The organism is Luteolibacter pohnpeiensis, from assembly GCF_016595435.1.
In the GTDB taxonomy this organism is placed as follows: Bacteria; Verrucomicrobiota; Verrucomicrobiia; order Verrucomicrobiales; family Akkermansiaceae; genus Luteolibacter; species Luteolibacter pohnpeiensis.
In genome coordinates this window covers 57,672-114,710 of sequence record NZ_JAENIJ010000010.1, presented here as the reverse complement: position 1 = coordinate 114,710, position 57,039 = coordinate 57,672, and the positions used below count along the sequence as shown (strand labels likewise).

Annotated in this window: 55 protein-coding genes (2 of these 55 running past the window's edge); 20 read left to right on the top strand and 35 right to left on the bottom strand. The window is 51.4% G+C overall.

The window, feature by feature from the left end; all coding sequences use genetic code 11:
* The 3 genes from JIN85_RS08420 to JIN85_RS08410 all read right to left on the bottom strand — a co-directional run.
* Positions 1-297, bottom strand: partial view of a helix-turn-helix transcriptional regulator gene (locus tag JIN85_RS08420; RefSeq protein ID WP_200269590.1) — the beginning only. Its footprint begins 342 nt before the window's first position; only the first 297 of its 639 coding nucleotides appear in the window; the start codon lies at positions 295-297; its stop codon lies beyond the left edge, outside the window.
* A gap of 142 nt (positions 298-439) precedes the next feature.
* Positions 440-607 carry a hypothetical protein gene (locus JIN85_RS08415; RefSeq protein ID WP_200269588.1) on the bottom strand — a complete coding sequence of 56 codons (168 nt, stop codon included), beginning with the start codon at positions 605-607 and terminating at the stop codon, positions 440-442.
* 97 nt (positions 608-704) lie between these two features.
* A complete protein-coding gene (locus JIN85_RS08410; RefSeq protein ID WP_200269586.1) occupies positions 705-1,394 on the bottom strand; it encodes a hypothetical protein in 690 nt (229 codons plus the stop codon).
* Between the two features lie 97 nt (positions 1,395-1,491).
* Here JIN85_RS08410 and gmk point away from each other — a divergent pair, with 97 nt between their 5' ends.
* Positions 1,492-2,091: a guanylate kinase gene (gmk, locus tag JIN85_RS08405; RefSeq protein WP_200269584.1), complete on the top strand. Its 600-nt coding sequence runs from the start codon at positions 1,492-1,494 to the stop codon at positions 2,089-2,091.
* 16 nt (positions 2,092-2,107) lie between these two features.
* Here the strand turns inward: gmk and JIN85_RS08400 are convergent, their stop codons facing one another.
* Together JIN85_RS08400 and JIN85_RS08395 are read right to left on the bottom strand one after the other, a co-directional pair.
* A complete protein-coding gene (locus JIN85_RS08400; RefSeq protein ID WP_200269582.1) occupies positions 2,108-3,568 on the bottom strand; it encodes a M81 family metallopeptidase in 1,461 nt (486 codons plus the stop codon).
* 21 nt (positions 3,569-3,589) lie between these two features.
* Positions 3,590-4,321: a copper homeostasis protein CutC gene (locus JIN85_RS08395; protein ID WP_200269580.1), complete on the bottom strand. Its 732-nt coding sequence runs from the start codon at positions 4,319-4,321 to the stop codon at positions 3,590-3,592.
* A 130-nt stretch (positions 4,322-4,451) separates the two neighbouring features.
* On the opposite strand from JIN85_RS08395, the gene JIN85_RS08390 reads away from it, so the two are divergent.
* The gene (locus tag JIN85_RS08390) at positions 4,452-5,570 is read left to right on the top strand and encodes a vWA domain-containing protein (protein ID WP_200269578.1); all 1,119 of its coding nucleotides are present in this window, start codon (positions 4,452-4,454) and stop codon (positions 5,568-5,570) included.
* A 9-nt stretch (positions 5,571-5,579) separates the two neighbouring features.
* On the opposite strand, the gene JIN85_RS08385 is transcribed toward JIN85_RS08390, so the two are convergent.
* The 12 genes from JIN85_RS08385 to JIN85_RS08330 all read right to left on the bottom strand — a co-directional run bounded on the left by JIN85_RS08385 (position 5,580) and on the right by JIN85_RS08330 (position 19,216).
* Positions 5,580-6,653 (bottom strand): polysaccharide biosynthesis/export family protein, encoded by a 1,074-nt coding sequence (locus JIN85_RS08385; protein WP_200269573.1) that lies wholly within the window; start codon positions 6,651-6,653, stop codon positions 5,580-5,582.
* Positions 6,650-7,684 (bottom strand): polysaccharide biosynthesis/export family protein, encoded by a 1,035-nt coding sequence (locus JIN85_RS08380; RefSeq protein WP_200269571.1) that lies wholly within the window; start codon positions 7,682-7,684, stop codon positions 6,650-6,652. The genes JIN85_RS08385 and JIN85_RS08380 overlap by 4 nt, the downstream gene beginning before the upstream one ends.
* Positions 7,681-9,516, bottom strand: coding sequence for a GumC family protein (locus JIN85_RS08375; protein WP_200269569.1), 1,836 nt, complete (start codon positions 9,514-9,516; stop codon positions 7,681-7,683). The genes JIN85_RS08380 and JIN85_RS08375 overlap by 4 nt, the downstream gene beginning before the upstream one ends.
* Positions 9,517-9,691: 175 nt before the next feature.
* Complete coding sequence (locus tag JIN85_RS08370) at positions 9,692-10,825, bottom strand: glycosyltransferase (RefSeq protein WP_200269567.1); 1,134 nt, start codon at positions 10,823-10,825, stop codon at positions 9,692-9,694.
* Complete coding sequence (locus JIN85_RS08365) at positions 10,822-12,054, bottom strand: glycosyltransferase family 4 protein (protein ID WP_200269565.1); 1,233 nt, start codon at positions 12,052-12,054, stop codon at positions 10,822-10,824. Before JIN85_RS08365 ends, JIN85_RS08370 begins: the two co-directional genes overlap by 4 nt.
* Entirely contained in the window at positions 12,051-12,938 is an 888-nt protein-coding gene (locus JIN85_RS08360; RefSeq protein ID WP_200269563.1) for a glycosyltransferase, read from the bottom strand. Before JIN85_RS08360 ends, JIN85_RS08365 begins: the two co-directional genes overlap by 4 nt.
* Positions 12,935-14,191 carry a glycosyltransferase family 4 protein gene (locus tag JIN85_RS08355; RefSeq protein ID WP_200269561.1) on the bottom strand — a complete coding sequence of 419 codons (1,257 nt, stop codon included), beginning with the start codon at positions 14,189-14,191 and terminating at the stop codon, positions 12,935-12,937. The genes JIN85_RS08360 and JIN85_RS08355 overlap by 4 nt, the downstream gene beginning before the upstream one ends.
* A gap of 1 nt (position 14,192) precedes the next feature.
* Positions 14,193-15,338, bottom strand: coding sequence for an alkaline phosphatase family protein (locus JIN85_RS08350; RefSeq protein ID WP_200269559.1), 1,146 nt, complete (start codon positions 15,336-15,338; stop codon positions 14,193-14,195).
* Complete coding sequence (locus tag JIN85_RS08345) at positions 15,335-15,709, bottom strand: response regulator (protein WP_200269557.1); 375 nt, start codon at positions 15,707-15,709, stop codon at positions 15,335-15,337. Before JIN85_RS08345 ends, JIN85_RS08350 begins: the two co-directional genes overlap by 4 nt.
* Positions 15,706-17,424: a SpoIIE family protein phosphatase gene (locus JIN85_RS08340; protein WP_200269555.1), complete on the bottom strand. Its 1,719-nt coding sequence runs from the start codon at positions 17,422-17,424 to the stop codon at positions 15,706-15,708. Before JIN85_RS08340 ends, JIN85_RS08345 begins: the two co-directional genes overlap by 4 nt.
* The gene (locus JIN85_RS08335; RefSeq protein WP_200269553.1) at positions 17,421-18,419 is read right to left on the bottom strand and encodes a hypothetical protein; all 999 of its coding nucleotides are present in this window, start codon (positions 18,417-18,419) and stop codon (positions 17,421-17,423) included. Before JIN85_RS08335 ends, JIN85_RS08340 begins: the two co-directional genes overlap by 4 nt.
* Before the next feature lie 179 nt (positions 18,420-18,598).
* Positions 18,599-19,216: a sugar transferase gene (locus JIN85_RS08330; RefSeq protein WP_234047311.1), complete on the bottom strand. Its 618-nt coding sequence runs from the start codon at positions 19,214-19,216 to the stop codon at positions 18,599-18,601.
* Between the two features lie 204 nt (positions 19,217-19,420).
* Here JIN85_RS08330 and JIN85_RS08325 point away from each other — a divergent pair, with 204 nt between their 5' ends.
* From JIN85_RS08325 to JIN85_RS08300, 6 genes are read left to right on the top strand one after another with little or no spacing between them, the layout of a single operon-like run.
* Positions 19,421-19,726 (top strand): STAS domain-containing protein, encoded by a 306-nt coding sequence (locus tag JIN85_RS08325; RefSeq protein WP_234047310.1) that lies wholly within the window; start codon positions 19,421-19,423, stop codon positions 19,724-19,726.
* Positions 19,727-19,746: 20 nt separating this feature from the next.
* Positions 19,747-20,832, top strand: coding sequence for a hypothetical protein (locus JIN85_RS08320; protein WP_200269547.1), 1,086 nt, complete (start codon positions 19,747-19,749; stop codon positions 20,830-20,832).
* 4 nt (positions 20,833-20,836) lie between these two features.
* Positions 20,837-22,054 (top strand): glycosyltransferase family 4 protein, encoded by a 1,218-nt coding sequence (locus JIN85_RS08315; RefSeq protein WP_200269545.1) that lies wholly within the window; start codon positions 20,837-20,839, stop codon positions 22,052-22,054.
* Positions 22,051-23,514 carry a WecB/TagA/CpsF family glycosyltransferase gene (locus JIN85_RS08310; RefSeq protein WP_200269543.1) on the top strand — a complete coding sequence of 488 codons (1,464 nt, stop codon included), beginning with the start codon at positions 22,051-22,053 and terminating at the stop codon, positions 23,512-23,514. Before JIN85_RS08315 ends, JIN85_RS08310 begins: the two co-directional genes overlap by 4 nt.
* Positions 23,493-24,668, top strand: coding sequence for a glycosyltransferase family 4 protein (locus JIN85_RS08305; RefSeq protein WP_200269540.1), 1,176 nt, complete (start codon positions 23,493-23,495; stop codon positions 24,666-24,668). Before JIN85_RS08310 ends, JIN85_RS08305 begins: the two co-directional genes overlap by 22 nt.
* Positions 24,665-26,161 (top strand): lipopolysaccharide biosynthesis protein, encoded by a 1,497-nt coding sequence (locus JIN85_RS08300; protein ID WP_200269538.1) that lies wholly within the window; start codon positions 24,665-24,667, stop codon positions 26,159-26,161. The genes JIN85_RS08305 and JIN85_RS08300 overlap by 4 nt, the downstream gene beginning before the upstream one ends.
* On the opposite strand, the gene JIN85_RS08295 is transcribed toward JIN85_RS08300, so the two are convergent.
* The 8 genes from JIN85_RS08295 to JIN85_RS08260 are packed head-to-tail and all read right to left on the bottom strand — an operon-like array spanning position 26,151 to position 33,500.
* On the bottom strand, positions 26,151-27,200 hold the full coding sequence (locus JIN85_RS08295; protein ID WP_200269536.1) for an SAM-dependent methyltransferase: 1,050 nt from the start codon (positions 27,198-27,200) through the stop codon (positions 26,151-26,153). The genes JIN85_RS08300 and JIN85_RS08295 overlap by 11 nt on opposite strands.
* Positions 27,197-27,985 carry a DUF1295 domain-containing protein gene (locus JIN85_RS08290; protein ID WP_200269534.1) on the bottom strand — a complete coding sequence of 263 codons (789 nt, stop codon included), beginning with the start codon at positions 27,983-27,985 and terminating at the stop codon, positions 27,197-27,199. Before JIN85_RS08290 ends, JIN85_RS08295 begins: the two co-directional genes overlap by 4 nt.
* Positions 27,982-28,500: a DUF2062 domain-containing protein gene (locus JIN85_RS08285; RefSeq protein WP_200269532.1), complete on the bottom strand. Its 519-nt coding sequence runs from the start codon at positions 28,498-28,500 to the stop codon at positions 27,982-27,984. Before JIN85_RS08285 ends, JIN85_RS08290 begins: the two co-directional genes overlap by 4 nt.
* Positions 28,497-29,810 (bottom strand): SAM-dependent methyltransferase, encoded by a 1,314-nt coding sequence (locus JIN85_RS08280; RefSeq protein WP_200269531.1) that lies wholly within the window; start codon positions 29,808-29,810, stop codon positions 28,497-28,499. The genes JIN85_RS08285 and JIN85_RS08280 overlap by 4 nt, the downstream gene beginning before the upstream one ends.
* The gene (locus tag JIN85_RS08275; RefSeq protein WP_200269529.1) at positions 29,807-30,613 is read right to left on the bottom strand and encodes a DUF1365 domain-containing protein; all 807 of its coding nucleotides are present in this window, start codon (positions 30,611-30,613) and stop codon (positions 29,807-29,809) included. The genes JIN85_RS08280 and JIN85_RS08275 overlap by 4 nt, the downstream gene beginning before the upstream one ends.
* Complete coding sequence (locus JIN85_RS08270; protein WP_200269527.1) at positions 30,610-31,908, bottom strand: NAD(P)/FAD-dependent oxidoreductase; 1,299 nt, start codon at positions 31,906-31,908, stop codon at positions 30,610-30,612. The genes JIN85_RS08275 and JIN85_RS08270 overlap by 4 nt, the downstream gene beginning before the upstream one ends.
* A complete protein-coding gene (locus tag JIN85_RS08265; RefSeq protein WP_200269525.1) occupies positions 31,909-32,883 on the bottom strand; it encodes an acyl-CoA desaturase in 975 nt (324 codons plus the stop codon).
* A gap of 17 nt (positions 32,884-32,900) precedes the next feature.
* On the bottom strand, positions 32,901-33,500 hold the full coding sequence (locus JIN85_RS08260) for a nuclear transport factor 2 family protein (RefSeq protein WP_200269523.1): 600 nt from the start codon (positions 33,498-33,500) through the stop codon (positions 32,901-32,903).
* A 269-nt stretch (positions 33,501-33,769) separates the two neighbouring features.
* Here JIN85_RS08260 and JIN85_RS08255 point away from each other — a divergent pair, with 269 nt between their 5' ends.
* A complete protein-coding gene (locus JIN85_RS08255) occupies positions 33,770-37,384 on the top strand; it encodes a hypothetical protein (protein WP_200269521.1) in 3,615 nt (1,204 codons plus the stop codon).
* A gap of 28 nt (positions 37,385-37,412) precedes the next feature.
* On the opposite strand, the gene JIN85_RS08250 is transcribed toward JIN85_RS08255, so the two are convergent.
* The 4 genes from JIN85_RS08250 to deoC form a co-directional block, all read right to left on the bottom strand.
* Positions 37,413-38,267, bottom strand: coding sequence for an aldehyde dehydrogenase family protein (locus JIN85_RS08250; RefSeq protein ID WP_200269519.1), 855 nt, complete (start codon positions 38,265-38,267; stop codon positions 37,413-37,415).
* Between the two features lie 94 nt (positions 38,268-38,361).
* Positions 38,362-38,619: a hypothetical protein gene (locus JIN85_RS08245; RefSeq protein ID WP_200269517.1), complete on the bottom strand. Its 258-nt coding sequence runs from the start codon at positions 38,617-38,619 to the stop codon at positions 38,362-38,364.
* A 13-nt stretch (positions 38,620-38,632) separates the two neighbouring features.
* A complete protein-coding gene (locus JIN85_RS08240; protein ID WP_200269515.1) occupies positions 38,633-40,111 on the bottom strand; it encodes an aldehyde dehydrogenase family protein in 1,479 nt (492 codons plus the stop codon).
* A gap of 33 nt (positions 40,112-40,144) precedes the next feature.
* Positions 40,145-41,080: a deoxyribose-phosphate aldolase gene (deoC, locus tag JIN85_RS08235; protein ID WP_200269513.1), complete on the bottom strand. Its 936-nt coding sequence runs from the start codon at positions 41,078-41,080 to the stop codon at positions 40,145-40,147.
* A 103-nt stretch (positions 41,081-41,183) separates the two neighbouring features.
* Between deoC and JIN85_RS08230 the strand changes: the two genes are divergently transcribed.
* The 7 genes from JIN85_RS08230 to JIN85_RS08200 all read left to right on the top strand — a co-directional run bounded on the left by JIN85_RS08230 (position 41,184) and on the right by JIN85_RS08200 (position 47,538).
* On the top strand, positions 41,184-41,504 hold the full coding sequence (locus tag JIN85_RS08230) for a hypothetical protein (RefSeq protein ID WP_200269512.1): 321 nt from the start codon (positions 41,184-41,186) through the stop codon (positions 41,502-41,504).
* Positions 41,501-42,475, top strand: coding sequence for an NAD(P)/FAD-dependent oxidoreductase (locus JIN85_RS08225; protein ID WP_200269510.1), 975 nt, complete (start codon positions 41,501-41,503; stop codon positions 42,473-42,475). Before JIN85_RS08230 ends, JIN85_RS08225 begins: the two co-directional genes overlap by 4 nt.
* A gap of 68 nt (positions 42,476-42,543) precedes the next feature.
* A complete protein-coding gene (locus JIN85_RS08220) occupies positions 42,544-44,532 on the top strand; it encodes a hypothetical protein (RefSeq protein WP_200269508.1) in 1,989 nt (662 codons plus the stop codon).
* Positions 44,533-44,550: 18 nt separating this feature from the next.
* The gene (locus JIN85_RS08215; RefSeq protein WP_200269506.1) at positions 44,551-45,147 is read left to right on the top strand and encodes a hypothetical protein; all 597 of its coding nucleotides are present in this window, start codon (positions 44,551-44,553) and stop codon (positions 45,145-45,147) included.
* Entirely contained in the window at positions 45,144-45,716 is a 573-nt protein-coding gene (mnmM, locus tag JIN85_RS08210) for a tRNA 5-(aminomethyl)-2-thiouridylate-methyltransferase MnmM (RefSeq protein ID WP_200269504.1), read from the top strand. The genes JIN85_RS08215 and mnmM overlap by 4 nt, the downstream gene beginning before the upstream one ends.
* Before the next feature lie 70 nt (positions 45,717-45,786).
* Positions 45,787-46,200 carry a YciI family protein gene (locus JIN85_RS08205; RefSeq protein WP_200269502.1) on the top strand — a complete coding sequence of 138 codons (414 nt, stop codon included), beginning with the start codon at positions 45,787-45,789 and terminating at the stop codon, positions 46,198-46,200.
* Between the two features lie 6 nt (positions 46,201-46,206).
* A complete protein-coding gene (locus JIN85_RS08200; RefSeq protein ID WP_200269500.1) occupies positions 46,207-47,538 on the top strand; it encodes an RNA polymerase sigma factor in 1,332 nt (443 codons plus the stop codon).
* Here the strand turns inward: JIN85_RS08200 and JIN85_RS08195 are convergent.
* Both JIN85_RS08195 and JIN85_RS08190 read right to left on the bottom strand, forming a co-directional pair.
* Positions 47,501-48,022, bottom strand: a complete 522-nt coding sequence (locus JIN85_RS08195) for a hypothetical protein (RefSeq protein WP_200269498.1) — start codon at positions 48,020-48,022, stop codon at positions 47,501-47,503. The two genes, JIN85_RS08200 and JIN85_RS08195, sit on opposite strands and share 38 nt — an antisense overlap.
* Before the next feature lie 15 nt (positions 48,023-48,037).
* Positions 48,038-48,400 (bottom strand): hypothetical protein, encoded by a 363-nt coding sequence (locus JIN85_RS08190; protein WP_200269496.1) that lies wholly within the window; start codon positions 48,398-48,400, stop codon positions 48,038-48,040.
* 113 nt (positions 48,401-48,513) lie between these two features.
* Between JIN85_RS08190 and JIN85_RS08185 the strand changes: the two genes are divergently transcribed.
* The 3 genes from JIN85_RS08185 (at position 48,514) to JIN85_RS08175 (ending at position 51,878) form a co-directional block, all read left to right on the top strand.
* Complete coding sequence (locus JIN85_RS08185) at positions 48,514-49,530, top strand: thiamine pyrophosphate-dependent dehydrogenase E1 component subunit alpha (protein ID WP_200269494.1); 1,017 nt, start codon at positions 48,514-48,516, stop codon at positions 49,528-49,530.
* Positions 49,531-49,826: 296 nt separating this feature from the next.
* Positions 49,827-51,116, top strand: a complete 1,290-nt coding sequence (locus JIN85_RS08180) for an aminopeptidase P N-terminal domain-containing protein (protein WP_200269492.1) — start codon at positions 49,827-49,829, stop codon at positions 51,114-51,116.
* A 36-nt stretch (positions 51,117-51,152) separates the two neighbouring features.
* Positions 51,153-51,878, top strand: coding sequence for a purine-nucleoside phosphorylase (locus JIN85_RS08175; protein WP_200269490.1), 726 nt, complete (start codon positions 51,153-51,155; stop codon positions 51,876-51,878).
* An 11-nt stretch (positions 51,879-51,889) separates the two neighbouring features.
* Here JIN85_RS08175 and JIN85_RS08170 read toward each other — a convergent pair whose 3' ends face one another.
* Complete coding sequence (locus tag JIN85_RS08170) at positions 51,890-53,014, bottom strand: endonuclease/exonuclease/phosphatase family protein (protein ID WP_200269488.1); 1,125 nt, start codon at positions 53,012-53,014, stop codon at positions 51,890-51,892.
* A gap of 69 nt (positions 53,015-53,083) precedes the next feature.
* The gene (locus JIN85_RS08165) at positions 53,084-53,443 is read right to left on the bottom strand and encodes a hypothetical protein (protein WP_200269486.1); all 360 of its coding nucleotides are present in this window, start codon (positions 53,441-53,443) and stop codon (positions 53,084-53,086) included.
* A 99-nt stretch (positions 53,444-53,542) separates the two neighbouring features.
* Between JIN85_RS08165 and JIN85_RS08160 the strand changes: the two genes are divergently transcribed.
* The gene (locus JIN85_RS08160; RefSeq protein ID WP_200269484.1) at positions 53,543-54,934 is read left to right on the top strand and encodes an O-antigen ligase family protein; all 1,392 of its coding nucleotides are present in this window, start codon (positions 53,543-53,545) and stop codon (positions 54,932-54,934) included.
* Between the two features lie 33 nt (positions 54,935-54,967).
* On the opposite strand, the gene JIN85_RS08155 is transcribed toward JIN85_RS08160, so the two are convergent.
* Both JIN85_RS08155 and JIN85_RS08150 read right to left on the bottom strand, forming a co-directional pair.
* A complete protein-coding gene (locus JIN85_RS08155; RefSeq protein ID WP_200269482.1) occupies positions 54,968-55,474 on the bottom strand; it encodes a hypothetical protein in 507 nt (168 codons plus the stop codon).
* 26 nt (positions 55,475-55,500) lie between these two features.
* A protein-coding gene (locus JIN85_RS08150; RefSeq protein ID WP_234047309.1) for an efflux RND transporter permease subunit crosses the window boundary here: on the bottom strand, positions 55,501-57,039 show its end. The gene runs 1,614 nt beyond the window's last position; 1,539 of the gene's 3,153 nt are visible here — the last part of the coding sequence; its start codon lies beyond the right edge, outside the window; its stop codon occupies positions 55,501-55,503.

Below are 57,039 nucleotides of genomic sequence, written 5' to 3'. Positions count from 1 at the left end.
GGGAGCGCTTTCACCGAACAGTGATTTCAATCCTTCCAGAATTTCCAAAGTGAAATGCACACCAGCGTCCGGAAAAATGGAGGCGGATTTGGCGGTGAGCCGGTAAAAAATTTCCGGTCGTCCGACTTCTGTGCGAGGCACCCGCGTGCGCTCAAGATAGCCGAGCTTTTTGAGATCCTCGCAATATTGCTTGGTCGCCATGTAGCTGGCATCCAATCGCCTTGAAAGCTCACTGACAGGCAAGCCGCCGGACAATTTCAACTGCTCCATGGTGGCAACCCATTGGGGTTTGACCAATTCTCGAAATCCCGGACGAAACATAGACAACTGACTGTATTTTGGCGCGAAACGGCAGATGTGCAACCTGCAATTCGCGAGATCTGGTTACAAAAAAGCCGCCGCGCAAATGAATGCGGGCGGCTTCAGGTGAGAAGTTGACTCATTTCCGAACCTTGGCAAGAGCTGGAGCAGGTTGGATGGAAACTCGGGCTCTTGCTGCCTCTTCGCCAACTCGTTTCAGCAGGGCGATGAGGGAAGCGGTGATGAAATATTCCTTCAGAAGCGCTTCACGCGTTTCTCCATTCTTCGTCTTATGGGTGATTTTCATGGGTCTATATTCAGAACGGAAAACGATGGATCGAATTCCAATAATCACCGGTAAGGTCGCTGAATGGGAACGCAAACGAATGTTAGAGAAAAATGAATTATTTTTTCTCGGAGTAGCCGACCTGTGCCATGAGCGGTTTTCCAGAGCTGGATGTCAGGGTCAGGGTCAGCTTTCTCTTTCCACCTGAGTAGGTGCTGACTCGAGTCATCATGTCGTTAAAGGTCGAATTGCTGCTGCTATGGGAATTGAATCCGAGTTTGTCGGCCTCGGCTTCGAAAAATGCTTCGATTTCCTCAGGAGTAGCGCTGGATTCGGTGGTGTAGGAACCGCTGATTTCGGCATCACTGGTATTTTGAAATGCATTCACCTTTCCTTCAGCATTCGGGACACGAGGCACCCAGCTTGGCACGTTGGAAAGATCGGATGCGCCAATTTCCGTGACGTTGCCGTCGGAATCAGTCATCGAGAATTTACCCTCGCGGATTTGCTCGTAGGTGAAGGTCATGGTTTTGCCATCTTTCCTGCGGACGGTGATTTCGCCTGCCTTGTCGTCGGATTTTACCAATTCCAGATCTGGATTGGCTCGGATGATCATTTCAGCCGCAGCTTTTTCCGGGTTCTTTTCGAATTCCTGAATGGTTTTGCGGCAGAATCCAACCGCCAGTGAGACGAGGATGACCAGAATGATGATGATGGTGCCGCATCCGATGCCAACCCAGCCGAGGGCGGGAATGCCTTTTTTCGGTGGGGCAGGGACAGGTGGTGGCGGGGTGGGATAGTCAGACATGATTTGATTCAAGCAAATCCCGAAGCGAATTGCGATGGGAAACAAATCTGCAATTTACCCTAGGCCGAGAGGCCATCTGCCGCTTCACTGTCCGCCCATGTCCGCCCGCACCGGCATTTTACTCGTCGTTTCCGGCCCTTCCGGGTCTGGAAAAACCACGCTTTGCAGACGCCTCGCCAATGACCAATTGGCACGGTATTCCATTTCATGCACGACGCGTTCGCCGCGGCCGGGTGAGATCGATGGCGAACATTACCACTTTCTCTCGACCGCCGAATTCGAGGCGAAATTGCAAGCGGGTGAGTTTTTGGAACACGCCACGGTGCACGGAAATTTCTACGGCACCTTGAAGTCAGAAGTGACCCGTTTTTTAACCGATGGGGTCGATGTGGTGATGGATATTGATATCCAGGGTGCAGCGCAAATTCGCGATTGCGATGATGAGGAAATCAAGCGCGCGGTGGTCGATCTTTTCGTGATGCCGCCGAGTCGTGAGGAATTGTTGGCACGCCTTTCGGGGCGTGGAACGGACAGTCAGGAAACGATCGACCTGCGCATGGAAAACGCTCTGGAAGAGGTGGCGTCATGGCCGAAATACACCTATCGGCTCCTTTCCGCCACGCCGGACGAAGATTATGCGAGATTTACCGCCCTGTTGTCAGCAGAGCGGATGAAGGTCAATCGGATGGTGGATTGAGGACGCGCTCGCCGTTTTAGGAAATGACGGCGACGTTGAAATCTCCGGGATCGAAGTCCACATCAAGCGGGAACCACGGGCGGGCAACGCGCTGGTAGCTGAGTTGTGGAATGTCTTGATTCACGGCTCCAGGCGTCAGCGCGAGAAACGCCTGGCTGGCGGTTTCGTGAAGTTCCGGCTCAAGATAGCCAATTTTCACCGCCGTGATTTCAACCTGTTTTGGATCGAGCTCAAGTCGGGTAAACTCGCGGATGACATGAAATGGCTTGCGTTTGCTGGTGAGAATCAAATGCACGCCGCCCACGCGCAAGACCGCGAGGTCGCCGCCGATCGGATCGTCCGGGAGGAGAAATTCAACCGTTCCGGTCAGCTCCAATTCCTGGCCATGGACGGGGTCGAGTTTGCCGCCGATTTGCACCCTGGCTTCGTTGCCGATGCCGGCTTGTTGGCAAATTCCGACTGCCGTTGCACTGGGGATGCTGGCGTAAATGCACTGAACTTTCCCTGAGGCAATGTCTGGATGGGCAAGCAGGCGTTGCACCATGTACGGAATGTCGCCCGCACCGCCGGCTGTTGGATTGTCGCCGGAGTCACTGATGAATACCGCTTTTTGTTCCAGCGAAACCGCTTTGGCGATGCACGTATCCGCATCGAACGCTGGCACACCAAACTGGAAATCTTTGCGGGCATCCCAATAAATCCGGGCAATGCGCAATGCTTCTTCCCGACAAGTATCCGGATCGGTCCCGGTGACGACGACGCTGGCAGCATTTCTTGGTTCATCCGCCCAAACGTATCCAACCCACAGCGAGGCATCGAGAACCCCCTCGCGGGCATCTGATTGAGGAAGCGTGGCGTAGATGGAATTTCCTGGCTCGGTGAAGGTGCTGGTTCGCTCACCCGGCAAGCCGGCAGGGATTTTGGCCCATGCGCGGACGGGGCGGATTTGTTGATCCAGGCAATCCACCAACATGCGGCAGGCCTTTTCCCGGGTTTCCATGTAGTCGATGTGCGGAGCGGTCCGATAAGCGGTGAATACATCGACTTGCTCAACCAACTCGCGGGTCACGTTTCCGTGCAAATCCATCCCGGTGGTGATGAGGCAATCCGGGCCGACAACCTCCCGGATTGAACGGGCGAGATCGGCTTCCGCATCATCCATGCCGACGACGTTCATCGCACCATGGATGTCGAGATAGAAGCCATCCAATGGCAGGGCTTTACGCAGGCCTGTTAGAATTTCCTGTTTTAGAGCTTCGTAAGCATCTTGGCGAACGGACCCACCGGGGATGGCTTTGGCCTGGAGTAATGGGATCCACGTGATGTCCTCGTGATCGGCGATTTTCCAATCGGTTAGAAAATCATATCTCACCCGCATCTCATCGCCACGCAGGATCAGAAAGTCCTCAATTCCGGAGGTGAGGGGGGAAAAGGTGCAGCTTTCGATGGCGATCCCGCCGATGGCGATGCGTTTCATGGTGGATGGGCGTGACGGGCTTTATCCGTTTTGGATGATGGTGCGGATTTTGGATTCGTCTGCCACCCGGCGTGAAAATTCTGGCGGAAACAATGCCGCGCCCATGCTCGGACGGAGGTTTCTGAATTCCATGCCACTCTCAACCGGGCGGCGGCAGCTCAGGTGGAATTCCGGGGCCTCGGTGAGCGCGGCGATTTTGTGAATGTTGCGGGAAGTGATGCCACCGCCTGGAAGAATGATGATGCGATCACCGGCAGCTTTGACCAAATCGCGGATGAGGTCCGCTCCTTCAAGGACGCTGCTTTCCTGGCCGGATGTAAGAATGCGTTTGATGCCGAGCGAAGCTAATTGATCCAGTGCCTCAAATGGATCGCGGCACATATCAAACGCGCGGTGGAACGTAACCGGAAGAGGACCCGCCTCAGCGATCAAAGCTTTCGTTTTATCTTCGTCGATGGTGCCGTTGGCATTCAAGCAACCGATTACAACTCCGTCTGCCCCCAGTTTTTTAGCGACGGAAATATCTTCAAGCATCGCTTCCATTTCCTCGTCATTGAAAAGGAAATCACCGCCGCGCGCGCGGATGATGACCATCACGCCAAGTGTTACCCGACTGCGGACCGCTTTGATCATTCCGGCACTCGGTGTCAGGCCGCCTTCGAAAAGGCCTGCGCACAGTTCCACTCGCTTGGCGCCAGCTCGATCTGCGGCTATGGCGCTCTCTACTGAATCAATGCAGATTTCCAGAATCATGCCGCTGAACAAGCACCAGCCCGGCGCGGTTGGCGAGCAGGAATCGAGTTATTTCAGATGTTAGAGAATTTGCAGTGGCAGCGTCTGGAAATTTTGTGGTATCCGGTTTTATCTTTAAACCCGTAAAGTAATGCCATCACCCAAAAGCCCGCTGCCCCCTGGTAAAAAATCTGCATCACGCTGGAAAAAAATCGGGTTTGGAGCGTTATCGATTTCAGTTGTTTTCCATGTCTTATTGTTAATCGGTGGCTTGTATTGGATTTTGAAATCACCTCCACCTCCGCCGGAGAAGAAGGTCGATTTCCTGCCGAAAGGTGGTGGCGGGGGCGGGGGAGAAGCGCCATCGACTCCCAAGCGCATGATGTCCAGCCCGGTCGACCAGGTTGTGAACCGGGTCGCTGCACTGGATGCAGTGGGCGGATTTACCTTGCCCGAGCCGGATGACAGCAATCTTGCGATGACTTCCCTAGCTCCCCTAGGCGGTGGATTGGGCGGCATGGGCAGTGGCAGCGGCGGTGGCAATGGATCAGGCTTTGGCATGGGAACCGGTCCCGGAAATGGTATCGGGGTTGGCTTGGCCGGAGGCAGTGCCGCCAAGTTTTTCGAAATGAGCGTGACGGCCAGCCGCATCGCCTACGTGATCGACTTTTCCCTGTCCATGTCGGCCGGTGGGCGCGACCAACTGATGCGAAATGAATTGTCAAAATCCATTCAAGGTCTGGATAACAATTCGCAATACCAACTCATTTTCTTTTCGGGTCCCGCATGGGTTGCTGGAGATAAGGTGAGTGTCGATGATATGGGGGAAGCGATCGTAAAATCCGGCAATAGTACCTACAAATGGCAGGCCAATGATGTGTTCAGTTGGGAGCAGAAGGGCTCGCGCCAACGGCCGCAGTGGCTGACTGCGACACCGATCGAAATCGAGAAATCACTTTCACTCATCAAGAACACACAACTCGTCAACGGAACGGATTGGGAATCACCGATCAAGATGGCGATTGATATGACACCGCCCCCGGAAATGGTGTTTTTCATGACGGACGGTTCCATGTCGAACCGCGATATGATCAAGTTGGGCAAGGACTTGGCCCGGAAGGCTCGCAGCCGGAAGGTGGTTCTGAACACCGTTTCCATGATGTTGGACAAAACCCAAGATGGTGAAGCACTGAAGGCCATGCAATTCATGGCGGAAAGCACCGGTGGCCAATTCAAAAATATTGGCCATGATGGCAAGGTGACGAACTGATCTAACCGATCACTGGCCGCTGCCGACAGGGACGGAAATGATCGATTTCTCGTCCGAACCCACTGCGTTGGCACCTTCGTTCACCGCGATGGCGCGCGCGGCATCCCGGAAGATCAGCTCGACCGTATCTTCCGCGAGTTGCAGTGGTTTTCTCGGGATCCAGACGATATCTCCGGCCTTTAGGTGAACATTGGTTGCCTTGCCTGTTAGAATGGCTCGGAGATTGACGATGGCGGCTTGCGGTTTGGTCACCGAACCGCGGACGATGACCACCTGATCAATGTAAGCTCCGGGTGCAGGACCTCGTCCCTGGGCGATACACTGAATGAGCGAGAGGTCATCCTTGAACCCGATCGCACGCGGCGAGTTCACAGCGCCCAGCAACATGACGGATGCGGATTGGGCGGAGGGGAGATATACAAAATCATTATGCCGTAGATAAATGTTTTGCGAGGTATCTCCCTCCTTGATCAATTTGGTGAAATCGACCGGGAGAATGTTGCCATCACGGATCACCACACTGTTGGTTAGGTCCGCTAACTCTTCGGTGGTCCCGGAAAAGCGTGAGGTGAAGAGTCCACCTGCCTCTGCTATGGCTTCCAATACGGTGGTTGGTTGACGCAAGGGGTAGATGCCGGGTTTGAAAACCCGCCCGAGAATCCAATATCGGCGTGACCGAATTTCAGCCAGGCTCACATTGACGATGGGATTGGTATAATCCTTCTTAAGAGCTTCGGTGACGGTTTTGGTAAATTCCTTAACTGTCGAACCCTCAGCCCGAACGCCGCCGGCCAGATTGTAATAGACCATGCCATCCGGCATTACAAAAGTCCGTGCAAGAGTGTCGTCAACCTCAGCCACCTCGATTTCCAGAACATCACCAGCGCCGAGTTTGTAAGGATCTTGGCTTGGTTTCAGAGTTTCTGGAGGAAGAGTGCGGTGAGTTTCGATCGTCTGAAATTCAATATCCTCCGGTGCTTTTTGATCCACCCGAGGATCGAATTGTTTACCGGGAATGTTTTGTTGGCACGAGGTGAAACACCACGCCAACGCTAGGGAGAGATATGCCAAGGTGCGGATCATCTTCTGCCAGGTATGATAGGGTCGGTGATGATCGGATCGACGTTGAGGTTGATCCAGTTGGAAGTGGCGCTGCCGACAAAGGAATTGAGGGCGAGTTTCAATATTTCCTCTGCCTTGGTCCACGGGTGGTCGGCGACGTAGACGATGTCATTCGGTTGCAGCGCGAAGTCAGGTGCTTTAGCGGCGAGAATATCTTTTACGCTGATTTCAAAGGTCTCCGGTTTTTCAAAGCTTCCACGTACTACGAGTACCCGATCCGCCCAAGCGTGCTCGGTCATGCCACCGCGTCGGCTAAGTGCGCTGACCACCGTGACGTCCGGTGTTAGACCCTGCACCCCGGGATTGGTGACAGCACCAAAGACATAGTAGTCGTTACTAATGTTAGAGGCGAGGTAGATGAAATCATTGGGCTCGATTTCCACATTCTCATCCATTTTTCCCTCCAGGAACAACCGGCGAAAATTGATAGGCAGTCGCTTGCCGTTCCGGGAAAGGAAAGAGCGATCCAGATCCGCCAGCTCAATGGTGTTTTGTTCGAACAATCCTGTTTCCAAGCCACCCGCATTTGCGACGGCCTCGACCAGAGTCATTGGACGCTCCAAGGTGTAAACTCCGCGTTTCACCACTTTGCCCAAGACCGTGAAGCGTTTCGAGGCGACTTCGGCAGGTGTTAGAATCACCCGTGGTGACAGGAAATCTTTCGACAGCGCCTGCTCAATTTTCAATCGGGCTTCATCGATGGTTAGACCAGTCAGCTTGATATCTTTCGCTTGCAGATAACTGATCGTGCCATCGGGGCCGATCCGCATGGCTGGGCGATCGAGATCTGGTCTGCCGTAAAATGCAAAATTCAGCACGTCGCCGGGACCAAGCTCATATCGGGTTCTCCAGGAAGTCGGGCCAGGTGGAGCTTGATTTCCAGGAATGGCTTTCCCGGTTTCTGGTGCCGTCTCATTGCCTGCCGAGGGATCAGCATCAACGAGATTGCCCATCATGAAATAGGGCAAAAGAATGATGTAGAACCGATTCATGATGCACTTTTCTGGGAGATTTTTTTCGCTAGAAAAATAGAGGCAAAATCTGCGAGGCGGCGGAACATTCCCTTCGCCGGACTCATCCAGGCCAGGGTTCCATCGCACGGTTCCAAGTAAGATTGGATGACGGAAAGCGAACGCTCCACGTGATTCACCGACTCCTTGTCATTGGCGACGATCGAAATCCAGTAGTCGACATTTTCCAAAGTGCTACGGCTCTTTCCAGTCGGAACCATGGACGCTCTGAACAGGTGACAGGGAATTGGGTCGTCCGAGCGAAGCCATACCAATCCGGCCAGTGTTTGGTCAGCAGACCAATGGCCTTCAGGATCGAGATTTCTAACCCGGAGTGGGGCCATTTCGTCCTCCATCACTGCTCTCCCTAAATGACGCCAGAATCGATGTTCAGCGGCTTGATCCAATCCTGAAGTCCAGAACATGCAGTTCGAAATGCCATCAAGATGCGGGGATAGCGACGTGATCCAAAAGTTTTTGACCGCTTCATATTCGGCTTCCTCGGAGACTGTTGGGATGAGACCCATGAGTGGCGCCCGAGTTGCAACACAGCATTCGATCACCGAGCGGCGGGTCGAGCGGTGCGAGAGCAGCAAGCAGATGACTGCCGTCAAGCCACCGCCGAGACCTGCTCCAACAATTCCTAACAAGAGGGGAGCTTTGATCTTCGAGTTTTCGATCACGAGTCGCGGATCAGGTCCTTGGAAAACTTGCCAATAGCCGGGCGCACCGGATGCGTAGATTTCGGCTTCCTTCAAGCGGTTTGTTAGAAGTGACAGACCTTCCAGAATGTTATCCCGCTTCTTCTGCAGTGCTTGATAGCGGTTGATGATGCCTGGAAGATCTTTGAGGCGGCTGGATGCTTGCTCCTGCAATTTTTGCAGGGCATCGATTTTGCTCAGCGCTTGGACCTTTTCGTTCGTTAACTGAATGATATCCAGGTAGATCTGATTCCCGAGTGGAGTTCCGGTGTAATACTCGAGATCCGTGTCTTTCTTTTCCGAAAGGTCTTTGATCTGTTCTTCCAGATAGGCGATGCTTTGGAGTTTGGAAAGCACCTGCGGGTTGGAATCGGTGTAAGTCGACCGCAGGTTGGAAAGATCCTCTTGAGCATTTTTTAACTGCAATTCCAAGGGGCTTTGTCGCCGAAGTTGCTCCGTCAGTTTCTCAATTTGCTCAGTTTTGGATTTTGCCTCTATCCGCGCGGTTGCGAGATCGAGATCAATTTGTCCAAGTTGCGCAAGGATCGCTGCGACTTGGGAGTCGCTGGATAAAAACTCATTCTTTTCAGAAAATTCGAGTATTTCCCGATTGATGTCAGCAAACTGTTTTTCGAATGAGGCGACCTCGCTCTGCAAGGTGATGCGTACGCTTCGGGCCTCGGTTTGTTGAAAGCGTTTGGTGTAAGCGTTGATTTCGTCTGCCCAGATATTGGAAAAGCTGATCGCGTCTTTTGCGCTGAAGGGCGAATGATAGGTGATGAAGAAGATGTTGGTGCCTTCCAATTGGGAGGCTTCTACCAGCGTCTTCGGATCGAATTGTTCGAGTCCGTTTTTAGCCCGCTCCACCGCACGATCAAGCGGCTCGGAAGCAAGCAAGGTGGCGAGCAGAGTCGCGTCATTCAGATCACCGGGCTGGAAAGCTTCCCCTGTATCCGAAGTTTGGACCGTTTGCGGCACCGGCCGTTTGATCAATGAAAGGGAGATCGAATAAGACGGTGTGTGCAATGCGAGCCCTGCTAGTCCACCGAGCACACCGAATAAAAGCATGCCTGCGGTGATGAACGGCCAGCGTGTTAGAACACCACCTAACAAACGGATCGGATCGGTCGGAAGAGGGAAATTGAACCCTTTTTTGGGTGGGGTAGGGGCGGCAAGGGATGCATCTGCCGTAAGCTCGACGTCAGATGATGGCGAAGATCCCGAAGAAATGCCGGGGATAGGCTGGTCAGATTTGTTTCGGATAACTTAAAGAATAAGGAGCCGAGGCTCAGATGGCAAGTGAGAACACCGTCTCAGCGAACGAGTTTGAGAAAGAGTCAAGTGACATTTCCTGGCGCACCCGGGCAACCAGCTCAGGTGCAGGTGAAGGTTTACCTGATTGGATGAATTTCGCAATGATCGCAGCGAGAGCATTTTGTTGATTTGGAGTAAATCTCCATTCGTCTGGCAAGACGTCCTTCATGCCATCGCGATCGCTGGCGATTACGGTGGTCCCCGTGCATAGACATTCTAACATGACCAATGGCAAACCTTCATAACGCGATGGAATTACCAAGGCATCCAGTGCTGGATAGAGAACCGCCGGATCGGACCAATCGAGGAGAGTGCTGGTGATTCCAGCATTGTCGAGCAGTTGCTTTAGGGAATCCTTGTCCGGTCCATCTCCAGCGAAAACCAGGTGGATTCGATCGGTCAGCGTTGCTTCACCGGCCACGGCGCGGACTAGTAGATCTTGTTGTTTCTGACTGAATTCAAGTCTTCCGACCATGCCAAGTACGGTTCCATCCGTAGGAATGCCAAGCGCGATACGGGATTCGGTTTTATCCGCGGGGCGGAATCGGTTCACATCCACGCCGTTGTAGACGATATGTATCGGACAGGTGGCGCCACGGAGCTTGAGCATGGCTGCCATTTCCTCGGTGATGGTGATGAAGCTATCCGGCAGCTTGAACAACGGACCGCAAAATAAATCGCGGGCGGCTCCAAGTTTTGCACCCATCTCCGCATTGGAATGTGGGACCGGAATGTAACTTGTTGATCGAATGCCTGCTTTTCTGGAGGCGATGAGTGCCAGTGAAGAATGCTCGATGTTTCCCTGAACGGCAACGACCAGCGATGGGTTGATCTCCCGAAAACGTTTCGACAACTTCGTCGCTCGACCGGGATACAAGCGGTTTTTGGCAGCTTCCAATTTCGAGGATTGATAGGGCAGAAGTTCGATTTCCAATTGAGGGAACCTGGATTGAATCGCGTTCAGGCGCTCGACCAACTTCTGATTTGCTGCGGATGCCAGAAAGTGGAGAGGGGAGGTGTTGCGAGATAAAATCGCCTCAAGTCCGAGCAGGGACATGACCTCATGACCGCCGAACACCGGGCTGTCATCATAGAAAAGGATTTTCATGATCCTTCGGCTTGGGTCAGGAACTCTTCGATTTGGCTCGTGATCGGATCGAGATCGAATTTCTCACGAACTTCCGTCAGACCCGTTGAGGCGATGGATTCGCGCAGGCTGCTTGATTCGCTCAATTCCTTGATTCGTTGAGCGTAGAGTTCGGGCTGGGCGGCGCCAGCGATCAGGCAATTGTCCTTGTCGCGCGCGAGTTCTTTTTGCCCGCCATCCAATGAAGTGATCACCGGAAGGCCGGAGGCCATGGCTTCCAAGGGGGTCAACGCAAAAGGTTCGCCCCAGTTCGAGGTGAAGAGCAAAGCATCGTATTGAGAATAGAGTCCCCGCATTTCCGCGGCAGGTGCCAACCGAAGTCTAACGAATTCTGTTAGATTGAGTTTGGAGATCTCATCGTTGACGATGCTTGTGTAGGCAGCATCTCCTTTTCCGAACAGATCAAGAGTCAGATGCGTGAGACCAAGTTGGTGGGCATGATACAAGGCGCGAATTGCGGTGAGTGGATCTTTGTCCTCCGACAGTCGGCCGACCCACAGAAGCTTTGAAAACCCGGAGTGATCTTGCTTCACGGTAAAACCGCCGGTGTCGATTCCACAATGAATGACCGATGCGTGAGAGACCGGCCAGCCTTTAGAAACCGTGTGGTCACGCATGAAGGCGCTGCAAAAATAGATGTTCTTGAATCGAAGTTTCTTGGCCGATGCAGTGGGCGCGATTTGATCGAGTTTTTTCCGTAAACCGATCGTCTCAGCGAACTTGCGTGCGAAAACTCGTCCTTTCGATCCAGCGTCATTCCACCAGGAAAGCCACACATCTCCTGCGATACTGCGGGCGATCCAGTGATCTGAAATATCGTATACATGTGGGATGCCGCAATTTTCTAACCGGTGCAGCAGAGATTTGGAAATACCGCCGAGATTCCAGACATGAATCAGGTCGGGCTGGAAGGAGTCGATCTCTGCTTGCAGGGCTCGATGATTGTGAGCTTCCAGCGCGTAGAGCTGATGGATCGGCAACCACGGGTGGCCGAAAAATCCGTGAATTCTTAGCTTTCTTGCAACGTGAGGTTGCGCAATTTCCTCTCTGTCCGGGACATGATGATCGGATGTCAGAATGCGCACATCATGCCCACGCTGCATGATTCTTTCCATGATGTCACGGCAGCGGATTTCATAACCCCCGATTTCATGGGGTGGGTAAAGGTTCGAGATGGCTAGAATTTTCATGTGTCACGTTGGTAATGTTTCCATCCTGCGCGATAGCCGTCATTGCGACCGAGTCGTTGGTAAAAACGCACCGCAGCGGCATGCGGCATTTCTGTTAGGCGGTGATTGGCCGCGCACCATTTCAAATCCTTGCGGGTATCATTTGCCCAACCCAGTCCGATGGCGAGCCAGCGCGTGAGTGCATTTTCCGGAGGTTTTTCGGCTGTGGCCGCCATTGCTTTGGCGTCGCCAAAAGCCCGCTTGTAGGATTGCTGAAGCGTGTAGTTGTGCGAATGCATGACGACGGATTTTTCGGAAAACGGAATTTGATAACCATTCTCGATCAAGCGGCGCGTCCATTCATCATCTTCCGCGTATTGGAGATCCTCGCGGAACGGGTGGGCATCCAGCACGGAGCGGTGAGTGATGCTGCTTACCATGCTGAAAAAATGTTCCCAGTTTGCAGACTCACGCTGCGGACCGAAGCACTGTTCAAGTCCATGGGCAAATACTGCCTGACAGTCCGGGCGGGCGATTTGTCGGGAAAAAGCGGCTCCAAAATTCGGAGTCTCGATAGCAGTTGTTAGAAGTTCCTTCAGCCAATCCGTGCCGACAGGTTCGGCATCCGCATTCAGATAGATGATCCAGTCATGGCTTGCTTCGGCAGCGCCCCGGTTCATCACCACACCTGGAACATACTCGCTCGGTTTGATTTGGATCAGCTTCGCAGGATTGGCAGCGGCAAGGGTTTCCAGAGAGCCGTCCGTCGAGCCTGAATCAATGACGATCAACTCGATTTCACCATCAAAAGTTTGATTGAAGAGTTGTCGAAGCGTGCCGCCGACGGCCCACCCTTCGTCTTTGCATCGCATCACCACGGATACGGCTTTAGGAAATTCGGTCATAGTTCCCGTTGGCGTTCTTCCGCCGATTGATAGATTTGTTCGAGTTGTGCGTTGACTGCTTTCCAAGTGTAGTGCGCCTGAATTTTAGCCGCCCCGGCTCGCGCAAGTGCAGGTCCGAGATCCGGCTCATCTGCAATCCTTGCCATGCATGCCGTTAGGGCAGGAGCATTGGACGATGGAAAATGGAGGCCGTCTTTTTCATGATCAACCAATCGTTGCAGTCCCCCGATGTTGGAGGCGATGACTGGCACGCCGGATGCCCATGCTTCCAGCACGACAATCCCGAATGGCTCGTGGCGGGAAGGAAGTACAAAGGCATCAAGAGCTGTTAGAAGATTCCGATGCAGTTCGGATTCAGCCACTACAGCGGGATGAATGGTGACCAGATTGCCCAAATGGAGGCGAGCGATGGCTCCCAGAATTTCCTGAAGGTAGGTTTGGCTGGTGACCGGCCCGCCAAGCAATAGACGGAAATTTTTCTTGGGTTGTGAGGCTACCAAGGCGGCGAATGCTTCCACTAAAAGCAATTGATTTTTCTGCGGATCAATCCGGCTGAGGCAGCCAAACCCGATCGCATCTTCCGGCCAGTCGAGGGCGTGACGGCCAGCGATGCGGTTGCCATTGGCAAATGACTCGGCATTCACACCGTTGGGCAAATGATGAATCCGATCGTGAGGAAGGATCTCTTTCGCCTTCTCATATTCGGAATAGCCAACGCAAAGAACGGCGTCGACGTCATGAAGCAGATGCCGCGAACGAAACAGTGCACCGAACGGTTTTCCCCATTCAAAGTGACCTTCTTGTGCTTCCACGATCGACGCTGCTTCAGATTCCGGGACATCGAAAATATTTCCATGCAGTGTGACAACGCACGGCTTCTTACGCCATCGGGCAGCTGTTAGAACCGAGCCGCCCATGCGTTTCAGGACGTGGGCATGATAGATTCTGACATTTTTGGCAGTCAGCAGATGCCGGAAAAGATCGAGCGAAAGGAGATTGCCGCCTTTTTTGTCCAGCGCGTGGATTTCATCAGCGGAAAGGCCGAAGAATGGATATTGGTAACGATAACGACGGATCGGGATGTCTTTCCAAACCTCCGACGGGATAGAAGCAAGTGCTCGTGAAGTATGGATTTCAGGTTGATAGCCGAGAGCTTGCTGCTGGCGGCACAAATTATAAATGACGCTTTCCGTGCCTCCCCATTCGTCGATGGCGAAGCGTCGCGGAACATGCAGGATGCGCGTGTTGGTCATTTCAGGATGAAGCAGCTTTCCGCATTACCGGAAAGATCTGGGTTAGATTTTGAACCGGCAGGGTTTCATGACTGGACATCCAGGCAGCCGCGCTATCGATGTGCTCTGGAGCGTAGCCGTGCATCGCGGTCACCTTGCGTTGATTGAGAAAGGATGGCACGAAGAGTGAACCTGAAGGGAGCAGGTAGAACAGCTCGCCGAATTTTCGATCGGGAAACAGGCAGCCATAGCCCGCGAGTTGTTCATCAGTTAGAACCTGACCGTCTTTTTGTTCCTGGAGCCAGGTGGTTGCGGTTTTTCTAACAGAATCGTCCGCGAACCAGAAGCGAGCCATCGTCGAATCCCAGACCGCTGTGTAGTCTCGGCCAAATTTCAACCCGAGCTTCTCCCAGCGGGGAAGCAGGTCGGAGCATTGATGGACATCCGCCATGCCGTGGTCGCTGAATAGGTGGAGGCGGACTTCCTGGTAGTGTCGAGCCGCAGTGTCCGCGATGGATCTGAGGTTTTTCGCAAAGGTGTCAAATGCTTCGTCGACCTGTGGATGGTCCGTGCCGTATCGATGCATTGCGGCGTCCAGTCTGGCGGTGAAGAGGTAAAGCAGTTCGACATCTCCTTTTTCAATTTCTCGTTTGGCGTGATCGATGTTCTCCGGATCGCTCAATCTCCAGTTCGATCGTGTCCAGGGTTTTCCGGATTCCTGCCAATGTTCGAAGATGGTGCGCTGGCCACCATTGATACCGCCTGGCTCGTAGATATCTTTTTTCTCGGTGTAGTCGAGATAGGGAAGTTTTGAAAAAGGCACACTGTAGAGCTGGAAGTAACCGGTGTAGCCTTGGCGGGCGGCAATGAACTTCGAGACCTTGTTTCTGACGCGATGGTGCCCGGCGACGAGTTCAGGGAGAAATCCGAGGTGGCGCAGGGATTTGAAGGGGCTTTGATTTTCCTTCGCTTTTACAAAGAAGGAAAAGTGCCCGTGGTCCTGGGGCAGTGCTCCTGTTAGAATCGTCGGATCGCAGGTTGATGAGTAGCCGAGCAGGGTTTCGCAGCGGTTTCGGACGGGTAACAGGTCCTCTACAAATTTCCTGCGCGAAGCTATGTTCCAGCCGAGAGCGTCGGCGAAGATGAAAATGTCGATCTTGGCTTTCATCCCGCCTCGACTCCTGTTAGATTACGGATCGTCTGGATGAGTTGAAGCGGCGAAAATGGTTTGCCAAAGACCTCGCTGGCACCCTCGCTGCGAAGGCTGTCGATGACCTCGGGCGTTGCCCTTCCAGTAACAAAGACAACCGGGACGGTTTCCCGGCCGGGGATGCGGTGAAGCTCACGCATGACTTCCGGGCCCCGGATATCCGGTAATTCGAAGTCAAGAATGACCAGATCAGGTCGTGTGATCGACGCGCTTTCGATCATGCTTTTCCCCGTGGTGAAAAAGCTTCCCTGGATCTGATTCCGTTGGAAATGGATCTGATAGAGACGTGAGATGACAAAATCATCTTCTGCTACAAAAATGCGTTTCATGGGAGCATGTCGAGGGTGAGAATGGTGCAATCATCTTCCAGCACGGGGCCGCAATAATTTGCAATGTGGCCGCGGAGTTGTTCCCAAAGATGCTGGGCCGGACGTTTTCGTTGAGAGTCGATGAAATCTACAAATTTGTGCCATCCCTGGCTTTCTTCTTTCCGATCCCACTCGTAGCAACCATCGGTAACGAAGACGAATCGTTCGCCGCCTTGGAGCTCGATCATGTCGTTTTGATAGGAAACATCCGAGATGATTCCGATCGGTGGGCCGGATGGATCCAGGAAGGTTCTAACATCATTGGCATCGTAGTAGAACGTCGGGCAATGTCCGGCACTGGCGTGTTCCATGGACTTGCCATCTTTGCTGACCCGTGCGATTGCGCAGGTGATGAACATGGTAAGATTGCCCAATTGTTCGCAAAGGGTTTCGTTGATGGTTTCCAGAATCTTTGCCGCAGATCCTGAATTGACGGACAAGGTGAAGGCGGTTTTGAAAATACTCGCCAAAAGCGCGGCTGAGACCCCTTTACCCATCACATCGATGATGGCCATGACCAGGTTACCATCCTTGTCCAGCTTGGCGATCGCGTAGTCACCGGCAATGCTGAGCGAGCTGTCTTGATGAATTGATAACTCCCATTTGGGGGACGGGGGCGCGGGCAGAATCGGCAAAAGCGCTTTTTGAATGCCGACGGCGATTTCCAGTTCCCGAAGATCCTTCTGGGACTGGTCGCGAATGGTTGTTAGATATGCATTGGCGCAGGCGATTCCGCAAAGGTCTGCCAAGGTGCGCAGTGTGCCGAGCGAGCGGAAGCGCATGGTCGAGCTTCCGGGTTTTCGCAAGACCACGAGCGCGCCGAAATGGATATCGCCAGCGAGAATCGGAAACACGCAGCCGGATCCCGTGGAGCGAAGTCCTGGATGATCCAGGTTTTGTCGCGCCAGATCCTCATTGTTTTCCCACATGATTTCGCGGGTGAGAGAGCCAAGCGTTCTCAGTGCTGGATCTGCTTCTTCTGGATCCAGGAACCATGGGGCATTCGACAAGGATGCTCGAATGTTGTCAGGGATCTTGGGTGAGCCTTGAAGGAAAATCCGATCATTCGGACGGAGTGCGAGGAATTCATTGAGTGAGCCATCAATGAATTCCTGGAGATTGCCGCTTTCGATCAAATTCTCCGCGAGGCGATTGAAGAACGACAAACTTTCATAGCTGGATGAAAGTTCCTCCAGAGTTTTTTCCATCTCATCATCCATCACCAGAATGCGTCCCATGCCGGGATACTTCTTGGTGATTTCCAATCGGAATCCCGGGTTGCTGCGCCAGCTGCGGATTTCGTCGGCGAAATCATTCAGAATGAAAAGTCCACGGCCGGATTCCGAGGTTGGATCTTCCGGCAGCTGTGGGTTTTTCAATTGCTCATCGGACGGCCCGTTTCCGGGATCTTCCGCAGAGAGCATGATGGCACCATCCATCAATGCCCATTCGACGGTTACAGATTTGGACGGATCGCTTTGTGCTCCGTGAAAGATGGCGTTGAAGATGATTTCGTTAAAAATCAGCCGCCAATGGACGAGTTCTTCTTCCGGAATGCCGCCGTTGGTGAGGGTATCGATGAAACGCGTCCTGAGCGCCTCCACCATTTTCCCATCAGCGGGGAAGGTGAAGCGCAGGACGTCGGATTGGTTGGGCAGGAGTTCCCTTTGATTCATGATGGGGACAGATCCGCTGGTTTCAGGTTGCGGGTGAAATCAATGATGGCGGAGCGCAGAGTGGCAGGGGGCAGGGCGGCTTGATAGACCGCGTGCAGTGCTTCGTCAGGCTCGTCGGGTGAGTGGCAGCCTTGGCAATCCGCGTAGGAAAAAACTCCAACGGTGGCGTGGCTGATGATGTTTTGCCAATCCGGGCTCAGGCTCTCGAATTGCTCCCGGGATCTCGGCAGGACACCAAATAATTGCATTTTTCCTTTCCAAACCAAGGGTAACCAGGAGCGGCGGACTTGAAGGCCATGCCCCGGATTGCCTCGAAGATCCAGACCATCAAAGGTGTGGAAGGTCTCCGGGGAGCTGCCTTGGGAGGACCGGGATGTTAGATAAAGTTTCAGGGCGAGAAGTCGGTCTTTCAATGGCACAACCGGATGGGTCCCGGAAAGATCCGATGCAATGTGCGCCTCGATTCGGTCAATGCGCGCGCGATTCCTGCGGTTGAAAAGTGTGCTGCCAACCAAAAGGCAATCTTCCAATGCCGTCACCGGACCGAGATAGGAATGGGGTGAGACGTGGGAGCGCGTGATCTGATTGGCACCAGCCAAAAGAGCGCCTTGAGAAATGACCGCATATGGTCCGATTTCGCAATCGGGACCAATGAGCACATCGTCGCCGATGAAATACGGAGGAATCAGTTTTGCCTCCGGGTGAATCCGACAGGATGAGCCGATGCAGAGGAGGTCCCCCATGGAGTCCGCGTGGAGCTGGTCCAGCCACAACTTTTCCATTTCAGCTGCCCGGTCGAGCAGATCCCAGCCATTTTCAGGCAAACTTGGCAGTGGATGGCCAGGAAGGTGATCCACGAGGGTTGCCGTAGTTGGGGCATCCTCATTCGAGCTGATCGAAATGGTTTCCGTGGCTAGCGGCCAGATGGTCGATCGTTCTAACAATTGCCTGACTTCAGCCGGGCGGTCTGCCACATACACTCGGACTTTTTCCATGCCGAGGTTGGTTGCGTGGTCCAGCCAGTGATGGAGCAGGCATTGGTCACCGATGGTCCAAAGCGCAAAGGGTAGAGGGGATTTTCTGATTGAATCAATGTTGGACCAATCAGGCAGCAATAACTCAAGGATGTTCGTTGGGGGGGGGCATGTGTCGATGGATGAATGAGACATGCTAGTCAATATGCGCCTTTGCCGAGGAGGACCGCTGGGATGGTTTTGAGTAAGATGAGGATGTCATAGGCGGCACTGGATGAGCGGATGTATTGCAGATCCAACCGAACCTGCCCTTCAAAGTCAATTTCAGCGCGACCACCAATTTGCCATAAACAGGTGATGCCCGGCCGGATCCTCAACCGCCGCAGGTGAGAAGCCTTGTAAGTCGCCACTTCACGCGGGAGCGGTGGGCGTGGTCCCACAAGTGACATGTCACCGCGGAGCACATTGTAAAACTGGGGAAACTCATCGACGGATAATTTTCTCAGCCACTTGCCAACTTTGGTGATTCGCGGGTCGTCCTTCATTTTGAAAGTGACGCCTGCCTGGCCATGCTGATTTTGAGCAAGCAATTGATCCTTCACCTGATCCGCATTCATGATCATCGAGCGGAACTTCCACATGCCAAATAGTTTGCCGCCTGCACCGACCCGTTTCTGACAGAAGAACACCGGGCCGCCATCCTCTATTTTGATCAATATGGCAGTGATCAGAAAAATCGGCGAGAAACAGAGCAATCCCGCGCTGGATGCACAAATATCGAGAAGGCGCTTCAGGCCACGCGCTAACCGCGTAGTCATTCGCCAAATTTTCATCTTGCGACGGGCGCGAATACTCCACTTCTCGACGTTTCCATCGTGATTTGCTTGGTTCCAGTAAGTTGCTGGGTCCGTCTCCATTTCAAATTTCGGAACTTCTTTGGATTCGTGAACTATTTGGTTGTCCAAGGGAAGCAAACAATGCAGTTCTAATACGAAAACAGTCAGGTAGAGTCTTTAATTGCCATGGTGAACGTGCACGAAAGCGAGGGTCGCGTGAAGATACGAATCAACACGACCTCATTGGACCGCTCCAATGCAGTCGAACTGCGGGAAGCGGCAGCAGGGGTGATCACTCCGGAAACGAAATCGGTTGAGATCGATTGTGATGACTTGAAGTTCATCGATAGCTCCGGCGTCGGCGCACTTCTTCATATCAATAATTTGCTGCCACCTGGCAGTGGGCCAGCCATCTTGACCAAGGTCCATGGCACGGTTTTGACCGTATTGGAATTAGTCAGAGTTCACCGGCTTTTCACCATCACGGACTGAAAGATTTATAAGTAGAATTGATGAACGGCCGTTATTTTGAAGGCGATTACCCCGAGTTAGTGGATCGGCTGGAAAGCCATTTCAGACGTGTTCGCGAGTCGTGGGATGAGCGGAAATTTGACGGCAGTCTGGTGCTCGGCGGTGGCTACGGTCGCGGCGAAGGCGGGGTCATGAAAATCGGCGAAAAGGTCGAATTTTCCAATGATCTCGACTATTTCCTCTTTAATCCGAATCCGACCAATCCCGAGTTGTTAGATTGGGCAAAGCGCATTGAGCGCGAAGAGACCGATCGATTGGGAATCGATGTCGAAATCAAGTGCCTGACAGAAGAATCCGTTGGGGATCCTCAAGGCTCGATGATGTTTTCGGATCTGATCGCCGGAAACGAAGTTGTCGCAGGCGACGCTTCGTTTTTGCAGAAGCTCCCCGCGAGATTGGACTTCAGCAAAATCGGCGCGGAAGAAGCCACTCGCTTGCTCTGGAACCGCGGTAGCGGATTGTTCTTCGCGGGATGTCGCATGAACCGGGCAGACCAGCTCGGTTATGTGATCCGAAATCATGCCAAAGCAAAGCTGGCTCTCGGTGATGCCTGGCTGTGCTTGAACGGGCAATATCATCCACAATGCCGTGAACGCGGGGCCCGATTGCAAAAGGCAGAGTTAGCAGATGCTCTCGGAAAGCTGAAGGCATGGCATCTCGAAGGAGTGGAGTTTAAATTCAATCCTGTCTGCACCGGCATCAGTTGGGAAACGCTGGAGCAGGAACGCAACGGCCTGATCAAGGCTTGGGCGGAAGTTTACCTGATGGCTGAATCGGCAAGGCTCTCCAAATCCATTCCGGATTTTGCAACCTATCTGAGTCTGCCGCGTGTATTGCCGGCTTACGGGATTTGCAAAAATCTAGCTCTAGCGGCAAGAGACCGCTTGAAGAGAGGTGCGTTTTTGCGTCCACTCGGAGATTATCCAAGGGGAGCATTGATGCGCGCCTTGCCTTGCTTGCTCGGTCAGACCGATGGCGGTGTCAGCGAGGCTGCCAGGTTTTTACCAATTTCAACAGGCTCGGATATGGAATCGACCTACGCCCGGTGGTGGGCATATTATGCGTGATGATATGAAGCGGATTCTTATTTTCCTTCCTTATGTTCCATATCCTTTGAGAAGGGGGGCGTATCAGCGCGTCTATCATTTGACTCAGGAACTGGGTTCCCATTTCAAGGTCGATCTCTTTTGCCTCTCTTCAGAAGCGGAAGATAAATACCATCAGCCAAGATTTGAGGAGTTCTGCAAACGAGTCCGATTTGAGCCATTTCAACATCCACCATGGCCGCCATTTTGGTCGGACCGCTTGTGGAATCCAATGCCAACCACCGTGCGGCATTGGTGGTCGGATGATGTGCTTGAAAGTTTCAAGGATTTCACCGCAGGGCAGGATTACGATTCGATCGTCTTCTGTGATCTGGTTCTCTGGCCTTATGTGAAGTCGGTTTTCCCGGATCATCCATGTCGTGTGATGGACCGCAGTCGGGTCGACTGGCTTTTCCAAACCGAGGTGATCGAAACCACCAAGCCGGACCCTCTTGAGAAATTCAAACTCAAGGAAAACATTTGGAAGATCTCGAAAATGGAGCGCGAGGTGCGTGAAAAGCTCGCCTTGATGGTCGTTTGTGGTCCGGATGATCAAACATTTCTCGATGGGAAACTGGGGCCGAGTAAAAACATATTCGTGTTGGCAAACGGCGCCAACGTGTCGTTTTTCAACGCGGATGAATGGCCGCAACAACCAACGCCTAATCCAAGCGCATTGTTCTGCGGAGCCTTGGATTACGCGCCAAACACAGATGGACTGGCGTGGTACTTTGAAAAAATTCATCCATTGGTGCTGAAACGTTACCCGGATTTTAAAATCATGCTGGTCGGTAAAAGCCCGACACCTGAAGTAGAAGGCTATGGCAAACTGGATGGTGTCGAGTTTGTCGGGGAGGTGCCGGATGTGAGACCATACTATCAGAAGGCATGGATGCAGGTGGTGCCACTGAGAATTGGCGGTGGGACTCGATTGAAAATCGCTGAAGGGTTATCCATGGCAAATCCCGTCGTTTCCACAACGCTTGGAGCTCAAGGTTTGGAACTCTATCATGATGAGCATTTGCTTTTGGCAGATACGCCAGAGGCATTCGCGGAAGCCATGATGAGATATGTTGATGACCGAGAGTTGCGTGTTCAACAGGGGTTGAATGGTCGTCGTAAAATTTTGGAAACCTATACCTGGCAGGCTCTCGGGAACCAGCTCGCTGATCAGTTGAATCATCTGACCCATTCGAAATCATGAAATTATCACTCGCTGAGGAACCTCCGATCGCCGTCTTGTTAGGGCTTCCTTTCCATGATGTGACTTTGGAAGGGACTCTTAAGCATTGTGAGGATGTGATGGCAGGGGCGGAGCAACGCTACATGGTAACGGCGAATGTCGATTTCACCACCCAAGCCTATCATGACGCGGATTTGCGGAAGATTGTATTCTTTGCGGACCGTGTAGTTTGCGATGGCATGCCGTTGGTTTGGTTGTCCAAGTTGTTTGGTCATCCACTGACGGAACGGGTGGCTGGCTCTGATATGGTCCCGCGACTTCTGGAAATTTGTGCGCGCCGCAGCTTTCCGGTTTATTTTTTTGGCAGTGATATCGCTACTCTAAGTGAGGCCAAAGAGATCGTTGAAAATCGATATCCTGGCTTGAAAGTGGCCGGCATCGATGCGCCGCCGATCGGCGCGGTTGTCGAATGGGACAACGATGAGATTTGCCGCAAAATGAAAGACAGCGGTGCAAAGTTATTGCTGGTTTGTCTCGGTTGTCCGAAACAGGAACGATGGATATTCGCCAATCACAGTGAAACCGGAATTCCTTTAAGTATCGGCGTTGGTGCGAGTTTGGATTTCATTACCGGCAAACAGCGGCGGGCTCCGGTGTGGATGCAAAAATCCGGCTTCGAATGGTTTTGGCGGATGTCCGGAAATCCCAAACGCCTGGCGGCTCGCTATGGAAGTGATTTCCTGTTTCTCGTCAAAGCCTCATTCGGTCAGGCCATGGCACAGCGGACCCGTAGTCAAATCAGTGAAAAGATGGCACTGGAGATGGATACGGAATCCACCAATTCAATCGATGTGATCCGACTGGTTTGGAAAGGTGGATTGGAGAAAGACAGCTTGATGACAGCGGAAATTCCAAAACCGATCGACCGGCCAGTTTTGTTAGATCCATCTCAGGTTTCATTCATCGATAGTTCCGGTTTGGGAAAAATCGCATTGTTAGTCAGAAATTGCCGGCAGGCCGGGAAGCTGTTCATTCTGTTCAAGCCATCATCCGCAGTCAAGGATGCCGTTCGCGCAGCTCGGATGGATAGCTTGTTTCCGATGGTGGAATCGGAAGCCGAGGTGATGGAACTTCTGAAAAACGAAGAGTCGACTTCCGCCACCGTTCAGGAATCCGCTGGCGATGGAGTCGTGATGCTGGCCTTTCATCATCCGCTGGACGCTTTGCATCATGATAAGATGCTCGCGGATCTGGACGCTGCGATCGAAGGGAATCCAGGGTTGAAATATCTGGTGCTTGATCTCGAATTTGTCGATTTCATCGATAGCCGCGCCGTCGGTGGGCTGATCCGGGCGCGAAAGATGGCTGCTGCAAAAGGTGCTGAATTATATCTGTGGAATCCTAGTCCAGCCGTTGCGCAGATTATCAAATTACTTCGGCTCGATAAAATCTTACCTGCATGGAAGGGTGGTGCGCTTTGAAAGTCTTGCTCTCCGCAGGAATGATCCAAGGCGGCCGATCGGGTGTCGGTAGATATGTTATTTGTCTCGCTGAGGCGATGGTGAAAGAACAACCGCAGGTTGAACTCTTCATAGCTGGGTTCGATCAGGATCGTGGGCTTTTTCCTTGGATTGATCAAAGTCATTGGGTGTCGATTCCCGAAAAAATGAGTGGTGGTGCTCAAAACCTTTTATGGCATCAGCTTAGCCTCGGAAATATAGCGAAGCATCTTGGGGCCGATCTACTTCATATACCGAGTTATCGGCGGATGTTGATTCAATCACCGGTTCCCCAAGTGGCTACCATTCACGATTGTGCGCCCTTCGTATTGCGCGATAAATACGATTTTGCCCGCGGTTTTTTCGGCAGAGTCCTGGTGCCTTGGATTGCTCGACGAGTGCCTGAAATTATAGCGGTTAGTGAAACCACTGGAAGTGACATTGTGCACTTCATGAAAGTGGCAAAGGAACAGGTCACTGTCATCCCGAATGGGATGGATCACACCATGTTTCGGATTCTCAATGAGGATGCGATACAGGCCTTCAAAAAACGGAAAGGTTTGGAGCAACCATTTTTCCTGTACGTGGCTAGATTGGAACATCCGGCAAAGAACCACTTGAGACTGATTAATGCTTTCGAGAAATTGATCGAGAATGATGGTTTTTCAGGACAGCTGGTTTTGCCCGGAGCGCCTTGGCACGGATCGGAAGTGATTGAAGAGGCGGTGCGGTCCAGTCCACATCGCGAGCGAATCCGATTGGAAGGTTTCGTTGATAATGATGATCTCCCCTTGTGGTATGCTGCCGCAGAGGCGTTGGTTTTTCCTTCCTTGATGGAGGGCTTCGGGCTTCCTCTGTTAGAGGCTCAGGCATGTGGAACCCGGATTGCCTGCGCGAATTCTACCAGTTTGCCTGAAGTTGCTGGGCCTGCAGGCTTGTTGTTCGATGGCCTGGACGAAGAGTCGATTTACGAGTCGATGAAGACATTGGCCGAGATGTCTCCCGAAGAGCGGCTTCAAAAGGAAAAAGCGGGTGTCGAATGGGCAGCAAAGTTCACTTGGTCAGCGCATGCTGAAAAAGCAGTTGAGGTTTACGAGAAATTACTCCAGCGAGAGCAGGAAAAATTGAAATCATGAGTGTGGAATGGAAACGGAGGTTTTGGAGCACGACGATCAGTGGATACATTGGCGTGGTGCTGAGGTTGCTGCTCGGATTGATTTTGTTCCGGCAAATGTTCAGCGAATTGACCAGCGCTGAATTCGGTTTCTGGGCACTCCTGTGGTCATTGTTTGGATACGGCATCTTGTTGGACTTCGGATTCGGTTTTACCGCACAGAAAGCTGTCGCTGAAAAAACAGCGGTCGGCGATACTCCGGGTTTAAGCAGATTGTTATCAACGATCTTTTGGACTTATGTGTTCATGAGTCTGGTATTGTTGACCATTTTCTTATGCATTCGATCTCCATTTTTGAAGGGGATGAGCGTCCACCCGGAAGACATGTCTGAGTTTGGCCAAGCGTATCTGGTCTTTTTCATCGGTTTGTCGATCATGTTTCCCTTGGGGCTTTTCCCGGAGATTTTGCGGGGCTTGCAGAGATCGGATTTAGCAAACTGGATTGGAATCGGATCAACCTTGCTCAACTTTTCGTTCATTTTGTGGGGACTTAAAGCGGACTGGCCATTTCCCGTTTTGATGGGAGCTAGCGTCATCACCAGCGCGATGCAAAATCTTGCGGCAGCCATTATATCTGTCAGGAAACTGCCTGGACTATCACTGTCTCCGAGATTGTTCGATTGGCGATCTGTGCGAGTGCAAATGGGGTTCTCACTGGTTGCTTATTTGATTACATTCAGCAATCTGGTGATGGCAAAAAGTGACCAGTTGGTCATTTCATTGACGATTGGTGTTTCCGCGGTGGTGATCTATCAAGCTGGATTCAAGATGGGTGAGATGCTCAATACCTTCAGCGTTCAGCTCCAAGGGATGCTTTCCCCCGCAGCCGCTTCCTTGCGGGCAAGTGGAGATGACGAAGGACTCAAGCAGTTGCTGATGCAAAGCTCACGCATCACATTTTTGCTGGTGACGCCACTTTACGTTCTTTCAGCCGTTTATCTGGAACCGCTGATCTCAATTCTGACGGGCATGAAAAGCGTGCCGCATAGCACCTGGTGGATTGGACAGGTTCTGCTGCTTGCGGTTTATAGCTCTCAATTGACCAATAGCTGCTCCAAGCGGGTGATGATGATGTGCGGCAAGGAGAAGAAATTGCTCGCGATGTCGATCGGGGATGCCTTGGCGAACGTGGTACTGAGCATTATCCTAGCCTATCAGTTTGGAGTGTTGGGCGTATCGATCGGAACGCTGGTGCCAACGATGTTAGTCGGCTGGTTTTGGATCGTTCCTCTTACCCTGAAAACACTTGATGTGAAATTTTTCGATTTCATTAAATTTCATTTCCAGGGGACCACACTGCCGCTGTTGGCATTTGGAGTGGTAATCGCCGCTTTGGTGATCTGGATACCAGCCGCAAGGGATAGCGACTTCATCGCTCTAGGCTGGAGAGGCATCATTTGCATGGTCCCCCTGATGATATTGGGCTTTCCAACAATCCGCAGTATCACCCGATGACAGCTGACTTCTGAAATAGGTAATGTGAGACGATCCATTCATCTCCATCGTGGAATCCCCATAATTCCGCACACGACATGAAAAAAACACGCCAGTAGACCCACCAACGAGTCGCATTTTGCGGACCGTATGTTTCGCTGATTATTGGGAATAGTTCTGCTCTGGCTGCATCCATGCGTTGGAGCCAAGCCTCTGCTGTTTTTTGATAATGCGTGCCACTGACATGCCAGTGCTTTTGAATTCTCAAGTCGTCCTGAAAATAAAGTAACAAATCATCCGATGGCATTTGTCCACCGGTAAAGAAGTATCGGGCCATCCAATCATCATCACTATTTGCTACGAAATGATACGCAAAATCACGATGAGTAAAAATATGGACAAATAAAGTGCCTCCTGGTTTCAGCCAGCTGTTGATACGCTTGAGGAGCGCTTGATAATTTTTCATGTGCTCAAACATTTCAACTGATACCACACGATCAAAAATCGAATCGCCTTCGCCTTGATAGTCGACCATGTTGACGGTTTGAACCGTGACGTTGGTCAATTTCAGCGAAGTGAGGATTGCCTCGATATGAAGACGTTGGCTGTTGGAATTTGATATCGCGGTAATATGTGACTTTGGAAAATGCTGAGCCATCCAGATGGTTAGCGAACCCCATCCGCAGCCAAGCTCTAGGATGCGGTCGCCATCTTGAATTCCTGCCCGGGCGACGGTGAGCTCCAGCATCCTTGCTTCAGCAATATTAATGTCAGATACACCGCTTTCCCAATAACCGGAACTGTATTTCATGTGCTTTCCGAGTATTTGCTGGAAGAAGCGGGTCGGCAGTTCATAGTGTTGTTCATTCGCCTCATCAGTTGCTATCGCAATCGGGCTATTTTTCAGGCCTTCAATGTGTTCCATTAACTGCAATTGCCTATCTTCAGCTCCGAGTTTTGCAAATGGAGCAATTAGATTGGCCAAGCGGTGGCGAATTCCGAAGCGAATAACGGAATCGGGAAGTAAATCTTTAGCGAGTAGGTCGTCGATGGGAATCATGGCTTCTTAGGCGGGAGTGGAATGAATGCACTTGTAGTTTCTTGATAACGTCTGAAAGCATTGCCTTTCCGTGCAAGAGAGCTTTTCTCCGCAGGCGGAATACCTGTAACTTTTAGTAATAAAAAAGTCATAATCAAGGGTGCGTAAACAGTGGACCATCCCCAAGTGGAGCCGCAGGCGAAAAGATAGAATCCAAACCAAATGACTGATTCAAAAAAATAATTCGGATGTCTGGAATACTTCCAAAGCCCAACACGGCATATCGACTTTGGATCTTGATGACTGTTCTTAAACGCAGCCATTTGAGAATCAGCTGTGGACTCACCAATGATTCCAATGACTGCAACGATTAACCCTGAAGTTTCGAACGTACTCCAGTTTTGATTGGCATCGAATGCGACAAAATAAAAAGGCAAAGCTAGTAGGATTGTGGAAATTGCTTGCAGTTGATAAAAGCCAAAGAAAATCGCAGCGGAATTGGGTTGCCAAGATTGTCTCAATTCCACATAGCGTGAATCTTCAATTGGATGGTTGCGATAAATTCGTGCCGCGAGGAGTCGTGTTAACCGAATACTCCAGAATGCGAGTATGGCGATAGCGACGGCGCGAATGGAGAATGTGTTGGTGCCGAATGAAAGCCATGTGACACCGATAGAACCGATCGACGCTGCCCACACAGCGTCAACAATGGAGTAGTTGTTGATGAGTTTACCAAATAGCCATGCTAGCCCGAAAATGATGACCATTGCGGCAATTGTAAGGATTAGCCATTGAATCTCGGTCATGAGTGCGTTGCCATCCGGTTGCGAACCATGCGGTCCATTCGTGTGATGATGGGGGTTACCAGGATTTTGATCAAAATGGTCGCGAATGGAGCAATTAGCAACCATGCACTGACACCATGCCAAGCGGTCATTCCAAAATCCTTGGCAAACTGAACCGGGGATTCTTTAAATTTAGCCATTAGCTGAGGAACCGAAAATGGAATCAATGGAGCTCCATAAAGTCTTTCACCCATTCGGATGAAAACTAAAATAAGGGAAAGGTGAAGAGGATAGACGATCGCTTTGAATGCATGCAGGATTGCTTGGTTCAATTTAAAAATCCAACCCACAAGTAAGCACATCACAGTGGTGCTACCCATAATTGGAAAGATCCCAAACACTACTCCAAGTGCGACTGTCCAGGACAGGTGTTGAGGCGAAACACCTTGTGTCAGTTGTTGAATGATGGGATCAAGCAGCCATCTTCGCCACCATGATCGGAACTCCGGGGTTCTTTTTCTAACTTCCAACGTCATGATACCCGACTCTTTTCCGGTTCCACCGCCAGTAGGGGATTATTTGGTCGGGTGTATACCGCTTGGACGACAGATATGTTACGAGTTAAAAATCCGGCTTCGCAGTATTTGAGATAGTAATTCCATGTTCTGATAAAAGAATCGTCGAAACCCAGATTGCGAACAGCAGGTAGTTTTTCATTGAATCTTTCATGCCATAATGAAAGAGTTTTCGCATAATCAGCTCCAAGATCTTCAAGATGAAATGAGAATAAATCACTCGTTTTTGCTAGCACTTGGTTGATTCGGCCGACACTCAACAACAGCGAACCCGGGAAAATCTTTTTCTGAATCCAATCAACGCCTTCCTTGAGGCTTTGGTAGCGGCAATCTGGAACAGTGATCATTTGTATTCCCAGCAATCCGGACGATGTCAAAACTTCATTACATTTGGAGAAAAATGACTCGTGATACTTATCGCCAACTGCTTCCAGCATTTCGATTGATACAATTTTATCATAGGTTCCGGTAATGTGGCGGTAATCTTGAATTCGAATTTCGATTTGTTCAGAGAATCCAGCTTCTTCAATCCGCGCTCGTGCCATTTTCGCCTGGGCCTCTGAGATGGTGACACCGGTGATTCTGCAACCGTAGTTTTTCGCTGCATGGAGACTGAACCCGCCCCAACCACAGCCAATCTCAAGAACGTGATCAGTTGGCTGGAGTTTGAGTTTACGACAAAGTGCATCGTATTTCTCAGCTTGAGCGGATTCAAGGTCCTGATCAGGTTGCGTAAACCTAGCGCATGAGTAGGTCATGCTAGGGTCAAGCCAGAGAGAATAGAATTCATTTCCAAGGTCATAATGCTCTGAAATGTTGCGTCTACTGGTTTCGATCGAGTTTTCTCGTTTCAAGTGTGTCAACCAGCTAAGAATTTTCAAAATATTGACACCGGGTAGCTTGCTCGATGAAGTATCCGAGCCTTGGAGAGCCTGCATATTGAGAATAAACCATGATATTACCGCCTGAATATCGTTCGTCTCCCACAAACCATCTGTATAAGCCTCACCTAAACCGATATTTCCATAAAAGAGGCAGCGTTTGAAAAATTCCGATTCACGTTGGATCGAAATTCGAGCGGTGATCGGTGCTCCAGGCTTGCCGAAGTGCCTAACTCTTGAGTCTGAGTATTCTAGTCTTAACCCGCCGAATGGCATCTTTTCGAGAAGCCGAATTACCATTTTTTCGGCAAAACTGGAGAATTTCAGGTTGGCAGGGTTGTCGCAAACAGGCTCACCCACGACTTCTGGAGGGAAGGTATCAGTTTTCATGAATCGCTATGATTGATGCTTTTATGTGGGCGAAGGACATCCTGTTGCAGATCAGGCATTGAGCTTTTCCTGTAATAGGGCAATCCTTTGATCCAAAGCAAAAAGGCTTGCCAATGGATAAGTCCGATAATTTTGAATGAGAGTAACGGGAATTTTATTGCGTAGTAAATTAGTCTGAAATTTGACAAATCTCGTTCATTTCCAGATATGCTACTATGGAGAGTTTGTTGATCATTTTCATAGGTGTTTATTTCAACTTTCCAGTGATCCTTCAGTGGCCCGATTTTGAAGTCAAACATGCTGCCTGGATTGGAAAAAGGTGAGACATAAAAATTTTTTGGTAGCTTGCTGCACCAAACACCTTCTGAGTTTACTCTGTCGATGAGATAGAGTTTCATTTCTCGAAACGTATTTACAACCTCTGCGACCACGCCAATAGGTTCGCCTGTCTCTCTTGATAGATAGTAAAAGGATACGGGATTGAAGCTGTATCCAAAAACTCTCGGAAAAGTCACCAAGCGAATCTTCATGTTTTCTGGAGTTTTGAAGTCGATTGATTTCAGCCATTCCAGCAAGTTTGAGCGTATGCCTCCAGGTTTGCCTAAGTTGATGTGGTCATTGTCATGAATGGTAAACAGATTCCACCGATTGTGTGAAAATAGCTTGAGTCGATCAGAAAGGTGAGAAAGATCATCAAGATCAATTGAAAACATGAATACCCGATAGGTGAATGTGTGGATTTTCGGTCTTTTGCGAAGATGAATGACAGTGCATTGGTACAGTCGGGATAAACACTCATTCATGGCCAAGGATCCCTTTCTAATAAGGCCTTGCAGAGATTGAAAGCTGATTGGATACCGTCTTCGTGGAATCCATTTCGCTGCCAAGCACCGCAAAAGTATCGGTTCGTATTCTGTCCAGCTTGATGCAGTTCCTCAACCCGTGATTGCATCTCGATGGCCTTCAAATCAAAAACAGGATGTTCATATTGAATTCTTTTGATGATATTACGCTCCTCGGGTGAATGTGGAGGATTGATGGATACAAAATAGTTTTTTTGATTGGAGACACCTTGGAGATTATTCATCCAATAATGTGTCGAGTAGGTTGAGGCATGGTCCTTGGACACGCCTACTCTATAATTCCATGATGCCCAGCACGTTTTTGCTCTAGGCATGAATGAAGTATCGGTGTGAACTAACGCTTCATTCGTTTGATATTTGAATGGTGTCAAAAAATCCGATTCTAGAGGTGTAGGATGATCTAACATGGCCAGAGATTGATCGGCGTGACTTGCCAGAATCACGGTATCGAAGATTTCGTGCGATTGATCTGCGAAATCGATGCGAATTTTTTTAGAATTCTCGCTACGAATTTTTTTTACTGTTTTTCCAGGCCTTGTGTGAATTCCTTGCTGGCCCGCCATTTTTGAAACGTATTCTTTCGAGCCGCCTACGACGGTTCTCCAAGGATGCTGGGTATTCAGACCTAAAAAGCCATGATTGTGCCAGAAGCGCATCAAGGTCCTGGCTGGAAAATTGTCAATTTCATGTGGTGGCGATGACCAAACCGCCGATGCCATGGGGGATAGATACCATTCGTAAAAATCGCGGCCATACTTTCGCTTTGTCACATACTCTTGAAGCGACAGATTGCTATATTGAGGGGTGTCCAGTTCTTGAATGGTTTCACGATTGAATCGATTGATTTGACTCAGCATGCCCCAAAATCTTGGGCGGAATAGATTCTTGCGTTGAGCGAACAATAGATTGAGACTGCCACCATTGAATTCAACGTCATTTGGAATGTGTTGAACACTAAAGGACATCGAGGTGGGTTTGGTTTCCACATCAAGTTCACGGAACAAACGGGTTAAAAGGGGATAGGTGACTTCGTTGTATACCATGAAACCGGTATCCAGATGGACCGGTCGATCGTTCTCCTCTACCGTGAGAGTGTTGGCGTGTCCACCAAGGCGATTATCTTTTTCGAAGACGGTAACTTGGTGATGATTTCGCAAGAACCACGCACATGCGAGTCCAGAGATGCCACTTCCAATGATGGCGATTCGTTTTGAGCCTGGATCAGGATTCAGCATCTACCGTCTTTCGTTGATGATTCGTTTCGGGACGGGTTTGAGATCCCAGATGATGCCGCACCACGAAAGCATCATCAGACCCATGTAAGTTGGATCGAATTCCCACCATTTGAACCCCTGACGAGTAGAGTGCGGATAGCGATGATGATTGTTATGCCAACCTTCTCCAAGTGTGATGATCGCAAGTAGTAGACTATTCCTGCTGTCATCATCGGTGTGGTATCGTCGTTTGCCCCAAACATGGGCTAGGGAATTAATGAACAGCGTCCCGTGTAGTAATACCGTTGTGCTGATAAAGAATGTCCAGACAAAGAATTGCCATATGGTGATCCCTGTGTCTGGAAATAAATATTCAAGAAACCATCCCATGGCCAACATGATCAAACCGTAAATGAATGGCACAGTTTGATCGTATCGATTAAGAAATACAAGCTCGCGGTATTTCGTTAGGTCCGGGATACTCTTGTAAGCGGTGGGGAAATTTTTCATTGAGGTGAGCCAGCCTATGTGGGACCAGAAAAATCCACTGATCACAGGTGAATGCACGTCCTCCTCATGGTCAGCATGTTTGTGATGATGCCGGTGCGTCGCCGCCCACCATAAGGGACCTCTTTGCATCGAGCTATTTCCCAAAGCTGCGAACAATAATTGCATGAAGCGTGAAGTTCTGAATGTCCGATGAGAAAAATAGCGATGATAAAACGCGGTAATTGCAAACATTCGAATCAGATACAATAGGACGGCTGCAAAGAATGAAATCCAGCTGAACCCTACCCAAATCACAGCCAAGCATCCGAGGTGAAGGAATATGAAGGGCAATGTTCTCTGCCAATCGACACGTTCCGGCAAAGTAGCTGGATCGGGACTATCTTCACGACGAAAATCAGAATCCAGCCATTGCCTGAAAGTGGTTACGGAAACTCGGTAGATCCTGTGAAATCGTGTGCCCCTATTGCCGTTTTTGATCGTATCCATGTTATTGGGCAAATAGTTCATTCGATGCGCTTGCGAATGATGCCAATGATTCCTTTCGCAACGGGCAGGTGACCAAAAAAGTTTTTACCTGAATCCCAAAAATCCTGATGGAACGCAACTTTTCCATCAGGTTGAAACCTGACTTGAGTAATTCCGACCGAATGAATCGATTTTCCGTTATCCATGGCTGGAGCAGCAAAGACCATGGTCCATCGGAAGTAGTAATCATGGTTCGACTTAATCACATCGTCAACAGTCACCTGATATTGACTCATGGCTTTGCTCGTTTCCAGGAAATACTCCTGAATGGCATCCGAGCCTTTTCGGGTGACAAGTGTGTCATTCAAATAGGCTTCCGCACCGTAAACTTTCGAAGTATTATCGAGAATGAACTCTTGATCGCCGAGGCTCGCAAGAAACTTGCTGAATCGATCAATGACCTCTTGAGAAGCTGTTGCACCGGGATTTTTCTCCAATTCCTCCTTATACGTGAGAACATCAGATTGTGAGCGGTTGGAATTCGCACAGGATGTAAGGATTACGGCGAGCGCGCCTGTCGTAACAGCCACGCCACCAATAAAAGCGGTGGCTGGATGTTTGAGAATCGATAGCAGCATCCCGAGCTAATCGCCTCGAAACTCGGGTGGTGCAAGTTGATTTAAGGAATGGACCTATAGGAAATCAACGAATGTCTTTTGAGGTTCTTGTGGGAGCAAACTCGTTGACGAGGCCATCAATTCCAAACCTTCCTAGCGATCGGGGCAAAAATGTCACTCTGCTGGTATTTGTTGCCGATACGAGACCGTGAATGTTGAGCGCGTCTGAATCTGCTATGAGAATTATCACTTCATCGAAGAATAGCCTCCGCCAAGGATTTGCATTAGTTGTGACTATGCTCCTGATGGCGTTGCTGACACTGATCGGAGTTGGATTACTGAGCCTTTCCGCCGTCAGCCTGCGAACGGTTGATCGCTCAAGCCCCGGGATGGAGGCTAGAGCTAACGCGCGTCTGGCCCTGATGATGGCGATCAATGAGCTGCAACGCTACATGGGCCCGGATCAAAGAGTCACTGCTGAAAATCGTATTTTAAGTCCGCTGTCTCAAGGGGATTCGAAGCAGGGGCAGCCACATTGGGTCAATGTTTGGCGAACCACCAAGGACGACGGTTCTCCTTTCATCATTCGAAATGCAGAGGACGGCGGATTGCATGATTTGCGCGTCGATGAGAAATGGGATCCAGCCGAACACCGCTTGACGACACTGGTGAGTGGCAACGAAAGCGCCTACCAGTATTACGATTATGGTCGTGGGGAAGGGATGGCGGTCGATATGGTTCGCTTGGTTGGAGGAGGGTCGGTTCCGTCAGAAAATGGAAATTCTCCCGACTTTGTCAGCGCTCCAGAAGTTGGCTTGTATGATGGTCATAAGAAGCGCGGTTCCTATGCTTGGTGGGTTGGAGATCTCAACGAAAAGGCGAATATTGCGACTCAGGATCGACTGGAAGATTCGTCGTTAGACGCTGCTGGCGTCCGGTCCATACAGATCGCACAGGACGCTTCATTGCTGGCTTTCGATAATCAATCCGATCTTCAAAACTCGGATCGTGCGAAACTCACAGGGATGAAGCAGTTGGACTTGGTAAATCCTTCAACAACTCCGATATCATCGCTTGCGTTTCACGATTTGACCACAGATTCGGAAGGATTGTTGGTCAATGTTCGTGATGGCGGCTTGAAGAAAGATCTTACGGCATACTTGGAAAGTGATGGGACCATTCCCTCTCTGAACTCTAACAGTGGAGAAATGCCGGGTGTGAGCGACTATGATCGATTGATCGGACCACGCAATCAAGTGGCAGAACAAGAATCGAATTTTCCCGGGCAAGCGGCACGCTATTCGAAAGTGTCTCCGACATTCGGCTTGTTGCGAGACTGGGCACGGCGAGGAGAAAAAGCTCCGTTTGGAAGTTTTCAAACAGTCATGCAGTCGCCCGAAATCTCATCCGTAAAATCAAATGTCGGGCGCAGCTACGGCGGCGTAAAACATCTGGAGCGAACGAAGACGGATTTGATGCCGGTGTTGGTTGAGAGTTCCATGTTTTATAACATCAGTTACTACGAAGATTCTGGTGGAAATTCAAAAGCTCCATATCATTTGAGAATTCATTATTATCCACGTGTGGCATTATGGAATCCATACAATTTTGACATGCAGATTGATTCTTCCATGGTCTTCATGATGATTAATGGTAAGAAAAGGGTCAGAATTACCGGTGAGAGTGGCCAAACTTATGGCTTCCGAATGTATTTCGGAATTCAGAATGCCAGTGACACCGGCGGTACCGGCGGGGCTGTCCAGGGGAGTATGTTTTTCGCACTGGAAGGGAAAACCCTGAAAGCAGGTGAAACGGCGGTTTGGTCACCGCGCCGGAATCAAGTCTATGACGAGACAACTTTTTCAAACAATCTACTAACTCCATCGGTTGCGCCAAGCCCATCGAGGGCATTCTATATGAATGAGAAAAAGTTGATGCCGAGTACCTCACTATTCACCGTCATTCAAACGACCCCACCTACCAAAGGTCTCTATAATGATCGGATGATTGAGCGTCCTGTTGAGTGGCGCGAGTATGTGGGGGCTCTGCCTGCTGGAAATGTCCAGAGTGCAGGTTATACGCAAGCTGACGACTATAAGGTGGTCTGGAAACCATTGCGAAGCTCCGGTGCAATCGATGCTGATCGTTTTGAAGACCTGCCACCAGGGCTGTTTGTATCATGTGCATTTCAGTATGGCGATGAGGATGAAATGCCGGTGGAATGGAGTTCCACAAACCCAGTGCCCATGGCGGTTTCAAGTCTTGAGAATCCAGTCATTCAGGATATTCCGGATACAAGGACACGGGACGGGTTCAGGCTGCGTTGGTTTGATGAGCCAGAATCGAATCGCATCGGAGCAGGAAGTTTGAGCGGAACCCCATTCCTCCAAGAGGCCCCGATGGCGAACTGGAACATGCGTGCGAGTTATTCTTTCAGGAGTCCATTTGAAAACGTGAACGACACCGCTCCGAATTTCTTTGGTATCTATACGCGCGACTTGTTCGATCCGGAAGTCGGATGGAATGGTATGAATCCAAGCTACAAAGAGGGTGGATTTCGTTCAGATCCATTTGATCAACCATCGCGGTTTTCCCAACCTAGAATTTTGTTCGATATCCCGCGTCGTGGAGCGGAAGTCATTTCGTTGGGAGCTTTCCAACAGGTCAAGATGTCCGAGTATATTTGGCAGCCGACCTACGCATTCGGAAATTCGCTTGCCGATCCTCGACTTGATCCAACTCGGACAGAACCTAACCGAAAGGAATCTGTGAATAAAGATGAAGGCGGTTGGAATAGCAATACGATCGGCTTTGCCACAGATGGACGTTCTAACAACAATGGTAGTAATGTGGCTTCCAATGAAGATCTGTGGGCTTATTATGCCCGGAACTATCTCAATCAGGCTGCGGTGGAGCAGAACCTTATTTTTGACATGAGCTATGAGCTCAATTACTCACTTTGGGATGAGTTTTTCTTATCCTCAGGGAATCGAAAGGATAAATTGAATTTTATCAATTCACCTTATGAAAACCCGTTGCCAGACGGACGGATGTCGCTTGCGGGAACGACGGATGACGATACGATCCATGATTTGTCGGATTTCTACCGGGCTGCTTCGGTTCTGAAAGTGGATGGCGCTTTCAACGTGAATTCCACCAGTGTGAAGGCTTGGGAAGCGCTGTTGCTTTCCAGTGCTGGTCAGCAGTTTGATGACGATCAAGTGACATTTCCCCGAATTCTCCAATCTCAAGGAGGAGGATCTGGCGGACAAAAGTCTCATTCCTGGGGCGGCGGGAACTCGAGAGATGAAAACGCTTGGGATGGCCAGCGTACGTTAAGTCGTGATGAAGTCCGGCGTCTTGCGGAGGAGATTGTGGAGCAAGTGAAAATTCGCGGTCCATTCCTTTCGATGGCGGATTTCGTGAATCGCAGCCTGTCTACCGGTGAAGAGGGCAAAAAAGGAGCGTTACAAGCGGCCATCGATCGATCTGGAATCAACGCCTCATTTGAAGAGGAGTGGAAATTGGATAACCAAGATGCGATCCCAGATTACACACACCCGGATCACATTGATGATCCTACGCGTATTGATCAAACCCTGAAACCAGATACGGGAGCGTGGGGTGCACTCGGATTTTTAACCCAGGCAGATCTACTCCAATTTTTGGGACCGGTTCTAACTGTACGCTCCGATAGTTTTGTGGTTAGAGCCTATGGAAGCTCGGTGGACAAGCATGGGAAGGTTCAAGCTCAAGCTTGGTGTGAGGCGGTGGTGCAGCGAACTGCGACACCTCTGAGACCCGATAGCCAGCAGCTCAATCCGTTGATCGAAGATGGAGTGGTAGATTTAGGGCGAAAGTTCGAAATTAGAAAGTTCCGCTGGCTGAAACCCGAGGATGTTTGAAATCTTTAACTTCAAGTCTAAGTCCCTTTTATGCCCCGACTGGATGCCATGTCGTTTTGAATTCCAGGTGATTCCGAATCAAATCAAGTCCTTGAGATTCTGTAGAAGTCCAATGGGTTTCTGGATCAAAGAGAGAAACTCGCTTCAGGTTTTCAGCAGCGCCTTGCTGAAGGGTGATCGCATCGGTTTGATTTACGGCAGCTGCGATGCTGCTGATATGCGCATGGGTGGCAAAGGTTGAAATCATGTCGGATCGCTTGCCTGTGAGCAGGTTGACGACACCGGCAGGAAGGTCGCTGGTCGCAAGCATTTCACCTAACAAGATCGCAGGGTAAGGTGCTGCGGACGATGCCAAAGCGACCACGGTATTTCCACTGGTGATGGCAGGAAGGACCAAGCTCATCAGACCGAGCAAGGGAAATGGGTCCGCAGCGATGATGCCTACGATGCCGCATGGCTCGGTGACCGTGAAGTTAAAATGAGATGAGGCCACCGGGTTCACACTTCCCAGTAGTGCCTCGTATTTATCGGTCCAGCCAGCGTAGTGGACCATGCGATCAATCGTGACTTGGACCTCCGCCGCTGCCGTTTTTTTGTCAGCTTCAGTGATGGCAATCGCATCGGCCATTTCTGATGCCCTGGCGTCCAGCATTTCGGCCATTCGATATAGAATTTGCCCGCGATTGTAGGCGCTGCGCTTTGCCCAACCACCGGCTTTGGCTGCGGCTTCGACAGCATTGCGCAGGTCTTTGCGCGAGCATTGCGGGATGTTGGCGATGAATTCACCAGATAGGGAATGCATGGGGGATACCGCTCCACTTTCGGATCGGATAAACGCACCACCGACATAACATTTCGGAGTTTTGGTAATTTTGAGTGGCATTTGAGTTATCAGATGAATTTCTAGCGGGTGGGGCGAAGGAAGTAGTGGGTTTCTCCTTACGCTTTCTTCAGTAGATCAAGAATGTCGGACTGGCTTAGTGGGTTATCAGTTTTTCCAATTGTTCGGATTGATTCCGATAGTCGGCTCTCAAACTTTTCAATTCACTCTCAATTTTCTTGAGTGCCTTACTCTGTGAATTCGTTTCTTGTTCAATGGTATTGATTTGAGAAGAAAGTCTTTGAATCGATCGGTTAAGATCTGTGTTCTGATGGTTGCCAAAAATTAAAACAATCAATGCAATTAAAATGAGAGTGCCGCAGCCGAGTGAGGCTTTATGATTAGATTCTGGCATGGAATGATTTTTGTTAGATTAAATTGCTGTATTCTAATAACCCTTGCTTGCCACCCTCGCGGCCGAAGCCGGATTCCTTGAAACCGCCGAAGGGGGAGGTGGGGTCAAATTTGTTGAATGTATTTGCCCAGACGACACCGGCTCTCAGTTCACTTGCCATTTTCAGCACACGTGAGCCTTTGTCGCTCCAGATTCCGGCGCTCAGTCCATAAGGGGTGTTATTGGCCTTTTCGATCGCTTCGGATGGGGTGCGAAACGTCATGATGGAAAGGACGGGGCCGAAGATCTCCTCGTTGGCGATGCGGTGGCTTTGGCTGACCTCGGAGAACAGCGTCGGAGGAAAATAAAATCCCTTTTTCGGCAGAGAACAGCTTGGCTGATAAAGCTCGGCTCCTTCGGAAACACCGGATTCGACCAGGCCTTGGATTTTTTCGAGCTGCTGCTTGGAATTGATCGCCCCGATGTCGGTGTTCTTGTCGAGAGGGTCGCCGACGCGGAGGGATCTGAGGCGAATTTTCAATTTGCTGACGACTGCATCCGCAATGGATTCCTGAACCAATAGACGTGAGCCGGCGCAACAGACGTGGCCTTGATTGAAGAAGATGCCGTTGACGATGCCCTCGACGGCTTGATCCAGCGGCGCGTCATCGAACACGATATTGGCCGCTTTGCCGCCGAGTTCGAGGGTCAGCTTTTTGCCACTGCCTGCAATCGCGTGCTGAATCCATTTGCCGACAGCAGTTGATCCGGTGAAAGCGACCTTGGCGGCGAGCGGGTGGGTGACAACGGCTTTGCCGGTTTCGCCCGCTCCGGTGACGATGTTGACCACGCCGGGTGGCAAACCCGCATCCCTGAGAATGGTGGCAAATTTCAAGGCCGTGATCGAGGTGGTCTCCGCCGGTTTCAGGACTACGGTGTTTCCCGTAGCCAGCGCGGGGGCGATTTTCCAAGCCAGCATCAGCAAAGGGAAATTCCAAGGAATGACCTGTCCCACAACACCCAGTGGGGCGAGCGTGCGGCCGGGTGTGACGTAGTCCAGTTTGTCCGCCCATCCGGCATGATAGAAGAAATGCGCGGCGGCCATCGGCAGATCGAAGTCGCGCGATTCCTTGATGGGTTTGCCGCCGTCGATTGTTTCCGCCACGGCAAACTCGCGGGAACGGTCCTGTAGCAAGCGGGCGATGCGATACAAATATTTGCCGCGCTCGGCTCCGGGAAGTTTGCTCCAGGGGGTGAAAGCGGCTGCAGCGGCTTCGTAGGCTGCGTTGACATCGGCCTCGCCAGCCAGGGCGATTTCGGTGAGTTTCTCTTCGTTGCCGGGGTTGATCGAATCGAAATACTTGCGGGATTTCGGCGCACCGAATTTGCCATTGATAAAAAGTCCGTATCGCGGATCGATATACGGATTGGCGGATTCAGGGGCTGGATCGAATTCCCAGAGATCGCCGAAAAGAAGTTCGCGGGCAGGTGACTTGGTGCGTTTGGCGGACATGGTGGCAGGGAGTTCCAGGGATCGGCGAAGTGATTAATATGAAGAGGCGGATTCTGAAAAGTGGTAGGGGGCTTGGTAGCAACCGGTCTTTTCTTTCACCAGTTGGCGCAGCAGATCGTTCAGCAAGCCGGAGGCCCCGAAGCGGTAGCGCTGGTTGTTGAGCCAGGCATCGCCGAGTGTTTCTTTCACCGCGATCAAAAAGGTGAGGGCTTGCTTGGCGGTCCGGATGCCGCCTGCGGGCTTCATTGCAATTTCGGTCCCGGTGGACAGGTAAAAATCGCGGATGGCCTCCAGCATGACCTGATTGTTGCCGAGAGTTGCGTTGGCCGAGGTTTTTCCGGTTGAAGTCTTGATGAAATCACCGGGGCGCAGAACCTGCATAGCGAGAAACGAGGCGGCCCGGATGTTATCGTAGGTTTCCAGCTCGCTGGTCTCAAGGATGACTTTCAAGGTGGCCGCGCCGCAGGCCTCAAGCACGGAGGCGATCTCGTCTTGTACCAGGCTCAGCTCGCCGGCGAGGAATGCTCCGCGATTGATCACCATGTCGATTTCATCCGCACCATCGGCAACGGCGGCCTTGACTTCGGCCAGGCGGGTTTTCAGCGGTGCCTGACCCGATGGGAATGCGGTTGCGACGGAGGCGATTTTTACCTCAGTCCCTTTCACGATTTTCGCCGCATGTTTAACCATGGCCGGGTAAACGCACACGGCAGCCGTGGTCGGGCAATCGAGGCCCTGATGGGGATGAAGCGCTTTTTGGCAAAGTGAGGCAACTTTTCCCGGGGTGTCTTTTCCTTCGAGCGTTGTCAGATCCACCATCGATACCGCGAGGTTGAGACCAAAAACTTTAGCCGCTTTTTTGACGCTCCGCGTTCCGTATTTGGCGACTCTTTCCTCGATTCCGGTGGGGTCGACTGGGCCGACTTCATCGAGAAGACGGCGGATGGCTGAAAGGTTCCGGGATGGCATTTATCGAATGTTCGCGGACCAGGGGTAAAAGCCAAGTTTCAAGTTTCCTGCGGCAGCTGGATTTTTTGCTTAGAGTCGGATCAGGGTTAGGCTAGACGGTGCCATGGATGAACTGACCCGCGAACACGGCCCGCAGCCGCTGGATAAAATGATGGAGCAATGGAAACTGACCAACCACGAGTTGGTCGAGACCTCCACGGAGCAACTGAGTCACAAGCAAATGCAAAAAGCGCGCAAAGGTCGGCAACTGACCTTGCCGATGATGCAGAAAGTCGCGCGTGCATTCAACATTGCCATCTGGAACCGGCTCAAAAAGGACGAGAAGGAAGCGTATTTCGAATACATGCACCGCCATCTTTTCAACTATGCCAAAGGCTACGATCCGAGCTGGGAAGATCCAAATCAACCATTGTTTCCGCAGTGATTGGTGAATCGGCAAGCTGGACCATCGTCGGGCAGGGTTTGGCGGGAACCTGTCTGGCGTGGCATTTCTGGCAGCGCGGGATCGAATTCAAGCTGTTAGACCACGGCACGGGCGGCGCATCCAGAGTGGCAGCTGGCTTGCTCAATCCAGTCACCGGCAAAAATTTCGAACCGAGTTGGCGGATTGATGAGTTTTTGCCCGAAGCCGTTGAATTTTACCGCGCGATTGAGCAGAAACTGGGGCGGAAGTTATGGTATCCCATGCCGGTTTTGCGTTTGGCGTCAGCCGATAAGGAATGGCGGAAAATCGAGGGGAAACTGGGCGAAGATCGGGTGTCCCCGTGGGTCGATTCCGTGGTGGAGGCCCCGGAGGGTTTTGTGGGAGCTGTTCAAGTCAAGGGCGGCGGGCGATTCGACACCCGGACTTTTGTAGAAGCTTCGAGGAATTTTTTTGCCGGGCATGATTTATTCACCGATGCGACCCGCAGATGCGTCGTTTGGTGTGAAGGCGCGGCTGGATTGATTCAGGGAAAGTACGGTGCCCATCGTTGTGCGAAAGGTGAGATTCTAACGGTTCGTGCCAACCACTGGGATGGAAGCCGGATCAAGGTCGGCGGCGGAGGCTGGCTGGTGCCTGTCGGACCCGGCCTTTTCAAATCCGGTGCGACCTACGAATGGGATGATCTGGATGAAACCCCGACGGCAAAGGGTCGAGAGTTTGTGGAAAGGATTTTGCATCGGTTGGGAGGCACCGACTATGAGATCATCGCTCACGATGCGGGCATACGCCCGATTTTGCGGCGCAGCGAACCCTTGATCGGACCCGTTGGTGAAAACGAGTGGATGTTCAATGGGCTTGGCTCAAAGGGTTCTCTTTACGCCCCCGGCGTCGCCCGGCGATTGGCCTCATGGTTGATCGATGGCATCGAGCCTGACACGGAACTGGATTTTCGTTTTCACGTGGCGAAATAGTGGCCTGAACTTCTTGTCAACGAGCACGGGGTCGAATGGACTGGGACGCTTTCCATGTCCTGCTTTTCATGTCCCGCTTCTTCCCATACTTTTTCGCGAGTTTTTTCTGTTATCTAACCACTGCAGTGTTGGGTAGCGATTTCACGCAAACTGGCGAAGTCTCGCTGGCTGATGCGTTGGATGCGCCAGCATCGGTGAAATGGATCACTTCTCCGGAACATCCATTCACGGCGTTGCCGGACGATGGGGCCGTTGGTGGCAGTTCGGCACAGATCGGTCTTACACACGGTGAAGAATCGTGGCTGGAGGCAGAAGTCGAAGGATCGGGGCAGTTTGATTTCTGGCTGCGCGATGTTCCCGGTGCTGAAAATACTGCCATGTCGCTTGATTGGGAGCTGTGGATCGATGGCGTCCGCAGTGAAATCGAGTCATGGGAAATGACCTGGCGCGCCCAGTGGGTGCTCGGTGACGGGATTCATCGCGTTCGGTTGGTGGTTCGCAATTCGTCCGATTCGACCGGGCTCTACCAACTCGGTGTGGACCAGGTATCATGGGTTTCTTATGAGCCAGCTGATGTTGAAGGTTGTACTTCCAGTTTGGTGGGCGTTCCATTCGTTTTCACCTCGGGAGGGCGCAATGAGGAACCGCAAGCGGTGTTGCCGATTGAGAGCGGAAGGACGGAATGGATCGAAAAAACAGTAACCGGCCCGGGCGAGCTGACGTGGAGCAGCCGGATCAACTACGGCGATTATACGATGTCGCGGCAGGAATTACGGATCGATGGTTTGTGTGAGATGCCTCTGCAGATCGGCGAGAACTGGGAGATGTTTTGTGTGCACGTTCCCGCTGGTGTCCACACGGTGCGGTGGATCTCGGAACCGGAGGTCGATGCTGGTGAGACGCCACGATTCAGGGCGGATTCGATCTGGCAAATCAGTGGGCTGGAATTTACGGAAGGCATCACGCCATTGATGTTGGGGATCGATGACGCGCAACAGGTGTGGCTTTCCGTGAGCGAAACGGATGGGCTTCTGGTTGAAGGCGATGCCGCGTTTGATGGGACGGATGCTTGGTCGTTGGGAGAGGAAATGTGGATGTATTTCTGCAATGTGTCTTATACTTCACAGTTGATGCAGGCCATGCTGTTAGATGGAGCGGAGGACGAAGTGGAACCTGCATGGCGTGAGGTGTGGCGTTGGGCGGAGCCTGGAGATGTGGTGCTTTGGACCGATTCTTATTCGTATGGATTTGGCGAAAATATGCCGCCGAACCTGATGGATCAATTCATCACAACGTCGGTAAAAGCGGTCGATTTGAATGAGGCGCTGGATTGTGAAGAAGAATTGTTAGGTGGCGGATGGAATGGAATCGCATCTACGGATGCACTGGATGAAACGGATTGCGGATTCTCGCTGGTTACTCCGCAGGATGAAGATTCGGTTCTATCCATGACCTTTGATGAGGCAGTCGAATTGAAATTCCATTGGCGGCACGAGGGTGAAACACTCTATCAACTTCGCCTGAATGGAGCGTTTCTCCCCCTTGCTCCGCCCACCAACTCTTGGCAGGAAGTTGCAGTCCAAATAGGAGGCGGGACAAATCGAGTGGAGTGGGTGCATGCTCCCAATAATTCTTCGGATGGCGGCCAGGCTTGGTTGGATCGAGTTGAGGTCGTGAAGATTGAGTCTCCTGAGCTGAATGACATCGTGACGGATGATAGCGGGATTGAGCTGTCATCGGTGACAGATGACGAATCCGCCACGCAGCATTGGTCGATGGTCGCCGCGCGCGATGCAGCTGGTGAAATGGTATCCGCAGCCCGGACGGTGACCGGGCAATCACAGCTGAAGGCCGAGATTTCGGGGCCGACGGTGGTGCATTTTCGCGGTCGTTGTTTTTTGCCGGGAGCTGATGTGATTTCTGAACCGGAGCTCGGACCCAAATCAGTTGGGGCAATCGACCTGGGATCTGGCGAAATTTTGATTGGCAATGAACTGACGGTGAAAGTGGATGGAGTGCCTGTCTGTTGGGTTTCCGACGCTGGGACGACGGCCTGAACGGATGCGGAATTTTTCGTGCCAGCCGGTGTTCACGAAGTGAGCTGGAGTGCGAATCAAGCATACAAAGATTTTCTAACAAGTCATGGCCTGAGGCCTGCAACAACGCCAACCCAGGCTTGGGTGGGGGACCTGCGAATTGAGAATGCTGAATCACGCTATCAACGTGTGATGGAGGAATCGGGCATTCCAATCGAACAAACTGCGGTGAATCAGGATGCCGATGGTGATGGCTTCAGTAATTTGCAGGAATACGCGTTTGGTTCGGATGCAAATGATCGAAGTTCATTACCGCCACCCATTTTCGGCGAAAGCGCATCCTACGATTACCTGATTCTTACTGATATTGGAATCGCGGAACCGGGTGATGCCGGTGTGTATCATCTCTGGATACCCTACATTTCTCCATTTGTGAATGGGAGCTTGGAAACCAGCACCGATCTGATCCACTGGTCGGTGGTTCCCATAACTTTGCTCAATGCCAAGCCATCATTGAATATTGTGGTTATTCCGAATCTACCTCACACGGATACCCATCAAGCGATTCAACGTCCAGTTGACGAAGATGAGCCTTGTCGATATTTCAGAGTCAACCTCAGCCTGCCTGAATCTTGACGATCAAAGACAAACCATTGCTACCCACGTATCTAGCCAAATTGATGCTCGCACGGGTGATCCGATTGGGTGACATGGTCATCGATGCGACCTGTGGCAATGGTCACGATACCTTGTTTCTTGCCGAGTCAGTGGGGGAGACTGGTAAAGTTCTGGCATTCGATGTGCAGGATCCGGCGATCGAAGCTGCGCGCAAACGGGTAGCGGCTGCGGGCTGTGAGGATCGGGTGATTTTCTTCCGGGAATCCCATGCAAGACTGGCAGACCGAGCGGCTCCTCACTCTGTGACTGCGGTGATGTTCAATCTTGGCTATTTGCCGGGTAATGACCACACGGTGGCCACTGGCGACGATACGATGGAGGCGATTGAGTCTGCGATCATGTTGCTTCGATCGGGTGGAGCGATTTCTGTGATCTGTTATCCTGGCCACGTCGGTGGGGCCGCTGAAGCAAATGCGGTCGAAGAACGACTTGCGCGGTTGGGTGATGATAAGTGGCGGGTCGTTAAATACCAAGCGCTAGGGACGCTTTCGCCAGCGCCGTATCTGGTTTTTGCCGTCCGGCCCTGAAAAATATTTCGAAAAAATGTCCTGATGGGCAGATGCCAATCGTTGTATGAGTGAATCCTAAATTACGATCATGAATTCTAACGATACATCCACTGATAAGTCTGAGTTTCTGTTGCTTTTCCGCGGGACGGATTGGCATCATGGGCTTTCTCCAGATCAAATCCAATCGATCATGGAAAGCTGGGGCAAATGGTTCACGGAACTCAGTGAATCAGGCAAACTGGTTTCCGGCCATCCACTGGAAAATCAGGGCGTCATCATTTCAGGCAAATCTGGCCAAGTAGCCGATGGCCCATTCACAGAGTCGAAAGAATCGGTGGGCGGTTATTTCTATTTGAAGGTGGCATCACTGGATGAGGCAGTAGCAATTGGTCACAATTGCCCGGTATTGGCCTATGGGGTGGAGGTGGAAGTCAGACCTGTTGCCGCCGCTTGCCCGATGCAGCGAATGATGGACGAGATGAAGGAAATGGCGCTATCATAACTCTGAGTGTCAGAACATCTAACAGACGCAGGAATTTCAAGGCTGACGGAGCATCTGTTCCGTCACGAGTCGGGTAAACTGGTTTCTGCGCTTACTGCCATTTTCGGAATTCGCCGCCTGCAACTGGCGGAGGACGTGGTGCAGGAAGCGATGATACGAGCCCTGCAGACTTGGCCCTATCATGGGGTGCCTGAAAATCCTGCCGCCTGGTTGATGCAAACAGCCAAGAACCGGGCCTTGGATTTGATTCGTAGGGAAAAGCGTTTTTATGAAAAGCAACCCGAGATTATCGCATCTTTCGAAAGGTCGAGAAGCGATGATCCCGCGGAGGTAGAAGTTCGTTTTGACAATGAAATCGGGGATCACCGGTTGAGTTTAATTTTCGCCTGCTGCCATCCATCCATCCCGTCGGATGCCCAAATCGCATTGGCATTGAAAACACTCTGCGGCTTTAGCCCGAAAGAAATATCGCGTGCGTTTCTTGCGACCGAAGCCGCAGTGGCGAAGAGACTTACCCGCGCTCGTCAAAAAATAGCGGAACATGCCATTGGTTTTGAAATTCCCAGCGGCTCCATGTTGTCAGTTCGCGTGGATGGTGTGTTGCAGGTGCTGTATTTTTTGTTCAACGAGGGCTACAGCGCCTCAAATGGTGAAAGCGTGGTCAAAGCCGATCTGTGCCGTGAGGCGATACGACTCGGGCTGTTGCTGGCAGATCATCCGCTTGTTGGAACCCCAAAAGTGCATGCGTTGGTTTCGTTAATGATGCTGAACGCGGCACGCTTATCGGCCCGAGAGGATGCCGGTGGGAATATCCTTCGTCTCAGGGAGCAGGATCGCTCGAAGTGGGATATTCAGCTAATTCATGGAGGATTGCGCTATCTGGCATCTTCTGCAGTTGGCAAGGAGATGAGTGAATATCATCTGCAGGCTGGCATTTCTGCCTGCCATTGCGTTGCAAAAGATTTCGAATCCACTGATTGGGTCAGAATCCTTCAACATTATGATCGCTGGATGGAGCTGAATGATTCACCCGTCATCGCTTTGAATCGAACGGTCGCTGTAGCGAATCTTCATGGTCCCGAGCATGGGCTGCAAGCATTGGAGAGGATTTTAAAATTTCAGTCTCTGGAAAACTATTATCTGTATTACGCGGTGAGGGGTGATCTCCAGGAACAGTTGGGAAATGATCAAAGTGCGGAATCGAGCTTTGCGAAAGCAGAGGAACTCACGGATGTCCTCTCGGAGAAGCGTTTTCTCCAGCAGAGGATTTTAAATTGTAGGCTGAAATCCAGAGGTATTCCTAACGAAGTGGCAGGGCTTCGAGATCGCCCGATGTAATATCTACATCAAACCAACGCTTTGAGGAGCGCAGATAAATCGCAGCATGCTTGCCATCCGGTGAAATGGCAGAGCAAGAACTACTTGGACAATCTTCCAGTTCATCCCACTGCAGCGCGAGATGCTTTTCATAGGCATTTTCATTTGGCACCCGGACGATATTTCCCCATCCACTCCCACCATGGCGACTGAGTTCCAGGACGATTTGAGTTGGTAGTGGGATGATTTCTCGAACTCCCAGGCTTGAACTGTTCCCATCACTTGTTTCCTTATAGGCAAGCGGCCAGATTCGCTCAGCGAAGAGAACGAAAGGTGTTTCTGGAAAATCCCCAACTTGAATGGTGCCTTTCCAGAGATCGCCAGAGGCAGTGCAATAAAGATTCCCCAATGAATCGAAGACCGGATGTTCAGCTCCCTGCGCGCGACGATTGAAAACTTTAATTCCCTCTTGAGTTCCTTTTTCATCAATTACCCACCAAATCATCTTTTCTAAATCGTCTTAAGAATGGGTGCAGATCATCACGCGATGTGTCTTTGGATCGTAAGCAATGTCATCGATTCTCATTCCTTCCTGGCAATGCCAGAATGGACGCCAGGTTTTGGCTTCAGGATTCCATGCAAGTGCATCTTGATCGCCCGCAATGATAATTTCTGAGTGGGTAACAGCGAGAGACGGATAGCTCCAGTTCCTGTCTATGGGCCAGTCCAGCGAAGTTTCATGGGAAGTGGTTAGATCGTATATTTTAAGTGAATGCTCATCCGTATGGATCAAACCTTTTCCATCGGGTAGAAATCCGGCATTTCCTGCTTGGACTGGACGAGATAGAACGAACAAGGCCGTTAGCGTGATGATGCGCATCATTGGAGAATGATTTTATGTGAACTGAAACAGGACTGAATTTATTTTGATCGCATACTGGATACGAGAAGTCCATGCTGCCGGTGAAGAAGAGGTGAAAATGGGTTTCCACGATCATGACTGATGCCGATAAGATCGCTGCATACCAGCTGATGGGTAGGATTCGCCGCTTTGAGCAATCGGCGTTGAAATACTTCAACGCAGGCTATATGGGCGGCTGGCTCTCCTTGGGTATCGGTCAGGAAGGTATTGCCGCTGGAGTTCGAACGGCCATGACTTCTGAAGATCACTGTCTCTGCGGGCCGCGTGGATTAGGACACGCCATTGCCGCTGGCATTGGCATGGAGGAGTGTATGGCGGAATTGATGGGAAAAAGAAGTGGGGTATGCCATGGCAAAGGTGGTGCGTATTCGATGTTTTCCCCGGAAAGAAAATTCTGGGGATCGTTTGGAGTTGCGGCGGCACAGACACCCATCGCCGCAGGTCTTGCATTCGCACTCAAATATCAAAAATCCAGGGGAGTCGTTGTATGCTTCCTCGGTGATGGTGCGGCCAATCAAGGTGTGTATCATGAAGCATTAAACCTCGTGTCGTTGTTCGGTCTTCCGGTGGTCTATGTGATCGAGAACAATGGCTATGCCATGGGCACCTCAATCTCTCGATCCAGCCGATTCACCGAATGCTTGGCCCGGAGAGCTGAAGCTTATGCGATGGCCTGGGCTACGGCTCGCGGGGATGATTTCGAAGACGTTTACCATACGGTTGGCCAGGCACTCGAACTGGCTCGCGAAACCGGGCGACCGAGCGTGGTAGAAATTGAAACTTATCGTTTCTATGGGTTCAATATTTCTGACGCCAACTCGAAAAAATACCGATCGCCCGAGGAAATTGAGTTTCATCGTGAGAACCGGGATCCCCTTGTGAATTGGAAGAATCAACTGCTCGAAGCAGGGTTGTTAGATGAAGAAACGTGTCAGCAGATGTATGATGACGCTCGCGCCGAAGCAGCAGAGGCTATCCGAGTCGCCACGGAAGCACTTCCTCCGACTCCCGGTGATCTTCTATCCGATGTCTATTGGGAAGCCGATCACCATACCGAACGTTCAAAATTTGGGAGGCATTTCTTTGATTAAGATACTGGTTAGATGGCTTTCTGATCAGTCTCATCGGTTCATTTCTGCGCAATCGCTGGTTTGCGCTCGAGATTTACGATGATAAAAACCTGATATGGGGCTTGTGATGCAATAGGGTGAATGGTTAGCGATGCAACTTAGGTAATAGGCGGGGGGATGCATTTTTGGCCTCGTCCAAGGTGCCACACCTTGGCACTGCATTCTGTGTCAAGATAGCTATCCTCGGCCTCCCGGCTTGTTTCGATTCCCCTGCGGAAAATCGTTGCCGCCGGGCTCGTGAAATTGTGAGCTGGGGCATGCGCCACGAGCCGATTGATCCAGCCTTTTTTGTGCGAACCCGTGAGAAATTGCGGAGTCTGCTGAAACCGAACAGCATGGTCATCGTTCATTCGAACGATGTGTATCCGATGAATGCGGATGCAATGATGCCTTTTAAACAACAAAACGACCTCTACTATCTCACTGGCGTGGCCCAGGAGGAAACCGTGTTGGTTCTGGTGCCGGATACATTCGAGGAAAAGGATCGCGAGATTCTCTTTGTGAAGGAAACCAGCGAACTGATTGCCATTTGGGAAGGCGATAAACTCACCAAACAGCAGGCCTCCGATGCCACGGGCATCCGTCGTGTCGAATGGGTCGATACGTTTGATGCCGTTTTCCATCGTCTCGCACCGCAGGTTGAAAACATTTACCTCACCACGAATGAACATCTGCGCGCGAGCTCCATGGTGGAAACTCGCAATGACCGGTTCATCAAAACCTGCCAGCAGCGTTTCCCATTGCATCGTTATGAGCGTCTTGCGCCACTCATGCATCAGCTACGCGTGATCAAGGACCCGGTGGAGATCGAGATCATGCAGAAAGCCTGCAACATCACTGAAGCCGGATTCCGCCGCTTGCTCAGTTTCATCAAACCGGGCGTTGGCGAATGGGAAATCGAAGCAGAGCTGTTGCATGAATTCATCCGCAGCGGATCGCGTGGTTTCGCTTACACGCCGATCATCGGCAGCGGTGCCAATGCCTGTGTGTTGCACTACATTGAAAACCACCACGTGTGCAAAGACGGCGATCTGGTGCTGCTGGATGTTGCTGCGGAATATGCGGGATGGAATTCCGATCTGACACGCACCTTGCCGGTCAACGGACGCTTCACCAAGCGTCAGCGCGATGTGTATGATGCAGTCCTGCGGGTGAAGCGCGGGGCGAATCAGTTGCTGCGCCCAGGGCTTTATCCATCCGAATACCAGAAGCAGGTGATGGAGTTGATGGAGAAGGAACTGATCGATCTGAAATTGATTGATGCTGCTGAGGCGAAAGAACAAGGACCGGACAAGCCGCTGGTCAGAAAGTATTTCATGCACGGCACATCCCATCCAATTGGTTTGGATGTCCACGATGTGGCGCCGCCGAATGAGAAATTTGCGGTTGGCATGGTCCAGACCATTGAGCCAGGCATTTACATCCGCGAGGAAGGCATCGGGATTCGTTTGGAAAACGACGTCCTGATCGGTGAAGATCGCAATATCGACCTGATGGCCAGTATTCCGATCGAGGCCGAGGAGATTGAAGAACTGATGGCGAAGTGATTCCCAACCGGCAGGAATCCTGCTTACCTTCGTGAAATGACAGGATTGGTATTGGGTTCCGGGCTGGGCATGTTGGCGGATGCGGTAGCGGTTGAACGGGAAATCCCGTTCGCCGATGCCGGTCTTCCCGCTTCATCTGTTCCTGGCCACGCCGGACGTTTTCTCATGGGAAAGCTCGCTGGTCAGAGTGTGATCCTGATGCAGGGTCGGGTTCATCTTTACGAAGGGCACAGTGCCCGGGACGTTACTGCAGGCATTCGCTGGATGGCAGAGCAGGGGATTGATCGACTGATCCTGACCAACGCTGCTGGCACCTTGCATCCAGATTTCCCTCCGGGAAGCTGGATGATGCTGCGAGATCATTTGAATCTAACAGGCACCTCCCCGCTGATTGGGCCTGACTTTGTGGACATGACCGTGGCCTACGATGCTGACTGGCGGTCCCAGTTCAAATGCGCTGCGGATGAAATGGGCATGGATCTCCATGAAGGGGTCTATGCAGGCTTGCGCGGACCACAGTATGAAACCCCGGCGGAAATCAAAATGCTGCGCGTTTTAGGAGCAGATGCCGTGGGAATGAGCACGGTCCTGGAAACCATCCAAGCGCGCTCGCTTGGTTTGAAAGTTGCGGCATTCTCCTGTCTGACCAACTGGGCAGCTGGAATTACTCCCGGCACGCTTGATCACCACGAAGTTCTCGAAACCGGAAAACTCGCCGCGCAGAGCATGATCGATTTGTTAGAAAAAGTTATCGGTGACTAGTCGCGACCCCCTCACTTTCTCAGGATGCGATAGAATCGCCTGACTTCAGATCCGAGCAGGATATCCAGCAGCTGGCTGGCCGCCGCATTTGCCGTGACGATTTCCAGGGTGGTCGTGGTGTCCTCTGCTGTCATTTCACCCAGCGTGGTCCAATTTGAAGCCGTGAGGTCAGAAGTGGCTTCGATCTGATAGGAGGCCAGTGGAGTTGAACGAAAAGCAATGCTGCCATGCGCCGGTGGGGTGAAATCGAAACTGCTGGAGATGATCGGAATGACCGCAGGATCATCAGGGATCGGCACCATGAAATCCTTCACAACAGCCATGTGCTGCATGTTGCTGGCCGCACTATCGGTGACCAGTGCCGGGCTGATTTCTGAGATGGGGGTGTAAACTCGCGTGTCAGCAACCAAACCATTGGCAAACGTGCTGTTTCCAATAACCACGGGGACCTGGATCGCTAACAAATCGTCATCGGCGAACACATTATCATAAGGCTTCGCTCGGGAGGCGTTGGTATCTTCGTCACCATTCTGATCGGCCGGATAGGGGCCAGCGGTATGAACCACTTGGCTGAATGTTGTGAACTGAGTTTCGTTTCGCGAGCTGCTGTTGAAATCTCCACCGATGACCAAGTAATCATCATCCGGAATTTTGGCTTTGATGTAATCAACCAATGCGATCGCTTCAGGGTTTCGCTTCGAACTGGTGGTGAGGAGGTGGACCGAAATTGCCCAAAGATCCTTATCGCCAGGAATGTCGATGCGGGCCCAGGCGAAATCGCGGTTGGAGACTTGTGCGTCTTCCCATTCGCCTGATTCGAGAATGGGATATCGGCTAATCACCCCGTTGGGGATTTGGGCTCCGGCTTCACGGAAATAGGAAAATTCAGCCCCGAAGGTGGAGGTGACAAAGCTGCGGATGTCTGCAGTCGTGTTATCCTTGTAGTTGAATTCCTGAATCAACACGATGTCAGGTTTGAGCCCTTTGAAGATTCTCGCACCTTCGCCCGGATCATAGGATTGATAATTTCCGCTGGAAATATTGCCCGCAACAATGCGGATCCGCTGGGCCTCTGCAGCTCCCGGTAGAAGCAGTGCAACTAATGCTAATAGGAAAAAGAAGTAGCGAGTATTCAAAGGGGGAGCGATCGGTGAGTAACTGCAGACTCACAGAAAAAATCGCTCAGGCAAGCCGGAGCTGAAAGATTATCGAGCTAAATCGCTGTTGTCCTGGCTCGCTTGCGCTTCGGCAGAACCGGGATTTCGCAACACCATGATGGTTTTCAAAACATAATCGCGGGCGTGTGTAACCTCGGTGAGATTTGAAGCCATGCCTAGGCAGGACCCGAAGGCGAAGGCTGCGAGAATGTTGCGAAAACTGGCTTTGGCTTTCATGGTGGAAAAAATGTCAAACAAGTTCGATTCTACATTAGCAAAGCGTAAGCCCGATGCTGATGATTGATCATCATTCACATTATCAATCATTTGCGAGATGTGGTGACGAACGACAAGGGTTCGGGTTTGCGCAATTCGCAATGATCGAGTTTCCTGCTTTGCAATCCGCACGATTTTTGGATGAGTGGGTTTCTCACGGATTGTCCAAGTGCTGAGGAAAGATCTCGTCTCCGCAGCGGCTTGGTGATGCATTCGCGGCGGTTCAGATTCATGGAAGTAGTCGTCACATTGATCAAAGTTCTGATTATCGCCTTAGTCTATTTGGTGATGGGTCCAGGCATCGGTTTCTTTGTCAATGGACGTGAGACGGCTCGAAGGATTGTTCTTGGATTTCTCGCCTGGTGGCTGGTTCGGCCGCCCTCGGATTTCACGTTGATGCTGTATTCGATCGAGAAATACCGCGGTCACACCAAAGGCTTTGAGTTCAACTTTTTGGAAGCCATCGCGATGGGTTTGGCGCTCGCCGCGTTATTGGAAAAGCGCAAGGATTTCAAATTCCTGCCTCCCGGGCTATGGAGTTGGTTGTTGGTGGTATTGGTCGGTTTGTTATCGGTGCCAGGAGCCATCAATCCGCTTTATGGGCTGATGCCGGCATTCAAATTCGTGAAAATGGCCTTCATCTACGTGGGCGTTTTTGCGGCATTGCATGATGATCGGGATGTGCTGGCGATGATGCGTGGCTTTGCCGTGGCGTTGATTGTGCAGCTGATTGTCTGTCTATGGAGCCGCTATGTCATGGGTGGATTCCGTGTGATCGGTTGGTTTGAACACCAAAATCCGATGGCCATGTGGTCATACATGGTTGGGTTGCCGATCCTGGCTCTGGCGATGTCCAAGCAGACATCCGGTCGGGATGTGTTGTTGTTTTTTGCCGCTTTTGCATCAGCGGGATTGGTTGTGGTACTCACGGTTTCACGGGCCGCTTTGGCAGCATTCGCGTTGGGGACGATGATGGTGATGGCTGCAGCCTACCTCCAGGGATTGAGTTCCCGGAAAATCGCTGTGGGGGTGGTGATGGCGATTGGTGGGGCCTTGGCCATGGCCATGGCTGCCGATACTTTCATGGAGCGAATGGAAACAGCGGGGGACGACAAGCCTGAAAACGACCTGCGCTGGGCTCTGAATCGTCAGTCCGGAGCCATGTATCAGGATCATCCACTGGTCGGGATCGGTTGGAATAATTTCGGTCTGGCGAACAGTCGACCCAACGGCACGAAATACTCCCATATTCTTGAGAAATGGGAGGAACACCGTGGCCACAAGATTTACCCGGAGATGTTCCGGGCAAATCCTCTAACAGAGAGCTTTTTCTGGCTGATTTTGGCTGAGAACGGATCGCTCGGATTTATTTCGATCCTGTTGTTCATGGTGATCACGCTTTGGTATGGGCTGCGATCGACCATCGGATTTTGGAAAACACCCCTGGGGCTGTTTTTCTTCGGCGTGACCGTGGCCCTGCTCATCACCTATGTCCACTGCCAGGTTGAGCGCGTACTCACCCAGACGAAAAATCTAACAACCTGGATGATTTTTTGTGCGACGCTTTCCCGTGGAATTTGGTGGCGCCGACAAGCCAAGAAAATCGCCAAGGCAGCCCGTTAATTAGGGGTGGAGTGGACTGTTGGTTATTACCAATCAATGTCCGCAAATGCAGGCATATTCTGGGTATTCACACGTCGGGCAGGTGGCCAGATTGATGTTGAATTTCTCGATTTGAGCCTTCGCATCAGGTGTTGATTTCACCATTACAATCATCGGCACTTCATGGCCTTCGGGTATGGATTGATCCGATAAAAGCGCGTTGCCGTCTTTTTTGAACACAAGTCGTGTCGGAGCAAGCCGGTCTCCACCGACTGCTTGCACCACTTGCACGGTTGGGGCCACGGTGGCCCCGTTCTGATCAAGAAAGGTGATTTTTACTTTTTTATCCGAGGTGACAAAGAATTCGTAACTGAAATCCGCTGTCTCAATGATTTTGCCACCATTTGGACCGGCTTGATGTTCGGCATGTTCATGGTCGTCGTGATGATGTTCATGTCCCTCGTCATGGGAATGGTCGTGCTCTTCTTCGGCTTGAGATGCAGCAGTGCTGATGCAGAGCGATAACAAACCAAGAAGCAGGAAATGATGATGTTTCTTCATATTAAAAATGGGTTGAGGTTTTGGAGTTAGTGGGATGCAGGAGACTGGAGTTGGATGGATTTTGCCGCGGCCTTGCGACCGATCAGCCAGAACATTGCCGGGGTGACAGCCATATCGAGCAGGGTGGAAGAGATCAGTCCGCCCACGATGACGACTGCCACGGGATGAAGAATTTCTTTGCCTGGCTGATCAGCCGCCATGACCAGCGGAATGAGGCCGATGCCGGCAGACAGGGCCGTCATCATGACTGGCACCAAGCGCTCGGTGGTGCCGCGGATGATCATTTTACGGGTGAATCCTTCGCCTTCATGTCGCATGAGGTGGATGTAGTGCGAGATCATCATGATTCCATTTCTCGCCGCGACACCGCCCACCGCGATGAATCCGACCAATGTGGCAATGCTGATATTGTTCAGTTGGTATCGTGTGAATGCGAGGCCACCCATCAGGGCAAGCGGGATGTTGACGAGAACCTGCAAGGCCAATGAAGCGCTGCGGAAATACCCATAAAGCATCATGAATATCGCGATGAAAACCACCGAGGAGTAGATGGCGATTTTACGAGTAGCGGCTTTTTGCGCTTCGAATTCCCCTTCGTATTGGATGTAATAGCCTTCGGGAAAATGGACTTTTTTCCTAACCTCATCCTGAAGTTTTACCACGAGATTCGAAACATCCCGGACGGTTGGTTTAATGCCCAGCGCGAATCTCCGTTGGCTGTTTTCACGCAAGATTACATTGGGACCTTTTGCTTCCCGCACATCTGCGACAAGCGAAAGGGGGACCCATTGCTTCTCGGAAATTTGAATCGGCAAGGATGCGATCCGGTCGGGTGAATTCCGCCAATCCAGCGGTAGACGAGACACCAAATCAACCGAACGCTGGCCATCGTAGAGCCGTGCAATTTGATCGCCGCCTAACATGGCGGAGAGTTCATCGTTCAGTTCTCCAGGGGTGATTCCATAGGCGAGTGCTCGATCACGATCGACCTCGATCCGCAGTTGTGGGATGCTTGATGCCTGATCGAGCTTGGTGTCTTCAAATCCCGGAATCGATTGAGCGACTTTTTGCACTTCAACGCCGATCTCACGGATTTTTTCAAGATCCGGCCCGAAAATTTTCACCGCCACTGGAGCCGGGACACCGCTCAGCATGTGACCGATCCGATCTGCAAGCGGACCGCTTACCACGGCGAAAATGCCTGGCACCGATTTCACTTTTGCAGAGATATCCGCGAGTATTTCCTTACGGCTACGGTGACTTCCTGAGTCCGAATTTTCCCGGAAATCGACGTCAAATTCCGCGGTTGAAACTGGCACGACGTGATCTCCGCGTTCTGCTCGTCCCAGCCGCCTTCCAACCTGACGAACTTCCGGAACGGATAGAATTTGCTGCTCGATCACATCAGAAATTTGATTCATCTCTGCGAGCGAAGTTCCCGGCGCGGCGGTAGCGGCAACGAGCGCGGTTTCTTCTTCGAACTTGGGCAGGAAGTCTTTGTTCATCGATGGATAGAGCGAGATGGCTGCTACCAAAAGAGCCATTGCGATCAGCAAAACCGCAAG

Excerpts from the sequence above, each read along its gene's own strand:
- JIN85_RS08415 (WP_200269588.1), bottom strand. The coding sequence starts at position 607 with ATGAAAATCACCCATAAGACGAAGAATGGAGAAACGCGTGAAGCGCTT.
- JIN85_RS08410 (WP_200269586.1), bottom strand. The coding sequence starts at position 1,394 with ATGTCTGACTATCCCACCCCGCCACCACCTGTCCCTGCCCCACCGAAA.
- gmk (WP_200269584.1), top strand. The coding sequence starts at position 1,492 with ATGTCCGCCCGCACCGGCATTTTACTCGTCGTTTCCGGCCCTTCCGGG.
- JIN85_RS08400 (WP_200269582.1), bottom strand. The coding sequence starts at position 3,568 with ATGAAACGCATCGCCATCGGCGGGATCGCCATCGAAAGCTGCACCTTT.
- JIN85_RS08395 (WP_200269580.1), bottom strand. The coding sequence starts at position 4,321 with ATGATTCTGGAAATCTGCATTGATTCAGTAGAGAGCGCCATAGCCGCA.
- JIN85_RS08390 (WP_200269578.1), top strand. The coding sequence starts at position 4,452 with ATGCCATCACCCAAAAGCCCGCTGCCCCCTGGTAAAAAATCTGCATCA.
- JIN85_RS08385 (WP_200269573.1), bottom strand. The coding sequence starts at position 6,653 with ATGATCCGCACCTTGGCATATCTCTCCCTAGCGTTGGCGTGGTGTTTC.
- JIN85_RS08380 (WP_200269571.1), bottom strand. The coding sequence starts at position 7,684 with ATGAATCGGTTCTACATCATTCTTTTGCCCTATTTCATGATGGGCAAT.
- JIN85_RS08370 (WP_200269567.1), bottom strand. The coding sequence starts at position 10,825 with ATGAAAATCCTTTTCTATGATGACAGCCCGGTGTTCGGCGGTCATGAG.
- JIN85_RS08365 (WP_200269565.1), bottom strand. The coding sequence starts at position 12,054 with ATGAAAATTCTAGCCATCTCGAACCTTTACCCACCCCATGAAATCGGG.
- JIN85_RS08360 (WP_200269563.1), bottom strand. The coding sequence starts at position 12,938 with ATGACCGAATTTCCTAAAGCCGTATCCGTGGTGATGCGATGCAAAGAC.
- JIN85_RS08355 (WP_200269561.1), bottom strand. The coding sequence starts at position 14,191 with ATGACCAACACGCGCATCCTGCATGTTCCGCGACGCTTCGCCATCGAC.
- JIN85_RS08350 (WP_200269559.1), bottom strand. The coding sequence starts at position 15,338 with ATGAAAGCCAAGATCGACATTTTCATCTTCGCCGACGCTCTCGGCTGG.
- JIN85_RS08345 (WP_200269557.1), bottom strand. The coding sequence starts at position 15,709 with ATGAAACGCATTTTTGTAGCAGAAGATGATTTTGTCATCTCACGTCTC.
- JIN85_RS08340 (WP_200269555.1), bottom strand. The coding sequence starts at position 17,424 with ATGAATCAAAGGGAACTCCTGCCCAACCAATCCGACGTCCTGCGCTTC.
- JIN85_RS08335 (WP_200269553.1), bottom strand. The coding sequence starts at position 18,419 with ATGGAAAAAGTCCGAGTGTATGTGGCAGACCGCCCGGCTGAAGTCAGG.
- JIN85_RS08330 (WP_234047311.1), bottom strand. The coding sequence starts at position 19,216 with ATGACTACGCGGTTAGCGCGTGGCCTGAAGCGCCTTCTCGATATTTGT.
- JIN85_RS08325 (WP_234047310.1), top strand. The coding sequence starts at position 19,421 with ATGGTGAACGTGCACGAAAGCGAGGGTCGCGTGAAGATACGAATCAAC.
- JIN85_RS08320 (WP_200269547.1), top strand. The coding sequence starts at position 19,747 with ATGAACGGCCGTTATTTTGAAGGCGATTACCCCGAGTTAGTGGATCGG.
- JIN85_RS08315 (WP_200269545.1), top strand. The coding sequence starts at position 20,837 with ATGAAGCGGATTCTTATTTTCCTTCCTTATGTTCCATATCCTTTGAGA.
- JIN85_RS08310 (WP_200269543.1), top strand. The coding sequence starts at position 22,051 with ATGAAATTATCACTCGCTGAGGAACCTCCGATCGCCGTCTTGTTAGGG.
- JIN85_RS08305 (WP_200269540.1), top strand. The coding sequence starts at position 23,493 with ATGGAAGGGTGGTGCGCTTTGAAAGTCTTGCTCTCCGCAGGAATGATC.
- JIN85_RS08300 (WP_200269538.1), top strand. The coding sequence starts at position 24,665 with ATGAGTGTGGAATGGAAACGGAGGTTTTGGAGCACGACGATCAGTGGA.
- JIN85_RS08295 (WP_200269536.1), bottom strand. The coding sequence starts at position 27,200 with ATGATTCCCATCGACGACCTACTCGCTAAAGATTTACTTCCCGATTCC.
- JIN85_RS08290 (WP_200269534.1), bottom strand. The coding sequence starts at position 27,985 with ATGACCGAGATTCAATGGCTAATCCTTACAATTGCCGCAATGGTCATC.
- JIN85_RS08285 (WP_200269532.1), bottom strand. The coding sequence starts at position 28,500 with ATGACGTTGGAAGTTAGAAAAAGAACCCCGGAGTTCCGATCATGGTGG.
- JIN85_RS08280 (WP_200269531.1), bottom strand. The coding sequence starts at position 29,810 with ATGAAAACTGATACCTTCCCTCCAGAAGTCGTGGGTGAGCCTGTTTGC.
- JIN85_RS08275 (WP_200269529.1), bottom strand. The coding sequence starts at position 30,613 with ATGAATGAGTGTTTATCCCGACTGTACCAATGCACTGTCATTCATCTT.
- JIN85_RS08270 (WP_200269527.1), bottom strand. The coding sequence starts at position 31,908 with ATGCTGAATCCTGATCCAGGCTCAAAACGAATCGCCATCATTGGAAGT.
- JIN85_RS08265 (WP_200269525.1), bottom strand. The coding sequence starts at position 32,883 with ATGGATACGATCAAAAACGGCAATAGGGGCACACGATTTCACAGGATC.
- JIN85_RS08260 (WP_200269523.1), bottom strand. The coding sequence starts at position 33,500 with ATGCTGCTATCGATTCTCAAACATCCAGCCACCGCTTTTATTGGTGGC.
- JIN85_RS08250 (WP_200269519.1), bottom strand. The coding sequence starts at position 38,267 with ATGCCACTCAAAATTACCAAAACTCCGAAATGTTATGTCGGTGGTGCG.
- JIN85_RS08245 (WP_200269517.1), bottom strand. The coding sequence starts at position 38,619 with ATGCCAGAATCTAATCATAAAGCCTCACTCGGCTGCGGCACTCTCATT.
- JIN85_RS08240 (WP_200269515.1), bottom strand. The coding sequence starts at position 40,111 with ATGTCCGCCAAACGCACCAAGTCACCTGCCCGCGAACTTCTTTTCGGC.
- deoC (WP_200269513.1), bottom strand. The coding sequence starts at position 41,080 with ATGCCATCCCGGAACCTTTCAGCCATCCGCCGTCTTCTCGATGAAGTC.
- JIN85_RS08230 (WP_200269512.1), top strand. The coding sequence starts at position 41,184 with ATGGATGAACTGACCCGCGAACACGGCCCGCAGCCGCTGGATAAAATG.
- JIN85_RS08220 (WP_200269508.1), top strand. The coding sequence starts at position 42,544 with ATGTCCCGCTTCTTCCCATACTTTTTCGCGAGTTTTTTCTGTTATCTA.
- JIN85_RS08205 (WP_200269502.1), top strand. The coding sequence starts at position 45,787 with ATGAATTCTAACGATACATCCACTGATAAGTCTGAGTTTCTGTTGCTT.
- JIN85_RS08195 (WP_200269498.1), bottom strand. The coding sequence starts at position 48,022 with ATGATTTGGTGGGTAATTGATGAAAAAGGAACTCAAGAGGGAATTAAA.
- JIN85_RS08190 (WP_200269496.1), bottom strand. The coding sequence starts at position 48,400 with ATGATGCGCATCATCACGCTAACGGCCTTGTTCGTTCTATCTCGTCCA.
- JIN85_RS08185 (WP_200269494.1), top strand. The coding sequence starts at position 48,514 with ATGACTGATGCCGATAAGATCGCTGCATACCAGCTGATGGGTAGGATT.
- JIN85_RS08180 (WP_200269492.1), top strand. The coding sequence starts at position 49,827 with ATGCGCCACGAGCCGATTGATCCAGCCTTTTTTGTGCGAACCCGTGAG.
- JIN85_RS08175 (WP_200269490.1), top strand. The coding sequence starts at position 51,153 with ATGACAGGATTGGTATTGGGTTCCGGGCTGGGCATGTTGGCGGATGCG.
- JIN85_RS08160 (WP_200269484.1), top strand. The coding sequence starts at position 53,543 with ATGGAAGTAGTCGTCACATTGATCAAAGTTCTGATTATCGCCTTAGTC.
- JIN85_RS08155 (WP_200269482.1), bottom strand. The coding sequence starts at position 55,474 with ATGAAGAAACATCATCATTTCCTGCTTCTTGGTTTGTTATCGCTCTGC.